The sequence below is a fragment of the Roseovarius gahaiensis genome, from assembly GCF_011601345.1.
GTDB lineage: Bacteria > Pseudomonadota > Alphaproteobacteria > Rhodobacterales > Rhodobacteraceae > Roseovarius > Roseovarius gahaiensis.
In genome coordinates this window covers 1-51,333 of record NZ_JAAORB010000019.1, presented here as the reverse complement: position 1 = coordinate 51,333, position 51,333 = coordinate 1, and the positions used below count along the sequence as shown (strand labels likewise).

The following is a 51,333-nucleotide window of genomic DNA, read 5'->3' as shown; positions in this document are numbered from 1 at the left end:
TTGATCGCCACCACCACCGGCACGCCAAAGCTTTTCAGGTTCTCGATATGGCGGCCAAGGTTCGGGCAGCCCGCCTTGACGGCCTCGACATTTTCCGCGCCCAGATCGGCCTTGGCCACGCCGCCGTTCATCTTCATCGCCCGCACCGTGGCCACGCAGACCACCACCGACGGGGCCAGACCCGCCTTGCGGCACTTGATGTTCATGAACTTCTCGGCCCCCAGATCGGCACCAAAGCCAGCCTCGGTCACCACGAAATCCGCCAGCTTCAGCGCCGTCGTCGTCGCCATCACCGAGTTGCAGCCATGCGCGATATTGGCAAACGGGCCACCATGCACAAAGGCCGGGTTGTTTTCCAGCGTCTGCACAAGGTTGGGCTGCATCGCGTCCTTCAACAGCACCGTCATCGCGCCTTCGGCCTTGATGTCGCGGCAATAAACCGGCGTGCGGTCGCGCCGATAGGCCACGATCATCGCGCCAAGACGCTCTTCGAGATCCTTCAGATTCTTGGCCAGACACAAGATCGCCATCACTTCGGAGGCCACCGTGATGTCAAACCCCGCCTCGCGCGGGAACCCGTTGGCCACACCGCCCAAGGACGCCGTGATCTGGCGCAGCGCCCGGTCGTTCATGTCCACCACACGCCGCCAGACCACCCGGCGCACGTCGATCTCTTGCTCGTTGCCCCAGTAAATGTGGTTGTCGATCATCGCGCTCAGCAGCGAATGCGCCGAGGTGATGGCGTGAAAATCGCCGGTGAAATGCAGGTTCATCTCTTCCATCGGAACAACCTGCGCATGGCCGCCCCCGGCCGCGCCGCCCTTCATCCCGAAGTTCGGCCCAAGCGAGGCCTCGCGGATGCAGATCATCGCCTTCTTGCCGATCGCGTTCAGACCATCACCCAAGCCAACCGTCGTCGTCGTCTTGCCCTCGCCCGCAGGCGTCGGGTTGATCGCCGTCACCAGCACCAGCTTGCCATTCGCGTTGCCCTGAACCGAGTTGATGAACTCTTGGCTGACCTTCGCCTTGTCATGCCCATAGGGCAGCAAATGCGCACTGGGTATCCCCAGACCCTCTCCGATCTCCATGATCGGCTTCTTCGACGCCTCACGCGCTATCTCAATGTCTGTCTTATGTGCCATGGGGTTCCCTCGTGTTGGCCGGATGGCCGTTTGTTGTCCTCTCTCGCCAATAACAACTCGGCGGCACGAAGCAGACTGCGATTCCGACATATCCGGTTCTTGATGCGTCGGCAGGTCGTCAGCCGGTTTCGGATCGGAAACAGAAACCCGCGTCATTCCCCATGCGGCAACTGAAACGTGACCGCATCAGCGGCGTTAAGTCTACCGCCCCAGTCGAAAGATGCCGTCACGTCGCGTCTTTCAGTGGTAGCCACCTTGAGGGACAGACACAGCTACCAGCGCACAATCACACCGTCAGCGTAAAGAACATGCGCCTGAACGGAAACAACACAGACCCGTCAGCGCGCACCGGATAAGCCGCATGCATGACGTCTTCGTAACGGCGGATCACTTCGGCCTTCTCGTCGGCGTTCAACGCTTCGAGGACCGGGCGGGCATAGGTGCTTTCGGTGAAACGCCGCACCGGGTGGCTGTCGGGTTCTGCAACCAACCGTTGGTAATACTCGGTCTCCCACAGGCGAAACTGGCCAAGCGGGGCAAGCAGTTCTTCGTATTTGACGGGGGCCATCACGCCGGGCGTGCCCATTTTTTCAACGCGACCGGGAAACAATTCTTCCACGAGGCTAAGCCAGACACGATGCGAGGGCGCCTTGTTTTGATGCGGCATTTGAACGGCCAAAGTGCCACCCTTGCCCAACATCCCAACCAGCCGCGGCATCAGGGTTTCGTGGTTTCCAACCCAATGCAGAGCGGCGTTTGAAAAAATCAGACCCGGCGATCGGCGCGGGTGCCAATCGCGGATATCGGCCTGTTGCAAATTGTCGTAACCGTGGGATTGGCGCGCTTTGTCCAACATGGCGGGTGAGGCATCGACGCCAACCAGCGTCCGCCCACCTGACCGCGCGCGCAACGCATCCGCCAAAGCACCGTGGCCGCAGCCCAAATCAACCACGTCGCCCGCGCCCATTTGACCAACAGCGTTCAACAGGTCCAGTCCGGGGCGCAAGCGCAAATCCCGGAACCTTGAATAGGCTCCGGGATTCCAGTCGGAAGTTACAGCCTGCCCGCTCACGCCGAAGGCTCGGGCTCCGGCCCACCATCGCCCAGACCGGGCGACGATTTGGGCTTGGTTTTCGGAATGGCCGTGACCGAGGGCTTGTCCTCTTGCTCGGGCGCGCTGCCGTCATCGTCGGATTCAGGCGGCTCGCCGCGAATGACCCGCTGGATTTCCGCCCCGGTCAGGGTTTCATATTCCAAAAGGCCCTGCGCCAGACGGTTCCATTCATCCTTTTTCTCGGTCAGGATGGAATGGGCTTTTTCGTAGGCTTCGTCGATCATACGCTTCACTTCGTCTTCGATCAGCTCTTTGGTATGTGCCGAAATCGAGAACCCGCCCGCAGCGTTGCCCATGTAACCTTCGTGGGCTTGTTCATAATCCACGTTGCCGACCTTATCGGACATGCCCCAACGCAGGACCATCGCACGGGCCAAGCCACTGGCCTGCTGGATATCACCCGCCGGGCCGTTCGAGACCTCATCGGGGCCGTATTTCATGATCTCGGCGGCCTTGCCGGCCATGGTCATGGCCAGTTTTTGTTCACACTCGGACTTGTGCCAATTCAGCCTGTCGATCTCGGGCAGGCTAACCACCATCCCAAGCGCACCACCGCGCGGAATGATCGTGGCCTTGTATACGGGATCGCATTTCGGCAGCGCCAAGCCAACGATGGCATGCCCCGCCTCATGATAGGCGGTTTTTTCCTTTTGGTCGTCGGTCAACACCATCGAGCGCCGTTCGGCCCCCATCATGACCTTGTCCTTGGCGTTCTCGAAGTCTTCCATGGTCACAAACCGCCGACCAATGCGCGCCGCCATCAGCGCGGCTTCGTTCACAAGGTTTGCCAGATCCGCGCCAGAAAATCCGGGCGTGCCACGGGCGATGATCCGCAAATCCACGTCCGGTCCAAGCGGCGTTTTACGGGCATGCACGGCCAAAATCTTTTCGCGCCCCTTGATATCAGGGTTGGGCACGGTGACCTGACGGTCAAAGCGGCCGGGACGCAGCAGCGCGGGGTCCAACACGTCTTTACGGTTGGTGGCCGCGACAATGATAACGCCCTCGTTGGCCTCAAAGCCATCCATCTCGACAAGCAACTGGTTCAGCGTCTGTTCGCGTTCATCATTGCCACCGCCATAGCCTGCGCCACGGCTGCGGCCCACGGCATCAATCTCGTCGATGAACACAATGCAGGGCGCGTTTTTCTTGGCTTGCTCAAACATGTCGCGCACACGGCTGGCGCCGACACCCACGAACATTTCAACAAAATCAGACCCCGAGATCGTGAAGAAGGGCACACCGGCCTCACCCGCGATGGCCCGGGCCAAAAGCGTTTTACCCGTGCCCGGCGGGCCCACCAAAAGCGCGCCTTTGGGGATCTTGCCACCCAAACGGCTGAACTTCTGCGGGTTGCGCAGAAATTCGACGATTTCTTCCAGTTCTTCTTTGGCTTCGTCGATGCCGGCAACATCGTCAAATGTCACACGGCCATGCTTTTCGGTCAGCATCTTGGCCTTTGACTTGCCAAAGCCCATTGCGCCGCCTTTGCCGCCGCCTTGCATCCGGTTCATGAAGTAGATCCAGACACCGATCAGCAGGACGAAGGGCAGAAGCGAGATCAAGAAAGTCTGGAATCCAGATTGTTCCTGCGGCTCGGCGTTGACTGGAACGTCAGCGTCAATCAACCGATTGGTCAGATCAGCATCTTGCGGCTTGATCGTCACATATTCTTGGCCGTCGGCACCGCGAAAGCGGACGTTTTCACCGTCAAGGGTGACTTGGCTGACACTGCCATCTTCAATCGCAGTGATAAATTCAGAATACTTGATCGACTTGCTCTGGAGCGTGTTGCCCGGGCCGCTGAACAAATTGAACAGTGCCAGTATCAACAGGAACAGCACCAGCCAGAAGGCGATATTTCTTGCGTTGCCCAAGGAAATTCTCCTCAAAGTTCGGGTAGCGTTGACCTATCACAAGGCCTACAGGTCTTAAATAGAGATCGCATCGTTATCTTCAATGCGAAACGAATGCGTCAAAGTAAGCCGTTTCGTCACGAAGCAAATGCGCCGACCAGCCATTTTCCAGCCCCGCAAGCGGCGCGGCGACCAATTTTTCGCCGTTCCACACTGCCGGGCTGGCCCATAGGGACGCCGCGGGCAAGCCTGTTTTCTGCCTGTCAGGGCATTGGCGCGCGCCTTTTTTTCCAAGGGCTGCAATGACAAGCCCGGAGTCTTGCGGCCCGGATAAACGCCAGCGCCCATCCCAAACAGACCCCGGCGCGGCGCGCTGATCTGCCACGGCCTGATACTCACGGGTGATGCGCAAATCTTGGCCCTTGTGCAGAATACGGCAGCCATGCAGCGTCTTGTCGTCCCCCTGCGCCACAGCCACAAGCAAACCCTCCATCGCACGCCCCCGCGGGCCATAGGCCGCGCCGCTGACCCATTTAAGTGATTCTTGCATCACGCGGCGTGCGATTTCAGCCGGCAAATTCAAAAAGCCCGCATGATCCAAAATCAGATCACCCGCTTCGATCCGGGCTATGTTGCGGGCGGCATCAAGGGCGTAATGATACAACGTGTCCCGAACATCGGCCAGATTTTGGGTGACTTGGCCAAACTGCGTGGCGTCAAGGCCCAACGACTCAAGCTGGGTCAGGGCTTGGCGGGCACGGACGCGTTCATATGTTTGATCTTCATTGGTGGGGTCATCCACCCATTCAACACCCCGCGCGCGCAGCATCGCACGCAGGCTTTCGCGGGTCGCGTCCAGCAATGGGCGCCAAAAGGTGACACCGTCAATGGCCCGTTTGGGGCGCATCGCGGACAAACCATCGACACCGGCCTCGCGCGCCAGACGCATCAGAAAGGTTTCGGCCTGATCCGTGGCCGTGTGCCCCAAAGCAACGTCCTGCAGATCATGCGAAACGGCCCACTGAGACAAAAGCGCATACCGCGCTTGCCGCGCCGCATCGGGCAGGTTTCCGCGCCCGGTCCAGCCTTGCCAGTGCAAAATCTCGTGAGGAACCCCCAACCCGTCGCAAAGCCGCGCCACATGGGCGGCTTCCTCCGCCGCTTCGGGGCGCAGACCATGATCGACCGTCACTGCGTGCAAGGCGGGGCCGCCGTCTTGTTGCCATTTATGCAGCAAGATCAGCAGCGCGGTTGAATCGCTGCCGCCCGACACGGCAACGCCAAGCCTTGCAGGCGGCGACGGGGAAAACCGCGCCGTGACCTGCTGGCATAACGCCAAAGCGGTTTGCGTCACAGACAGCCCAGATTTGTCATGGCAGCTTGCGCCTGCGTTGCTGCCTCATCGTCGGGAAAGCGATTACCAACCTCAGACAAGGTCACGCAGGCTTGCTCGGTTTGGCCAAGCTGGCCCAATGCAGCCCCCAGACGATACAGCGACTGCGCCGCTTCGGGACCGTTTTGATCGGTGCTGAACGTGTCCAGATAGGCGCGCGCCGCATCTTTGATCTGCCCGGCACCTTCCAATGCCTCGCCGCGCAAAAGGCCGGCACGCGCACTTAAAGGCCCACCCGGATACGACTGGCGGAATGTCGCGAACAGCGCGGCGGCCTCGGCATAGTCTTCGGCATCCAGCGCCGCTTTTGCACGTTCGAAATCTGCTTGCTCGCTGACCGCCAATTGCGGCGCGTCAGCCTCGCCCGAGCCGTCATCGGGATCAGAAAGTCCGGCGTTGCCCCCGCTGGCGGTTGTGTCGATACCGCCCAAGGTGCTGGTTTCGCCCAAGTCTGCGATATCACAGGCCTCTTCCAATTCGCATAGCCTGAACTCAAGGTCTCCGATGCGGTTTGCACCGTCTTCGGCCACGCGGTCGACCTTGTATTCAAGCTCTTCGGTTTTTGACGTCAGCCGTTGCAATTCGCTTTCGATTGCGTTCACGCGTTCGATCAGAGTGCCCCCACCCGTCAACTGGCCCGCCGCGCCTGTGGTGTTCAACTCACGCTTGAGTTTTTGCAGTTCAACAAAAAGTACCGATAATTCCTGACGGATATCAGCCAACGTTTCATCTTTCCCCTGCGCCGAAACGGCGGCGGGCAAAGCGAGGCAAACACAGATCGACGCGGCGAAAAACATACGCATTTGGGCTACTCCTGTAACACGATCAGCTACTGGGGATCGCAGCGATCACAGTGACTGCACGGCGGTTTTTGGCATAGCAAGCCTCATTGCTGCACAGCTCGATCGGGCGTTCCTTGCCGTAGGAAACCACCTTGAGCCGATTGCCAGCAACACCCTTGCTGACCAGATATTCCTGCACCGAGTTCGCACGCCGCGCGCCAAGCGCAAGGTTGTATTCGCGCGTGCCTTGTTCATCAGCATGGCCTTCGATCACGGCCTTGTAATCGGTATTGGTCAAAAGCCACTGCGCCTGACCGTCCAAGGTTTCTTGGGCCTCTGAGGTCAGATTGGACTGATCCACCTGAAACAGAACACGATCCCCGATGGTTTGCTGGAAATAGACAGGCGAGGCCGGGTCTTGGGCGGTTCCGGCCATCGCGCCGGCACCCCCGGATGAATTCAGATCAACCGTATTGGAATCGCCGAACCGGTCGGCGTTGGTGCAAGCCGCAAGCACAAGGCCCGCGCATAGAATGAAGGTTTTACTCAGATAGGTCATGTCGTGTCCCGCTCGTTTTAGGTGCCACTGTTGCACCGTTTCTACCACAGCACCGGCGCGTTTGAAATGCGCAGCGCTTATCACTCTTGCAAGGGCGACCATGACGGGTCGCTTGCGCCTGTTTTCGTTGGCACCTGCCGCAGATTGCGCCCGGTGATGTCCACCGAATACAAACTGGCGCTGCCTTGGGCCCCTTGGGTTTCACGCGTGAACATGATCACCCGGCCATTGGGCGACCATGTCGGCCCCTCATCCAGAAACGACGCTGTCAGCAAGCGTTCTTCGCTGCCGTCTGTGCGCATGACCCCGATATGGAACCGGCCCTTGGACTGCTTGGTAAACGCGATCAGATCGCCGCGCGGCGACCAGACCGGGGTGCCATAGCGACCTTGGCCGAAGCTGATACGCTGCGCCTCACCGCCCGATGCGGGCATGATATACAACTGCGGTGTGCCGGACCGGTCACTTTCAAAGACAATCTGGTCGCCATCCGGGCTAAAGCTGGGGGCTGTTTCAATCGACGGTGCGTTTGTCAGACGGGTACTGGCCCCGCTGTCGATGTCCATGCGGTACAAATCCGTATTGCCGCCGCGTGACACCGAATACACCACCGCTTGGCCATCCGGCCCGAACCGGGGCGCAAAGCTCATTTGCCCGTCCTGGCTTTCTAATACGCGCTGCTGAACCGACCCGACATTCATCACGTAGATCCGCGGAAAGCCGCTTTCGTAACTGGTGTATAAAACCCGCTTACCATCCGGCGAAAACCGCGGGGCCAGCACGATCGAGGCGCTATCGGTCAGGTAACTGACATTGGCACCATCGTAGTCCATGATCGCCAACCGTTTCGAGCGCTGATCCTTCGGGCCGCTTTCGGCCACAAAGACAACACGGCTGTCAAAATACGGCGCTTCGCCGGTGATCCGGCTATACACCTGATCCGCCACCTTATGCGCGATGCGCCGCCATCCGTCTTGCGTGCCGACCAGTTGCAGGCCGTCGCCCAATTCCTGTCCTGCGAACACATCGAACAAACGAAAGCGCACCACCAACTTGCCGCCGCTATCGACGGTGACCGCGCCCGTGATCAACGCTTGGGCATTGATCGCCTTCCAATCTGCGTATTGCACCGGGCTGGAAAAACTGGTCACCCGGCTGATGAAGGCGTCGGGCTGAATTTCACGAAACAGGCCTGTGCCGGCCAGATCGGCGGCCACGACTTCGGCGATTTTACGGCCCATTTCTGCACCTGCCGCGTTGTCCGATACAAAATCGGGCGCGGCAAACGGCAGGGGTTCGATCACGCCTTCGGTAATCTCGATCCGAAGCGGCCCGTTTTGGGCAAAAGCGGGCATAGCCCAAACAAGACAGGCCAACACGAGGCTCAGTAGTACACGCATCATTTGATCCTCATTCTCTCCGGATTGAACGTCATTTCAATATCTCGCCAGTGGTCATACTTTTCCACCGGCAGGTCGAAGCCACCGGCACCACAGCGGATAATCGCCCGTCGTGCGGCCTCGTAGGCTTGTTTGGCCGCCGCCTCGTTGCCACCGGATGCACTTAGCATACGGATAGAACTGGCGACGGGTTTGGCGTCTTCGCTCATGCTGACTGCAACAACAACGGTCGTGCGCAAGGCTTCGGAACTCAGGCTGCCTACGTTCCAGCAAGTCTGCACCCCGACGCGCAATGCATCTTTTTCTCCGGCTGTCAGCGGCGGACCCTGCGGCGCGCCCTGCCCCTCGTCACCCGATTGACCAAGGGCTTCGGCCAACGCATCGTTCACGGAGCTCTCATCGGTCTGGGGCCGCGCGGCGGGTTGGGTGTCTTCTTGCACCGCCGGGCGTTCCGGTCGGGTGCGCGGCCGGACCGAGCGGGGGGGCGCGGCATTGGCCACATCGTTTTCTTCGGCCTCGGTAACGATCTCGGTCGTGGCTTCCTCACGCGCTGTCGCCTCGGTGTCTTCCTGCACAGGCTCAGAGGTTTCGTCCGGCGCGGCCTCTTGTTGATCGACGTCGTCAATCTTCACGTCGGGGTCGGGCTGTGCCACAGGTTCGGGCGCAACACGCGGCGCGGGGCGCGGCTGTGGCCGGGGTGAGATTTCGGGCACAAGGGCCGCAGCATCCTCTTGCGGCGGGTCAAGAACTGGCGGCGCATCACTGACCTCGGTATCGGCGGGCGGCACCATATCAGGAGCTTCTGGCGCGGTGTCGGGTTCGGAACTGGCCGCGGCTTCGGGCTGTGCGCTATCAGGGGCCGCATCGGCGTTCGACGACAAATCTGGCGCGCCTTCGCCCTCGGCTGGTGGTTCGGGCGTTTCCACGTTGGCAACGGCATCCGGTGCGCGCGGCCCGTCCATCAGCGCCGCGAAGTCTTCGGATGAAATCGCGGTGACCTCGGTCACCTCGAACGGCATGGGATCAGAGTTGAACGCCCCGCCGAACACGGCCCAACCGATCAAGGCCAGATGCCCCGCCCCTGATATGATCTGTCCAAGGTTCACGTCACGCGCCTTTAGCCACCCTGATCATTCAGATCGGGGCCGCCGGTATCGGTGACCAGCCCGATATTGGCAAATCCGCCCCGGTTCAGCGCCCCCATGACCTGCATCACCTCGCTATAGGCAACCGCACCGTCAGCACGCAGATAAACGCGAGTGCTGTCCCGTTCGGACGCAATGCCACGCAAGCGGCTCACCAATTCGTCACTTGGAACCTCGGTGGTCTGGATCATGATGACACCTTCGGACGTTACGGTTACGGTCAGCGGCTCTTCCTCTTCGCCCGGCAGGGCGTTGGCGGCCGTCTTGGGCAGCTCGACAGGAACGCCCACCGTCATCAACGGCGCCGCAACCATGAAGATGATCAACAAAACCAGCATCACATCGACAAACGGCGTCACGTTGATTTCCGCCATGGGCCGCGACCGTCCCCGCCCGCGGCGGCGGCGACCGTTGTCGCCGGTTTTCTGAACGACACCCGCCCCCATGGATCAGGAATCCAACTGGCGGCTGAGGATCGTGGAAAATTCATCCGCGAACGCCTCGTAATTGGCGACGATCCGGTCTGCATCCGCGCTTAGCTTGTTGTAGAAAATCACCGCTGGAATGGCCGCCAAAAGGCCCAGACCCGTCGCCAGAAGCGCCTCGGCGATACCCGGCGCAACCACCGCAAGATTGGTGTTCTGCTGCTCGGCAATTTCGATAAAGGCGTTCATGATGCCCCACACCGTGCCAAACAGGCCGATGAACGGCGCGGTTGAGCCAACGGTGGCCAGCACCGACAACCCGCTCTGAAGGCGCTCGGATTCCTTGGCGATGGCCACATCCATTGATCGGTCGATGCGCGCGGTTGCACCGGCAATCAGCGCCCCGTCATTGCGGTGACTGCGCCGCCATTCCATCATGCCCGCGGCAAACACCCGCTCGGCTTGGCCAGACGGCTCGGGGCCGATTTCGTCGAACAGCTCATCCAGCGGATCCCCCGACCAAAACCGGCGATCGAAAATTTCGGCTTCGCGCCGGGCTTTGCGATAAGTAATCAGCTTTTGAATGATAATCGACCAAGACCAGAACGACGCCAAGACCAAAATCCACATAACCAGTTTCACGATCAGGGTGGCGCGCGCGTAAAGTCCCCACAGCGAGAAATCCATCTCCTGTGCCAATGCCAGGGTTTCTGCTTCCATAATGCCTGCTCTTTTGTTGTGTGGCCTTGTTTTTCGGCCTTATTGAGCAACAAAATACCCGATTTCAAAGGGGAAAGCCAACGGCTTGTGCATCACCGGCGGCAAAATTCCCGTGATCGGCTGCGTTTCCGGCAATTATTCGCCGCCGGTCACGCCGGACTGGTTCGATGGCGGGCTTTACGCCTAGTGAAGCATCAAGCGGATATTGGCGGGCAGGCGCGCGGGCTGCCCTGCCTCATTTATGCAAACAATGGTGACAACAGCCGAAAAAACGGTGTCTTTGCCGCGTGATACGATCTGCTCCATCACCAAGCGGGCACCGGTGACGGCCTGAACCTGTGTGTGCACCACAAGTTCGTCGTCAAATTTCGCCGATGTCAGATAATCGGCTTCGATCCGGCGCACCGCAAATGCAACCCCACCGTCTTCGCGCATGGCATTCTGGTCAATCCCCATCTGCCGCACCCAATCACTGCGTGCTCGCTCGATGAATTTCAAATAATTGGCATAATAGACGATACCAGCCATATCGGTATCTTCATAATAGACGCGAATATCAAAGCGGTGCGCGCCGTTCGAAGCCCTGTCTGCCACCGTGATCCTCCTGATTTACAGCGTGCCCCGCATGTCCCGGAAAAGCAGAGCGTCACGCGTCATTCAATCACGGCTCTGTCATGGTTTGAACCGGAAAACAGCAAGGCCGCCGCGTCTGGCGTTACATAGTGTCGGGGGGCAACAGCGGGTAATCTGCCAGCTTGTCATGAATGGCGCCATCTTCGCGCAAAATCGAGCGATACAAGGCGAAGCCCTCAACCGCAAAGGCCGGCATCGACAGATCACCATGCGTCTCAAGGAACAGGCCAAGCCGATCAAGGTCCTGCACCGGCATCTCCTTTCGGAAGCGCGCCAAAGTGACGTGCGGGCGAAACCGTTCCCGGCGCAGGTCAATATCCGCGGCAAGCGCGGCGCTGCGCACCTTGTCCCGCAACGCGACCAGTGGCGCGGATTTTTCAACACCCGCGAACACCAGTTTCGGCGCGCGCCGGTCAAACACATCCACACTTGCAATGCGCAGATCAAAGCCCGGCAACTGAATGTCTGCCAACGCCTGATGCAACGCCGTGGCCGTCGGTGCATCCTGCTCATCCAGAAACGCCAAGGTTACATGCAAGTTGTCCACGGGCACATTTCGTCCCACGCCCAAATCCCCCTGAAGCTGCGCCAACTGGTCCTGCACAGCTTCGGGCAAGTCTATGGCCACGAACAATCGCATCAGCGGATCAGTTCAATCTGTTCCACAGCAACGCCATGTGACGATCAACGATCTGATCGTAACGGCCACTTGCGCGCAGGGCTGCCAGCCCGGAATTCACACGATAAATCACGGTCGTGCCACGCCAGTGCACCTTGGGCACGGCGATCTGTAGCGTTTGCTGCGCCAGGGGTTTTCCGAACGCTTTGACCTGCTTGTTCAATCCCATCGCCGCGATCGTCGACGATCCTGTCAGCGCGTTTAAGGCCACGGCATCCACCTGCTCCTCCATCAACATCTCAAAACAGGCCTCGGGGCGTTCGGGGGTTTCAAGCTCGATCGTGTCATCGCTTGGCCACGGTTGGCCGTTTTGATCGGCATCCTGCGCGTCATGCCCGGCAGGCTGACACAGGCGCAGACCCGCCAGATCAGCCGTGGAGTCAAAGCTGAAATTGGCATCGGCACGAGCAAACAGCAAGAGCGGCACCATGACAACAGGGTCCGAGAAATGGAACCGAGCGCATATTGCAGGGGCTGGATCGCTTGAACATTCGGGCCGCGCCATGGCCACAGCCATATCCAATTCACGGCCCGCCAGCATCTGAGGATCAAGCCCATAAGCCTTGTCTTGCCATGCGATCGCATGCGTCAAAGGGGCCACGCTTTCGGACAGGGCGGCGGCCAACAGATCATTGAACATCCCCTGCGCGGGCCATGTGCGGCTGACAAGCGGCGCCACACCATCCGGGGCCAGCAGCATCAAACCGGTGTCTTGCAAAGGCTGTGCCGCCGGTCCGGCGGTATTTGGGGCCATACAGGGGATAAAAACCTGATCACCTTGTGCAAAAGGCTCGGCCTGACCCTGTGCCAAATCGGGGTTCGCAGCCGTGACCCATGTCCAACGTGCGGGATCGGCATAGTGACGTTGCGCGACATGGCTTGGTGTCTCGCCGTCCTGCGCGGTGTACGTCACGTCGCAGACAGATTGCGCCGCCGCCGGGCCGGCCATGCAAGACATCAGGAATGACACAACAAACCATCTGTGTCTCATGTCCTTAACTCCCTTCCCAGAACGGCGTCAGGTGGGTGGACAGAATATCATGAAATGTCCCGTTTTCGCGGATTTTTAGCAGCCCCTTGTTGAATGTGTCCAATATCTGCCCGGCCTGAGGGTGTGCTTTCGGCACAACCACATGCAGCGTTTCAACCGCGACCGGCATGTCAGACAGCGCGACGATCTTTCCCTCGGCCCCAGCTTGCCGCAGCGCGACGCGGCCTGAAAACTCATCCAGCGCCATCGCATCAGCCCTGCCATCCAGCACAAGTTGCACACAGTCGGCGGCTTGGTCGGGTTGCAGCAATGTCACCTGATCGTCGACAACCCACTGACGACCATTGCGATCCAGATCATGGGTCGGAAACCCGGCAGGGCGGCAAAGGCGTTTGCCCTGCATATCGTCAAGGCTGGTGATGGCTTTGCCCCGATCCGCCGCGACGAATAGAAGACTTAGCATTTCGAAAATCGGGTCGGAATACAAAAGCGATTGGCATTCGGGGCGTTGCAGACCCTGCTCACACGGGGGGTCTGGCCACGGAAACCCCATATCCATCAAGGCGTTCGACAAAAGCGGATCAAGATGCGCCTCGCGGTCCTCAATCCAGTGGATCGTGTGGCCCGTCTGCGGCGCGGCCTGTGTCAGCGCGGCGTCCACCACGGCGGCGATCAGCCCCCCATCGGGCAGATCACGGTCGGCAAACGGCGCAAAGCCGCTGGCCGTCAACACCTTCAAACCACCCTTGGCAGCCGCCTGCGCGTCTGAAACCTTGGGTTCCGTCAAAGCGTTGGGGCGGCCATCCATACAAGGCACGGTCAGCACCATCCCGGCGCGCATGGCATCCGGGCTGGCCCCGATGACATCCATATTTTCAGCGTGCAGACGCTCCCAAAGCGTGGGGTCGCCATACAGGCGGTCGGCGATCATCGACAGGCTTTCGCCGGGTTTTACACGATACGGCCCACCGCAGCTGTCCGCCTGCGCAACGACGCCAGCAAGCGCCACCAGACCCCATACAACCCCGAACACAACTTTACGCATCACTCACCCCCAAACCTTGGGATTAGGCGGATATTGTGGTTTTCGTCAAGGCAGAAGGCATATTTAGAGCCTCTTCCGCCCGACGCGCCACAGACCACAAAGCCTTAATTCGGACGTATCCGCGCCGCCAAACGCAGTGCATGACTGGGGTCCGAGGCCGCAGGCGGCATCACCGGATCATAGGCTGCGCGGATAAGGTCCGCGATGTCGGGGCGCAGAATCGTTGTTTGCTTTTCGGCTATATGCGCCAAGGGCGACGCAGTGCGGAACGCCGTGTCAGACCACAGCAAGATCGTTTGCACGATCTGCGACAGGGCCAGCGTTTCAGCAGGAACTGCGCTTAACTCTTTGTCCATCCGCAAGAAAACGAAACTGGCCTTGATCGCGCCGGCCTCATCAAAGCGAAAAATGCGGTATTGATTGGCGTCAGCGGCTTTCAGGCGGTCGACCAAGGGCACGAGATCCGGAACCAATCGGTCCATATCGGGCACTTGCGGTAACTCGTCCCAATCCTGAAAGAAAAAGAACATCAGGTTCACACCCAATTCGGGGTCGGTCTCGGCCATTTGATGCCCGGCCATCACCGCAACCGCCTCGACCGCGCCTTTGACGATACCCAGTGTTTGATCATCAACGCCAAAAACCACCGGGGCAATCGGGCGGCCCCAGCGGGCAAAGGCATACGATCCATCAGAACGCGTAAACAGCGCTTCGATCTGGCTGGCGGAAGGCGATGATGTCATTGCGGGCCTCTTTTGTTTCGCCGCCCATTTATCAAAACCGCTGACCACCGCAAACAGGCCGGGGATATTTTGTGCAGCGCAACAATGACCCTGCCGCCGTTTGCACAAATATCGAAAGGTCGTGCCGGGCTGTTACATCGCTGTGCATTCTGTCGTCTGAAGGTGTTACAAGGAATGTCAAAGACGGGCCAAGCGCCACGGCACAGAAAGGATCCACACGATGAAACTGATAAACCGGACCTTTGATGAACTTCAGCCCGGCGATACGGCGGAACTGGACCGGCTGATCACACTGGATGATCTGTATGCCTTTGCCGCTGCGTCGGGCAATTACAACCCGATGCACCTGCCCGCCGAGGATGGCGACGGCGACGGAACCGCCGAAAGCGTGGCGCCGGGCATGTTCGTGGGATCGCTGATTGCCACGGTGTTGGGCATGCGACTGCCGGGGCCGGGCACGCTGTATCGCCGGCAAACGCTGGATTTTCACGACCGCGCCCATGCGGGCGACGACCTGCGCTGCAAGGTCGAGGTGCTGGACAAGATGAGCGATCACGCAGTGCGCCTATCCACCGAGGTGCGGCGCGTCAGCGATGGCGCGTTGATCGTGTCGGGCTCGGCCGAGGTGCTGGCGCCCACCAAGCGGTTTGACCGCGACGATGTCGAAATGCCCGGGCTGGTGGTGCAGCGGCACCGCCATTTCGACGCCTTGCTGGACCGCGCCCATGCCCTGCCTGCCCTGCCCACGGCGGTGGTCGCGCCGGATGATCCAAATTCCTTGGCCGGGGCACTGCTGGCCGCGAAAGAGCATCTGATCACGCCGATCCTTGTGGGCCGCGCCCATGGTATTCGGGCCGCGGCCACCGAGGCCGGCGCGGATATTTCCGGGATCGAACTGGTCGACGTGCCCGGCGGTGACAAGCTGGCCGCCGCCATGGCGTGCCAGCTGGTGCATGAGGGGCGCGCGGCCGCGGTGATGAAAGGACATTTGCACACCGACGATCTGCTGGGGCCGATGCTGGACAAGATCAACGGCTTGCGGATCGGGCGACGGTTTACACATGTGTTTGTGATGGATGTGCCGGGCCAGCCCTATCCGATCATGGTGACCGATGCGGCCATCAACATCACACCCGATCTGCCAACCAAGGTGGATATCGTGCAAAACGCCATCGACCTTGCGCAATCCTTGGAGATCGAACCGCGCGTCGGCGTCCTGTCGGCGGTGGAAACGGTAAACCCCGCGATCCCGTCGTCACTGGATGCCGCCGCGCTGTCAAAGATGGCCGACCGGGGCCAGATCACCGGCGGTTTGGTGGACGGGCCGCTGGCGATGGACAACGCAGTTGATCTGGCAGCGGCCACCACCAAGGGGCTAACCGGCGGCGTGGCCGGGCGCGCCAATATCCTTGTGGTGCCGGGGCTGGACGCGGGCAATATGCTGGCCAAGCAACTGGCCTTCATGAGCCACGCCGAGGGCGCCGGTCTGGTGTTGGGCGCGCGGGTGCCGGTGATCTTGAATTCACGATCCGACAGCGCGGCGTCGCGGCTGGCCTCATGTGCGGTGGCGGCGCTGCATCACGCGGCGGGGGCGCATGGCGCGCCGTAACAAGAGGCAACGCGGGCCCTTGGACATATCGCGCAGAGTCAGACCGTTGCAGGCGCGTCCATATCAAGGATCAGGCGGTCACCGCGATATTGCCCGCGAATAAGCAAACCGGGCTGGCGCAGTTCGGGGTGATCATCGGCCCAATCGCGAAACCTGTCGTTTGAGACGATCCGCGCCTTTAAATCGCGCGCGGCGGTCAAAATGGTAGGATCGGCGGGATGGCCCTTGGACACAACCATGACCCTGTCACGCGGCAGATCGAGGATGTGGCCGAAGTCACGATCATTCAGAAACCGGCCCGCCAAAAGGTATCCGGCATTGGCGTCGAAAACCACGCCGGGGGTCAGGCCGCGGCGCTTCACCTCGGTCAGCACCTCGTGCAGGGTTTCAACGCGCGGGGTTTCATCCTTCCAATGCATGACGTTCGAACAGTCGAGGATCACCCAAGTCTCGGGCGCGTCTTGGCTTGGGCGGATGGCCTTGGAGCGCGGCGCAAACAGGGCCTTGAGCAGCAAGATCAAAGCGGCCAATGCGGACGGCCCAGCGATCAGCACGATATCCTGCGCATCCGGCAGGACAAGGCCCACCGCAATGGCCGCGCAAGACAGGACCAAAAGAAGCAAAGGAACAATCATGGGGTGCATTTATGTCTTTTTTTCTCGTTATGGAAGATCCACTCTAGCCCCTTTGAATGCTTTTGCGAGCGGCCCGCAAAGCAAGTAAAGGCCGAGCAATGACAGACTTGCCGCCGTCTGCACGGCAGGCCCAGAATGACAAAACGGTTTGGCCTGCAAAATCGGCACATGAGCAGGCACGGTTTCGATCACTTACCAAACAAGTCTGACTGACCTTTGGCTGGCGGCGGGGCAAGGCCCAGATGGTGCCAGCCACGTTGCGCCAGCATCCGGCCGCGCGGGGTGCGTTGGATCAGGCCTTGTTGCAGAAGGAAAGGTTCAATCACTTCTTCCAGCGCATCGCGGGATTCCGACAAAGCGGCACTGATGGTTTCAATGCCCACCGGACCGCCTTGATACGCTTCTGCGATCAGGCGCAGATAGCGCCGGTCGGCCCCGTCCAGCCCGATATTGTCCACGCCCAGACGGGTCAGCGCATTATCGGCCAGATCACGGGTGATCCGCCCGTCACCTTCGACGACGGCGAAATCAACCACACGGCGCAACAGACGACCGGCAATCCGCGGGGTGCCGCGCGACCGGCGGGCAATTTCGCGCGCGCCGTCGGCCTCGGCGGGCGCTTTCATCTTGATGGCATTGCGGGTGACGATCTGATGCAACTCATCCTCGGTGTAGAATTGCAGCCGGGTGGGAATACCGAACCGGTCACGCAGGGGCGTGGTCAACAGGCCCAGCCGGGTGGTCGCGCCGACAAGGGTGAAGGGCTGCAATTCGATCCGCACGGTGCGCGCGGCGGGGCCTTCGCCAATCACCAGATCCAGTTCGAAATCCTCAAGCGCGGGATACAGCACCTCTTCGACAACCGGGTTCAGGCGGTGAATTTCGTCGATGAACAACACATCATTGCGTTCAAGGTTGGTCAGGATCGCCGCCAGATCGCCTGCCTTGGCCAGAACCGGCCCTGAGGTCATGCGAAACCCAACCCCCAATTCGCGGGACATGATCTGCGCCAGCGTTGTCTTGCCCAAACCGGGCGGGCCGTGAAACAGGGTGTGGTCCATCGCCTCGCCGCGTTGACGGGCGGATTGGATAAACACCTTGAGGTTGGCGCGCGCCTCGGCCTGACCGATAAAATCGTCCAGCATCTGAGGGCGCAAGGCGCGGTCAGCATCTTCGGGCAGCGGATCGGGGCGCAATGTCGGGTCGGGCTGATCCATGGCTTATCCTTTGGGGGCCAAAAGCCGCAGCGCCGCGCGGATCAGGGCCGGAGTGTCGGCCTGTCCATCATCGCTGGCGGCCTGCGCCACGGCGCTTGCGGCGTCGCCCGGCGTATAGCCCAGATTGGTCAGCGCCGATAGCGCCTCGGCCTGTGCATCCGACCGGGGGGCCGGTGTGGCCGCCGGGGTTTGCGCAGGCGGCGTCGCCCGCTCGATCACATCGTCTTCGTCTTGCGCGGGCGCTGTGGCCGCTACGGCGGTGACACCCATGGCCATGACCTCGGGCACTTTGTCTTTCAATTCGTTGACCACGCGCTGCGCAGTTTTAGGGCCGATACCCTTGGCGGCCTTGACGGCGTTCCAATCGCCCAGCGCAATCGCGCGGCCCACACCCTCGGGGCCCAAAGCGCCAAGAATGGCCAGTGACGCCTTGGCCCCCACGCCCTGCACACTCAGCAACAGGCGGTGCCATTCCTTTTCCAGCAAGGTGGTAAACCCGAAAAGTTGCAGCAAATCCTCGCGCACCACCAGATCGGTATAAAGCGCCACATGTTCGCCCACCCCCGGCAGGGCCCTCAACGTTCTGTCCGAGCAATAGACCAGATAGCCCACACCGCGCACATCCAGCAAAACGTGATCGGCTGCGCGGTAATCAATGCGGCCTGCCAAACGCCCGATCATGCGCGCACCCTTTGGGCCAGCGTCGCGGGCATACGGGCATGATGGGCATGGCAGATCGCAATCGCCAGCGCATCAGCGGCATCGGGGCCTGCCAGGTCAACGCCCGGCAGTTGCACCCGCACCATGTGGGCGATCTGTTCTTTGGCGGCGTGACCGACGCCAACCACTGTTTTCTTGACCGAATTCGGCGCGTATTCGCCCACGGCCAAACCAAACTGAGCCGGCACCAACATAGCGATGCCCCGCGCCTGCCCCAGCTTCAGCGTTCCCGCCCCATCCTTGTTGACAAAGGTTTTTTCAACCGCAGCCGCTTGCGGTGCGAAGCGTTGGAAAATCGCTGTCAGCTGTTCGTGCAGCGACAACAGCCGCGCGCCCAATTCGCCGGTGTCGGAATGACAAATCCCGTTGGCCACGTGGCTCAGGCGGCTGCCCTCCACGTCGATCACGCCCCAGCCAAGGTTTCGCAACCCCGGATCAATCCCGATTACCCGCATCTGCCCCGCCTTACCGTTTGGTTTTGCTTTGGATCAGCATTAGCACGAAACGGGAACAAAGACCAAGCGCAATACGCAAAAGCAAGGGGTCTGCCCCGCCGCTTACGTCATGCGCGGTTTGCATAGGGACTATGCGGAAACGATAGCTTGTGGCAAACGCGCGCCCCGCCTACCTGAGCGTCAGACAACGTCTTCCCAAATTCCAAGCCGTAGAAGGAAAATTGTTATGGCTGCTATCGTCACATCCCGGCCGCATCTTGGCGGCCTTCGCAATGCTTTCGCGCAGATGATTGAAACTGTCCGCGCATGGAATGACATCCGCCGCACCCGTGCGGCCCTGTCGCAACTAACCGACCGCGAGTTGGAAGATATCGGCCTAAGCCGAGGTGACCTGCGTCACGTCTCGCGTATCATCTGACCGCACGGCACTCACCGCCGCTGCGACCTGTGAATGTAAAAGCCCTGCGCCGGGACCGTGGCGCAGGGCTTTTGAACCCGAGAGACATGGGTAAACGCGATATTATTTAAGATAGGGACGCAGGTATGATGCTGCTTTGACCGTCACCGGATCGGGCTGCATGACAAACGCTCCGGCTTGTTCAACCATGCTTCCCTGTTGCAGCGCGGTAATGCGATCCTGATAGGTATTCAGGCCCAGATGCGCCATGATCAGCGCCTTGAAGCCAACAAAGCCCAGCAGAACCAACGCAAATCCGCGCGGCGAAAAGGCCAAGCGGCGGCGTTTGGGCCGAAAGACAATCAACCCGTCCTTTGAGACCTGACCAACATACCCGTCACGCATGCGCGACCGCGATTTCGTGATACGCTTGAGGCGCTGATCGAATGTATCAAGTGTGTCAGTCATGATGATTTCCCAGTCTGTTCGCGTGGCGACCAAATTAAAGGAAGTTGTAAGCCGAAATTGTGGCAAAACTTAGGCAAGCGCCACAAATTTCCCTTAATTTTCGTTTTATTTCAGAGGTTTCGGCGCATCGTTGTCGTCGTCCAGTCACCAATCTCTTCGCGGTAAACGAGATTGTTTCCGGCTTGCGTATAAACCTCGATTACGTCGTCGGCTTGTTCGTTCAGCACACCAGAAAGAATCACCATGCCACCCGGCGCCAACCGGGCGGTCACCTCGGGACACAGGTCAATCAACGGCCCTTTGAGGATATTGGCAAAGATCAAATCGAACGGTGCCGCCGCCATGGTTGTGGGATGGTCAAGGCCCGTGGCCTCAAAGCAGGTCACGCGCCCCTCCAGCCCATTGGCGGCCACATTGGCGCGGGCCACATCCACCGCAACCTCGTCAATGTCGCTGGCCAGAATGGCGCTGCCCTGCCATGTGCGCGCCGCCGCCATCGCCAGAACGGCAGTGCCACAGCCCACGTCAATCACCGACCGCGCGACGAACCCGTCGGCAATCAAACGGTCCAACGCACGCAGGCAGCCTTGCGTGGTGCCGTGATGCCCGGTGCCAAAGGCCATCGCCGCCTCGATCAACAGCGGCTCGGCCCCGTCTGGCACCTTGTCGGCATCGTGGCTACCGTAAACGAAAAAGCGTCCCGCCGCGACCGGGACCAGTTCACGCCGCACCTTGGCGACCCAATCGGTTTCGGGCAGCTCGGAAACGGCAAAGGGTTTCGCCCCGTGCAATGTTGCCAAAAGGGCCAGCCCGGCCTGATCGGGGGCTTCGTCGAAATATCCACCTACCTCCCACAGGCCCGAGCCGTCCTCCATTTCGAAAATGCCAACCCCGGTTGGCTCGGGCTGAAGCGTTTCCAGATCGGCGGCAAGGGCTTCGGCGTTGTCTTTGACGGTCAGGGTGGTCAGGGCGGTAAAGGTCGGCATTGATGCGGTCCTTGTTGTTGGGATCACTCGGCCGGGGTGGGAATGGCCCGGCCCAATCGGGTTTCGTAGCCCGGTTCGGGGTGGCGCGGGATCAACAGCGCCAGAAGAAACGATATACACGCCATTGCAGCCGCCAACACAAACACCGCTGACGGCGAGACCAACCACAGGTAACCCAGAAGCGCCGGAAGGAACACCGCCGCGATATGATTGATTGTAAAGGCAACCGCAGCCGTCGGTGCAATATCGCCCGGATCGGCGATTTTCTGAAAATAGGTTTTCAGCGCCAGCGCAAGGGCAAAAAGCAGGTGATCGACCACATAAAGCACCGCCGCCAGCACCACGCCCCAACCGAACATATAAATCCCGCCATAGGCCAGAAACACCAGCGCCAGACCGGCATATTCAAACAGCAGCGTCGCGCGTTCACCATAGCGATGCACAGCGCGGCCCATCAACGGCGCACAAATCATGTTGGCCACAAGATTGATCAAGAACAGCGCCGTAACCTCGTGCACGGCAAAGCCGAATTTTTCGACCATCATGAAGCCTGCAAACACCACAAAGATCTGCCGCCGCGCGCCCGCCATGAATTGCAGCGCGTAATACAGCCAATAGCGGCGGCGCAGCACCATACGCTTGACCTGTGGGTTCGGGGCCTCGAACTGGGGATAGGCGAACATGCAAAACAGCGCGACCAGCGCCGTAAAACCGCCTGACAGCAGGTAGACGGTGTTGTAGCTCAGATCGTACGCCTCCCACGTCATGACGATCAGAACATAGGCCACCAGCGTCGCGCCTGATCCTGCGGCGATCAGCCAGCCCAGCACCTGTGGCGCGCGCAGCTTGTCGATCCATTGCAGTTGTAGCGATTGGTTGACCGTCTCGAAGTAGTGAAAGCCGATGGAACTGAGCATGGTAATCGTCAGGATGCCGCCCAGTGATGGAAACTGCGCCGTCAGCGCCGTGGCCACCCCCAACAGCACAAGCGAGACCAACCCCAACACCTGTTCGCGCATGAAAATGATAATCGCGATCACCCCAACCGCCAGAAAGCCCGGAACCTCGCGCACCGTATGCAACCAACCGATGTCAGAGCCGTCAAACGCTGCGGCCTCGATCACGAAATTATTCAGCAGCGCGGACCATGTGGCAAACGCCACCGGCATGGCCGCAGCCATCAGGAACAGCAGGGTGACAGGGCGTCGCCACAGCGGCAAATGCCGCGCCTCGGCCAAGGGGACAGGAGTGCTCATTGCGCTGGTTTACGCCGATCAAACAGGGTTGGTAAGAGGTATAGATCGTATTTGGTGGCAAAAATGGCGCGCACCCCGGATTGTGACAGCCATTTGCGCGGACACATGTTTGGCCTGATCTGGATCAAAGACATTCAAAACTCCGCATGCAATACTACGTGCCCAGATATCAAAGGACGCGCGACATGGATATTCTGACACTTGTGGAACGCATCGGCGAGGCCCCGGCCGCGGCGCTGTTAGGATTGCTGACCGGCGTGATTTTCGGAATCGCGGCGCAACGCTCGCGGTTTTGTCTGCGCGCGGCCACGGTGGAATTTGCCCGCGGCCAGATGGGCGACAAGGTCGCGGTTTGGCTGCTGACCTTTTCCACCGCCTTGGTCTGGGTGCAGGGCGCGCAATATCTGGGCCTGTTCCGGGCCGAGGATGCCCGCATCATGGCGGTGCCCGGCAGTTGGTCGGGGGCGGTCATCGGCGGGTTGCTGTTTGGCGTGGGCATGGTGCTGGCGCGGGGCTGTTCGGGCCGGTTGCTGGTGCTGGCGGCGACGGGCAACCTGCGTTCGGTCGTGTCCGGGCTTGTCTTTGCGGTTGTTGCGCAAATGAGCCTGTCAGGCTGGCTGGCACCGACGCGCGACACGCTCGCGGGCATGTGGATCACCTCGGGCGGGCAAAACATGGATTTGCTGGCTACGCTTGGCCTGCCGGACTTGTTCGGGCTGATGCTTGGCTTGGCCACAGCCGTTCTGGCGCTGGTCGTGGCGGCACGCAACAAGATCGGCGTCTGGCGCTTGATCTTTGCCTCGGGTGTGGGCTTTGCCGTTGCGGTTGGCTGGGTGTCGACCTACGCGCTGTCGCAGGTGGCGTTTGATCCGGTCCCGGTGGAAAGTGCCACCTTCACCGGCCCATCGGCCAGCACGCTGATGTTCTTCCTTGATAATACGGCCATTCTGGAATTCGACATCGGTCTGGTGCCGGGCGTGTTTTTAGGCTCGTTTCTGGCCTCGTGGCTGGCTGGTGAGTTCAAATTTCAGGGCTTTGAAGATGAGGCCAACATGCGCCGCGCCCTGACCGGGGCGGCCTTTATGGGGTTCGGCGGGATGTTGGCAGGCGGCTGCGCCATCGGCAACGGCGTGACCGGCGGGTCGGTGTTTGCAGGCACAGCTTGGCTGGCCCTCTTGTGCATGTGGATCGGGGCAATGGTCACCGATGTCCTTGTCGATCAGCGCGGCGTGCGCCAACCGGCCTGATCGGGCGTTCAATAAAAACTTTGCGGGTCGATATCCACGGCAAGGCGCAGGTTGGCGGGCGGTTTCAACTGGCCCACCCATTGCGCCACCGCCCCTTGCAGCGCCACGCCTTTGGGCGCCTTGACCAAAAGGCGCACGCGGTGCCGCCCGCGAACCCGCGCAATCGGCGCAGGCGCGGGGCCGAACACCTGCGCCCCGACCGCACGAACAGGCGCATCGCGGCGGGCCAGTTCGGTGGCGAAATCAAACACCTCCTGCGCGTCGGGCGACGACAGGATGATGCCTGCCATGCGCCCAAACGGCGGCACACCGGCCTGCCGCCGTTCATCCGCTTCGGCCCGCCAAAAGCCTTCTTCGTCGCCCGACAGGATCGCCCGGATCACCGGGTGTTCGGGCTGAAACGTCTGCAACAAAGCGGTGCCGGGTTTATCGCTGCGCCCGGCGCGGCCCGCCACCTGCCGCATCAATTGAAAAGTGCGTTCCGCCGCGCGTAGGTCCGAGCCCTGAAGCCCCAGATCGGCGTCGATCACGCCCACCAGCGTCAGGCGGTGAAAATTGTGCCCCTTGGCCACAAGCTGCGTGCCGATGACAAGATCGGTGTCGCCCTCGGCAATCTGGGCGATCTGCTCTTTCAAAGCACGGGCCGAGCCGAACAGATCGGAACTGAGCGTGGCGATTTTCGCCTGCGGAAAAAGCGCCTGCGCCTCTTCGGTCAGGCGTTCGACACCGGGGCCAACAGCAGCAAGGCGATCTTCGGCCTGACAAGAGGGGCAGACCGAGGGGATCGGTTTCGTCTCGCCGCATTGGTGACAGACAAGACGTTTCTGAAAGCGGTGTTCGACCATGCGCGCGTCGCAGTGATCACAGCCGATCTGATGCCCGCAGGCGCGACACAGCGTGACAGGGGCATAGCCGCGGCGATTGATGAACAACAGGGCCTGTTCGCCCTTGTCGATCCGGGCATTCACCGCTGATTGAAGGCTGGGCGATATCCAGCGGCTGGCGGGCAGGGTTTCGGCGCGCATGTCGATGGCGCGCATTTCGGGCATCACCGCCGCACCAAAGCGCGCGGTCAGGTCTAGCCGGGTGTATTTGCCCGCCTGCGCATTGGCCCAGCTTTCCAGCGATGGCGTGGCCGAGGCCAGCACCACCTGCGCGCCGCAGATGCTGGCGCGCAACACAGCCATATCGCGCGCGTTATAAAGCACCCCGTCCTCTTGCTTGTAAGACGTGTCGTGTTCTTCATCCACGACGATCAGGCCAAGGTTCTGAAACGGCAAGAACAGGGCCGAGCGTGCGCCGACGACCACTTGGCACCCGCCCTGCCCCACCATTTTCCACGCGCGGCGGCGTTCGGTCATCGTCACGCCCGAATGCCATTCGGCGGGGCGGGCACCAAACCGCGCCTCGATCCGTGTCAGAAATTCCGAAGTCAGCGCGATTTCGGGCAACAGGACCAGCGCCTGTCGCCGCTGGCGCAGGGTGTTGGCCACGGCCTCAAGATACACTTCGGTCTTGCCCGATCCGGTGACACCGCGCAGCAAAGTGGTGCCATAGCCACCACCGCAAATGCCAGACCTCAGGCTCTCGGCGGCGGTGGCCTGATCTTCGGTCAGCGCCTTTCCGGGGCGGTCGGGGGCAAGCGGCGAATAGGGCAGATCGCGCGGGCAGTCCTCTTCCACCACCGCGCCATGCTTGACCAGCCCCTTGATAACCGACGCGGTCACACCGGCCTGTTCGGCCAGTTCCTTTAGCGTGAAAGCCAGCCCACCGAACTCTTCCAAAACCTCCAGCACGCGGCGGCGCGCATCGGTCATCCGATCGGGCGCGCCCTGCCCCAGACGATAGATTTTCTGCATCGAGGGCGGATTTGTCAGCCCCGGCGCGCGGGTGGCCAGCCGCAGCATTGCCGGCATCGGCGTCAGCGTGTAATCGGCGGCGCGCTGCAAAAAATCTTGCATCTCGGCACGCATCGGCGCGACATCCAGCACCCGGATCACCTGCCGGATTTTCGAGCGGTCGAAATCGCCGCGCCCCGGCCCCCAGACCACGCCGATCACCTTTCGCGGGCCAAGCGGCACCTCGACAAACGCACCACTATGGCAGCCACCTTCGGGCGCGCGGTAATCCAGCAGCCGATCCAGCGGTTGCGTGGTCATCACGCCTACAAGCTCGTCTTCGACGAAAAAGTCCTTGGCGGGTGGCGGCACTTGGATTGCTCCATGTCAGGGGTTTCGGCAGCTCAGTCTATGAGGTAAAGCCGGGGATGAAAAACCCCAACCCGCATCAAGGGACCGCCATTATGAAATTCTTTGTTGATACCGCCGACGTCGAGGCCATTGCCGAGTTGAACGAACTGGGCATGGTGGATGGCGTTACCACCAACCCGTCGCTGATTTTGAAATCAGGCCGCGACATTCTGGAAGTGACCCGCGAAATCGCCGAGATGGTCGATGGCCCGGTCAGCGCCGAGGTTGTCGCGCTTGAGGCCGACGCGATGATCGAAGAGGGCCGCAAGCTGGCCAAGATCGCCGAAAACATCGCCGTCAAGGTGCCGCTGACATGGGATGGCCTGAAGGCCTGCAAGGTCTTGTCGGACGAAGGCAACATGGTGAACGTGACGTTGTGTTTCTCGGCCAATCAGGCGCTTTTGGCGGCCAAGGCCGGCGCCACGTTCGTCAGCCCCTTTGTCGGGCGTCTGGATGACATCAATCTGGACGGGATGGAACTGATCGCCGATATCCGCCAGATCTATGACAACTACGCGTTTGACACGGAAATCCTGACGGCGTCGGTTCGCACCGTGAACCACGCGTTTCAGGCGGCCCAGATCGGATCGGATGTGATGACGGCTCCGCCGGCCGTGATCAAGCAGATGGCCAACCACCCTTTGACCGACAAAGGGCTTGAGACGTTCATGAAGGATTGGGAAAAAACCGGGCAGAAAATTCTGTAACCCATGCTATAAAGTCTGAAAACAAGACCGAGGCCGGTGATGAGCAGCAAGCCCGACATGGACGAGTCCCTGCGCGAGAAGATCATCTCGCAACCTGATGTTATTTTGGAAGATCAGGATCTTATGCGCGCGCTGATCGCCGCGAACGAGCGCGCCATGGGCGGCAACATCGTGGATTTGCGCGGTGTTGCCATGGAGCGGCTTGAGGCGCGGCTGGACCGTCTGGAAGACACTCACCGCTCGGTGATCGCCGCCGCCTATGAAAATCTTGCAGGCACCAATCAGGTGCATCGCGCGATTTTGCGGATGCTGGACCCGGTCGAGTTTGAGCACTTCCTGCGCGACCTTGGAACAGACGTGGCACAAACCCTGCGCGTGGACAGCATGAAACTGGTGCTGGAATCCGTGCAGGACAAGGCCGATCCGACGATCAAAACGTTGGGGGACGTGTTGTCGGTGGCCGAACCGGGCTTTATCGCCGAGTATCTGGCAGACGGGCGCAACGCCGCGCCACGGCAGGTGACCTTGCGGCAAATCCACGAAGGTGACGCGCGGATTTACGGCCAACAGGCCGAGTTCATCCGCTCGGAGGCCTGCCTGCTTTTGGATTTCGGCGCCGGTCGCCTGCCCGGTATGCTGGCCATGGGCGCCGAAGACCCGCACCAGTTTTCGCCGCAGCAAGGCACCGATTTGCTTGCCTTCTTTGCGGGTGTCTTCGAACGGGCCATGCGCCGCTGGCTGTCATGATCAGCCCTGCCGCCCGCGATGCGTTGCAGGGGTGGCTGGACGCACAGAAAGCGCTGAAAGGCGCGTCTGACAACACGCTAGAGGCCTATGGCCGCGACGTGGCCGGATTTTTGGCGTTCATCACGCAGCACAACGCCGAGGCGCAAGGCATCGCCGCATTGGCACGCGTCGGTGTCAGCGACATGCGGGCGTGGATGGCCTTTACCCGCGGCGAGGATGTCGGCGCGCGGTCGCTGGCGCGGAAATTGTCAGCCGTGAAAAGTTTCTACCGCTGGCTGTCCGAGCGCGAAGGCTTTGACGCGACCGCCGTTTTATCGGCGCGTGCGCCGAAATTTCAGCGCAAACTGCCGCGCCCCTTGGCCCCGGATGCGGCGCAAAATTTGATTGATACCCTCGACATGCAAAGCGAAACCCCATGGGTCGCGGCACGCGATCAGGCGGTGGTGACGCTGCTGTATGGCTGCGGTCTGCGGATATCCGAGGCGCTTGGCCTGACGGCGGATGTGCTGCCGATGGGCGATGTCCTGCGCATCACCGGCAAGGGCGGCAAAGAACGTATTGTGCCGGTCATCGCACCGGCCCGGCAGGCGGTCGCGCGCTATGTGGATTTGTGCCCGCATGACCTATCGGGCAATAGCCCCTTGTTTCGCGGGGTGCGTGGCGGGGTTCTTAGCCCACGGGCGGTGCAAAAGGTCACACAGGCCGCGCGCGCGCAACTGGGCCTACCTGCCAGCGCCACACCACATGCGATGCGGCACAGCTTTGCCACACATCTATTGAACGCGGGTGGCGACTTGCGCGCCATTCAAGAACTGTTAGGCCATGCCTCGCTGTCGACGACGCAGGCTTATACCGCCGTTGACACCGCACGCCTGATGGAAATCTACCGCAACACCCACCCCAAAGGCCGATAAGCCTGTGCATTGCGTCGATAAGAGGTTGAAATGGAAACTAAATTCAAAGCCTTATTGGTTCACTGGCTGACAGCGACAGGCGCGGTGTTCGCCATGCTGGCGATGCTGGCCGCTGTCGACGAAAAATGGGACTTGATGTTCCTATGGCTGGTGGTGGCCTTTGCCGTCGATGGCATCGACGGGCCATTGGCGCGCCGGTATCTGGTGTGGAAGAACGCGCCACGCTTTGACGGGGTTCTGCTGGATCTGATCATCGACTACCTGACTTATGTGTTCATTCCCGCCTTTGCATTGTTTCGCTCCGATCTGCTGCCGGGATGGACAGGATGGGTGGCGATTATCGTAATCACCTATGCCAGCGCGTTGTATTTTGCCGATACAGGCATGAAAACCAAAGATAAATCATTCGCAGGCTTTCCCGGATGCTGGAACATGCTGGTGCTGGTTCTGTTCGCGGTCAAGCCATCGACATGGATCATACTGGTGCTGGTGGTGCTGGTGGCGGTGGCGATGTTCCTGCCGCTCAAGTTCATTCACCCGGTGCGCACCAAACGCTGGCGGGTGATTTCCTTGCCGATGGCGTTTGGCTGGACATTCTTTGCCGGATGGGCCGCGTGGGTGGATTTCCACCCCGAAAGCTGGGCGCATTGGGGGCTGGTGATCACCAGTGTCTACCTGTTGTTCGCGGGCATCGCCCAACAACTGATCCCGCAGCGCGCAGCGCGTTGAGGCTTGCGCGCCCAAGGGTATCGGGGCCGCCTGTGACGGCCCCCTGTGCGCTTAGCGCATCAACACCACGGGCACTTTGCACGAGCGGATCATCTCGGTCGTGGTCGAGCCGATCAGAAGCGACCGAACCCGGCTGTGCCCATAGGCCCCCATCACCAACAGATCATAGCCCTGATCTTGGGTCAGGGCCGACAACACCTTTTCCGGCTCGCCGCTGCGCATCAGGGTTTCAACCGTATAACCGCCCGCGTTCAGCGTGGAGGCAGCATCGTCCAGCGCCTTGCGCGTGGCGTCGGTTTCTGTGCCGGCAAACACCAACGTCACATGCAGGCCCGCAAACAGTGGGCTGCGGGCCATGTAATCCACCGCCTTCAGCGCCGAGGCCCCACCATCGAAAGCCACCAGAACCTTTTCGGGCGTCTTGAAGGCACGGTTGGCAACGAAAACCGGCTTGTGGCTGGCGCGCACGATCCGTTCAAGGTTCGAGCCCAGATGCTCGGATGCAAGGCCAGCCGCTTCGCCACGTTTGCCGATCACGATCATGTCGCCGTTGTCTTCCTTGGCGGTGACGGTTTCGACCAGATCGCCCTGACGCAAACGGGTTTCAACGACGATGTCGCCATCGGCCTGAATGATCGCCTGCGCATCTTCCAGAATGGCGCGGCCATGTTCATGGGCCAGCTTGGCGCGCTCGGCGTCCAGTTCGGACAGTTGTTCCAACAGACGGGTACGCGCACCAAGGCGGATCGCGCCTGACAGGTCTTGCTTGTCAGTGGCATCGCGACGGCCCATCACGTGATACAGTTTGACCTTCCAGCCCACTTTGCCCGCAATCCACGCTGCATGGTGGCAGACACTTTCCGAATAGGCGGACCCGTCAACAAGGGCGATCAGTGTATTGGTTGTCATTATCCGGCGCTCCTTTAGTGGCCCATCAATTTATCCATCGCGCCCGGCTTGTCATGAACGGCAAGCTGATCAACGATGGTTTCCGAGGCTTCGTTCATTCCGATCAACTCCACCTCGGCCCCTTCGCGGCGGAATTTGAGCACGGCCATGTCCACCGCCGCAACCGAGGAAATATCCCAGATATGCGCGCGGCTCAGATCAAGCGTCACCTTGTCCGGCGCTTCCTTGAAATCGAAGGCTTTCATGAAATCCTCGGACGAGGCAAAGAAAAGCTGCCCTTCGACGTGATAGGTGCGGTGCGTGCCGTCTGGCGTGATCTCGGACCGGACGCGGAACAGTTGGGCGATTTTCCATGCAAAGAAGATGCCCGACAGCAGCACGCCCACCAAAACACCAATGGCAAGGTTGTGGGTGTAAATCACGAAAAACACCGTTGCCAGCATCACGATCGAGGACGAGCGCGGATGATCGCGCAGGTTTTTAATCGACGACCAAGAAAACGTGCCGATCGAGACCATGATCATGATCGCCACCAGCGCGGCCATGGGGATGATGCCCACGATATCGCCAAGGCCAACCACCATGATCAGCAAAAAGACCCCGGCGGTAAAGCTGGACAGCCGCCCACGCCCGCCGGATTTCACGTTGATGATCGACTGGCCGATCATCGCGCAGCCCGCCATGCCGCCGATAAAGCCGGTCGCGGTGTTGGCAAGGCCCTGCCCAATGCATTCTTGGTTGCGGTCGCTGGTGGTGTCGGTCAGGTCATCAACGATTTGTTGGGTCATCAGGCTTTCCAACAGGCCCACCACGGCCACGGCAATGGAATAGGGCAAGATGATTTGCAGGGTTTCAAAGGTCAGCGGTATATCGGGGATCAGGAACACCGGCAGGGTGTCGGGCAGATCGCCCATGTCACCCACGGTGCGCACATCCCAGCCCATGACCACGACCAGCCCGGTCAGCACGATGATCGTCACCAAAGGCGACGGGATCGCGGTGGTGATCCGGGGAAACAGGTAGATGATCGCCAGCCCGCCCGCGACCAAAGCAAAGGTCAGCGGCGGCACCTTTGACGGGTCAAGCTCGGGCAGCTGCGCCATGAAAATCAGGATGGCCAGCGCGTTAACAAAGCCGGTCATCACCGATTTCGAGACAAACCGCATGACATATCCCAGCCGCAGGAAGCCCGCGCCGATTTGCAAAAGCCCCGCCAGAACCGTGGCGGCCAGCAGGTATTCCAGCCCGTGATCCTTGACCAACGTGATCATCAGAACGGCGGTGGCGGCCGTGGCCGCCGAGATCATACCGGGCCGCCCGCCAGTGATGGCTGTGATCACGGCAATCGAAAAGCTGGCATAAAGCCCAACCTTGGGATCAACGCCCGCGATGATGGAAAAGGCAATCGCTTCGGGGATCAGGGCAAGGGCAACAACAAGACCCGAAAGAAGGTCACCGCGAATGTTGGAGGTCCAATCGCGGCGGTAGGCATACAAAGACATCATGGTGAAAAGCGTTTCCTATGGCCGTCCCCGGTGGGGCGGTCTGTGGCATGGCGCGGTGGCGCGCTGTGTGTCAGGTTATCCGGCGGATCGGCGGCCGGAAGAGCCAGCCGGGGATCGCCCCCGGCTCCATGTTCGCTGCGGCGCAACATACAAGCGCGCGCGCAAAGCGCAACCGCTTGGTGTCACGGGGCATGAACCGACGTGTCACAAATGCCGCGCTGCAGCTTATTCGACGTTGAGAAGCACCGCCTCGACCCGGCGGTTGGCCTCGCGACCCGCAGCCGATAAGTTTGAGACGACAGGGGCCAGATAGCCGATGCCTTGGGCGTCCATCTGGGCGCGGGACACGTCGTAACGGGTGGCCAGCCGCTCCAGCACAGCCGCCGCGCGGCGCTTTGACAGGGCGATGTTGTTGTCCAGCCCACCGACCGAATCGGTGTGCCCGACCAAAGCGATACGACGCGACGAATCGGCCCGCAAAAAGCGGGCCAACGCGTCAAGCGAGGCGTAATCGGCCTGAGACAATTCAGACGCCCCGGTTTTGAAATCCAGATCAGAAAGAGCGATGTGGCCATCACGGGTCAGACGCGTTGCGAATGCATCCAATTCGGTCGGGGCGACTGGTAAGGAGGGGCGTGCAGCGGTGTTACCATTATCCGACGTCACGGACCCGTCGGCGGCGGTGCCCCCCACCTGCAGGATTTGCACATAGCCCGTGCTGCCCGCGCGCGACACCAAGACCGATACATAATCCGCCGTGCCGTTTTGCGTGGCCTTACGGGCCGACAAAAAGCGATAGTCGAACAAATCAACAAACATGTCGGGCGCGGCCATGACGCGGGTGTTGAAGCGAAAATCAAACCCGCCACAGGCGCGCGCGGCGCATTCGAACAAGAGGTGGAAGCCCTGCGCAACCAACTGATCGCGCAGCGGGTTGAACAGCTGCGCTGTGGTCAGTTCCTGCGCTTCTGTACGCCAAGCCTGTTGGATGATCCGCCCCTCGACGCGCAGGCTGCGCAAGGCCCCGTCGGCAAACGGGCCGACCGGCAGGCGGTAGGTTCCGATATCCTCGGTGATTTCGCGGGTCATCTCGGCGCTGCCCGGAATCGACAGATCAAGCGCGCGGGCCGCCACAGGGGCCAGCGTAGCAAGGCAAACGATCAGGACAAGCCGGGCCAACACCAAGGGTCACCGCGCCTGCGCGTGATAGGCGTCATTGGGGCGCATGCCCGTGGCGCTGGCCACCCGGTTGGTCATATTGAAGAAGCCGACGACATTCGCGATGTCCCAAATATCGCGGTCAGAAAACCCGGCATCGCGCATCGCCTGACGGTCGGCCTCGGTGGTTTCAGAGCTGGATTTGGTGATCTTTTCGGCAAAGGTCAGCATGGCGGTGTGCCGCGCGTCCAGATCGGCGGCGCGCCAGTTCATCACCATCGCCTCGCCCAGTTCGGGCTGGCCCGACAAATCGCGCACCGCAGCGCCATGGGCCACCTGACAATACCAGCAGCGGTTGATCGAACTGACCACCACCGCGATCATCTCGCGCTCAAGCTTGCTAAGGCCGCTGCCCGCCAGCATCAGCTCGTTATACATGGCCGTGAAGGCATTGAGCTTGTCGATATCAAAGGCATAGGCGCGCAGCACGTTGGGGATCATGCCCAGCTTGTCCTGACAGATATCGAAGTATTTCTGCGTATCCTCGGGCAGAGGGTCGACCATCGGCAGGTCAAGGGCGGTGGGGCTGTCGGGTGTCGTCATGTCGTCTGGGCCTTGTGCTGAATGCGGTAGTGATACTGTCCCACAAGCGCCATGCCGAGGGAAGCATAGAGCGCATTGGCCCCGGCATTGTCCTGCGTGCACAGTGCCGCAATATGGCTGGCACCGTGATCCTGCGCCCAGATCGCCGCCTTTTGCATGACGTGCCGCCCCATGCCCCGGCGGCGGCAGGACGGTGTAACTTCAAGCGCATGAACCATGGCGGTGCCGTCGTGGATGGCGGCAAAACCCGTGGCGGCTGGGCGTTGCCCGTCGCGGGCGAAGACACTGGTTTTCGGCATAGTGGCCCGCTGCATCACCTTGATCCGGCTCGGCCCGATCCCGCCTGCGACCCACATATCCAGCTGGATCGCCAAAGGCTCCCATATGGTGAACGTGGTGGCATGTGGCGGTGGCTTGGCCAGATTGGCCAGTGGCGCAGCATAGATATTCACCGGGTCGATCACTTGATAGCCAGCATCACCCAGCATGGTATCCAGCGCGTCATCGCCGTGACGGACCATGAACAGCGGGGTCTGTCCCAATGCCTGCATTGCATCCTCGGCCAAGGGCAGCTTGTCCGCCGTGACCGGCTGCCGCGCGGTGGCCGCCGACACGCGTTTGCCCCCATCCTGCCCGTCACGAATGGTCCACGGTCCAACGGTTTGCATGGCCGCGGGGGGCCATGTGGCTTGCGCCACGGCATCAAGATGTTCAGGCGTCATGCGGGAAATGTCCTGTTTAACTCGGCCATGGCGGCATCGACTTGGGCCCCGTCCTGCCCGCGCACCACGATCTGCGCACCGAACACGCCATCGCGCTGAAACGGATAGGAGCCGATGGAAAGATCGGGATAGCGCGCGGCCAAATCGCCCAAAGGCCCGGCGATATCCCCCTCGCCCCGGAACACCTGAAGCGATTGTGACAGCACCGGCGCGCCCCCCGTCAGCGTGGGTAGAACCCCCGCCAGCATCGCGTTGAAGATCGACGGAACCCCGGCCATCACATAGACATTTTCGATCAGAAAACCCGGCGCGGCGCTGATCGGGTTGTCGATCAGGGTGGCCCCGTCGGGAATGCGGGCCATGCGCAGGCGCGCCTCGTTCAACTCAAGCCCCTGCCGGTCGTAATGCGATTGCAACGCGGCGCGGGCATCGTCGCGCACCGATATGGGCCGATCAAAGGCGCGGGCCACGTTTTCGGCGGTGATGTCGTCATGCGTCGGGCCGATGCCGCCCGATGTGAACACATGGTCATAGGCCGCGCTCAGCGCCTGCACCGCCTTGGTAATGGCCTCGGCGTCGTCGCTTACGACGCGCACCTCGGTCAGGGCGATGCCATGGCTGGTCAGTTCCTTGGCCAAATGGTTCATATTGGCGTCACGGGTGCGCCCCGACAGGATTTCATCTCCGATGACAAGCATGGCGGCGGTGGGGTTTGGCATTTGGGCGGCTCCTTGTATCGGGTGTCAGGATCGGTATAGGCCTGTCGCCATGCGCTTTCAAACCCCCCTTATACCCGCCACGCTGATCCGCCGCTATAAACGCTTTTTAGCGGATATAAGACTGGACGATGGACAAGAGGTAACCGCCCATTGCGCCAACCCCGGTTCCATGATGGGGCTGGCCGAGCCGGGCATGCGCATTTGGGTCGAACCGAATGACGATCCGAAGAAGAAACTTAAATACGGCTGGCGGCTGGTTGACCATGCGAATGGGCATTTCACCGGCGTTGACACATCGGTGCCCAACCGCGCGCTGCGCGCGGCGCTTGAGGCGGGCGAGGTCGCCGGGCTGGATAGCTACGAGCATGTGCGCGCCGAAGTGAAATACGGCCAGAACAGCCGGATTGATTTCCTGTTGCAGGGCGCGGGGCGGCGCGATGCCTATATCGAGGTCAAATCAGTGACGCTGATGCGCCAGCCGGAGTTGGCCGAGTTTCCCGACAGCGTAACGGCGCGCGGCGCCAAGCATCTGGCGGAATTGGCGCAAATGGCGCGCGCAGGGCACCGGGCGGTGATGCTCTACCTGATCCAGCGCACCGATGCGCAGACCTTTGCATTGGCGGCAGATATCGACCCGGCCTATGCCACCGCATTCGCGTCGGCCCGCGACGCCGGGGTTGAGGCGTTGGCCTTTGACACGGTGATCAGCCCCGAGGGCGTGACACTGGGCCGGGCCGTGCCATTGGCGTAACGTTGGCGCTGGTCAAGCCATAACAGGGATTGGTAGAACACACCCATGACACCCGATCTGCGCCCCCGTTTCGCGGTTATCGCATTGTTCGTGCTGGCGGTTGCCCTGTGCGCCGCGGGCATCTGGCGCTATGGCTATGGTCAGGCGCTGACCCAATTGGACAAGCAGGGTGAATCCGATCTGGCGCTGGCTGCCGACCGCTTTACCGGGCAATTGCGCCGCTATCAGGAACTTGCCGTTTTGATGGCCGAACACCCAAAGCTGATCGCGCTGCGCGCCGACCAACCTGACGCGGGCGCCCGCAGGCTGCTGCTGGACGCCGCCGACAAGACCGGCGCGATGGGCCTTTTGTATGCTGCGCCCGACGGTCGGGTTCTGGCGCGCGCGGGCAATGCGCCCTTGCATTTGCGCGACAGCGATTATTTCAAGCGCGCCCTGCAAGGTGCGCTTGGCCAAGGCTATGGCCAGTATGGGCAGGATGGCCAACGGGCCTATGTCTACGCGGCCCCCGCATTTGGCGCGCAAGGCATGGTGCGCGGGGTGCTGGTGGTGCTAATCGACATCGCGGAACTGGAATGGGATTGGATCGGCGGGCAGCCGCCGGTGTTTTTCACCGATGTGACGGGACAGGTGTTCGTGTCAAACCGATCAGAGCTTCTGTTTTGGCAAAACGGGCCGGATGGCGCAGGCCTGCGCCCTGCCGGGGGTGGTGATATCCCGGCGTTCGAGGCCAGCCATCTTGGCGGACACGAGGTATGGCAGATGGAGTGGGGGGATTACCTGCCCAAACGCGCCCTGCATCTGACCCGCGAACTGCCCGTTATCGGGATGACCGGGCATGCCCTGCTGGACGTGGGGCAGGCGCGATGGGTGGCCGGGTTACAAGCCAGCGTGTTCGCGGTGATCTGCCTGGCCTTCGGCGGCCTGTTGTTTCAAGCAGCCGAACGCCGGCGCGTTCTGGCGCGGGCGAATGCGCGGCTGGAACATCGCGTGGAAGGGCGCACCGCCGAGTTGTCGGGGGCGATCACCGCACTGCGCCGCGAAGTCACCGAGCGGCAAGAGGCCGAAGCCGCGCTGAAAAAGGCCCAAGACGATCTTGTGCAAGCCGGTAAGCTCAGCGCACTTGGCCAAATCTCGGCCGGGATCAGCCACGAGTTGAACCAGCCTTTGATGGCGATCCGGCAATTTGCCGAGAACGGCAGCACCTTTCTGGCACGCGGCGACAGCGCCAAGGCAGGCGACAACCTGACCCGGATCGGTGATCTGGCCGCGCGGGCGGCGCGGATCATCCGCAATCTGCGCGCCTTTGCCAAACAAGAAAGCGAACCTGTAAGCTGCGTTGATATCGGGGCGGTGGTCGATCAGGCACTTGAGTTTACCGAAGCGCGCCTGACGCGCGACTCCATCACCGTAAGCTGGGCCCGCCCAGATGGGGCTGTGCATGTGCAAGGCGGCGAAGTGCGATTAGGGCAGGTGATGATCAACCTGATTTCGAACGCCGCCGATGCCATGGCCGAAAGCCCGCAAAAACGAATCGCGATTACTGTGCAGGCGGGCGACCCCGTTGTGGTGGAGGTGGCCGATACCGGCCCCGGCATCGACGAGCCGGAAAAGATTTTCGATCCGTTCTATTCCACCAAAGAGGTTGGTGCATCCGAGGGAATGGGACTGGGCTTGTCTATTTCCTACGGGCTGGTCCAAAGCTTTGGCGGGCAGATCAAGGGCCGTAACGCGCCGGGGGGCGGCGCGGTGTTCCGGGTGGAATTGGAGCGCTGGCCCACAACGGAACAGGGCCCCAACAATCAGGGGCCCAACACGGGGGCCGCCGCATGAGCGACACGCCTGATACCATTCTGGTCGTCGATGATGACGCCGCGGTGCGCGAGGCATTGGTCCAAACGCTGGATCTGGCCGATTTGCGCGCGGTTCCTGTCGGCTCGGTCATTGAGGCCAAGGACCATATCGTGCCGGGCTTTGCTGGCGTGGTCCTGTCGGATATCCGCATGCCGGGGCGCGACGGTTTCCACCTGCTGGGCCATGTCCAAGCGGTGGACCCCGAGTTACCAGTGATCTTGCTAACCGGCGAAGGCGACATTCCCATGGCCGTCGAGGCGATGGGGCAAGGCGCGTTTGATTTTCTGGAAAAGCCCTGCGCGGCGGATGATCTTTTGCCAGTGCTGCACCGGGCGTTGCAAACCCGCGCTCTGGTGCTGGAAAACCGACGCCTGAAGGCGCAGTTGGAAACCGGCGACCCGGCGGCACGGATGCTGCGCGGCACCTCGCGCATGGCCGAAGATTTGCGCGCACGGGTGCGCCTCGCGGCACGCACAGGGGCCGAAGTGCTGGTTACAGGGCCACCCGGCGCGGGCCTGTCGACTGTGGCCGAAGTTCTGCACCTGATGTCACCCTATGCCGGCGGCCCGTTTGTCAAACGCCCGGCTGTCGAACTGGACAGCAGCGCCTTGCAGGATGCGCTGACCGCTGCCGACGGGGGCAGCCTGTTTCTGGACGAAATCGCCGCCCTTCCCCGGCCTGCGCAATACGTCTTGCTGGAACGAATCGAGGCTGGCGCTCAGACGCGGCTGATTGCGGGGTCCACCGCCGATCTGCCCGCCGCGATGCAGGCAGGGCAATTGAACCCCGAGCTTTACTATCGGCTGGACGTGATGCCGGTGCGCATCCCGGCCCTGTCGGAACGGCCCGAAGATATCCCGGTGCTGTTTCGTCACTATGTGGCGCAGGCCGCCGAACAGGCGGGCCTGCCAGTGCCAGAACCCACGTCCGATCATATGGCAGCACTGATGGCGCAGGACTGGCCCGGCAACACAAGGTCGCTGATGAGCGCGGCGATGCGGTTTGTGCTGGGCATGCCCGAAGACACGCAGGACGCCGCCGAACTGGGACTGACCGAACAAATGGCGCGGGTGGAACGCTCGCTTTTGGTCGCCGCATTGGGACGCCAGAACGGACGCGCCTCAGAGGCCGCCAAGGCGCTGAAACTGCCGCGCAAGACCTTTTACGACAAGCTGGCGCGCTACGGCATCAAGCCCGAGGATTACCGGCGGGAGTGAGTCAACACCTGCAAGACCCGATGTTTCTGATGCCGGGCTTTCCGACTCGCGTGCGGTTTTTCGCACAACTTGACGAGCGCTTGTGCGAGTTCCCGCACAATGCTGCCGCGCAGCATTGCCGCCAAACCACAAAAACACACTCAAATAATTGTTTTTATTTATTTTTTCAAAAACTCCTAATTTTTAACCGCCATGACTTGAGCGAATAGCCGCCATGCGAAAATATGCGCGCATCGCGTCCTGACGGGCGCTGATTAAAATCGTCTTTTAAAATGGGAGGAGACACCATGAAATTTTTGACCGCAGCCGCCACGGCCGTGGCCCTAACCATCTCTGCCGGGGCAGCAAGCGCCGCCTGCGACGATGGTGAGATTGTCGTCAAGTTCAGCCACGTTACCAACACCGACAAGCACCCCAAGGGGATCGCCGCATCTTTGTTGCAAGAGCGTGTGAACGAAGAAATGAACGGCACCATGTGCATGGAGGTCTTCCCGAACTCCACGTTGTACAATGACAACAAGGTGCTGGAAGCAATGTTGCAAGGTGACGTGCAACTGGCCGCGCCGTCGCTTTCGAAGTTCGAAAAGTTCACCAAGCAATTCCGCCTGTTCGACCTGCCGTTCATGTTCAAGGACATTGCAGCCGTGGACGAATTTCAGGCCTCCGACTCCGGTCAGGCAATGCTGGATTCCATGCAGCGCCGCGGCCTGCAAGGGCTGGCCTATTGGCACAATGGGATGAAGCAAATGTCGGCCAACGTGCCACTGCTTGAGCCGTCGGACGCCAACGGCCTGAAATTCCGTGTGCAATCCTCGGACGTTCTGGTTGCCCAGATGGAAGCCATCGGCGGAAGCCCGCAGAAAATGGCCTTCTCCGAGGTGTATGGCGCCTTGCAACAGGGCGTTGTGGACGGTCAGGAAAACACCTGGTCGAACATCTACGGCAAGAAGTTCTTCGAGGTTCAGGACGGGGTCACCGAGACCAACCACGGTGTGATCGACTATCTGGTCGTGACCAACATCGACTGGCTGAACGGGCTGGACGCGGATGTGCGTGAGCAGTTCTTGACCATCCTTGGTGAAGTGACGCAAACGCGTAACAGCGAATCCACCCAGGTGAACCAAGAAGCCAAGCAGGCGATCATCGATGCCGGCGGGGAAGTACGCCAGCTGACCGACGAACAGCGCGGCAAATGGGTCGAAGCGATGAAACCCGTCTGGGAACAGTTCACTGACGATGTGGGCCAAGACAACATCGACGCAGCGCAGGCGATCAACGCCAGCATGTAAGCAATACCGCGCCTGACAGCGCAGTGTTTCCGGGCGGGCCATCACCGCATGGCCCGCCCGTTTTGCAACCACAGCCGGGAGGGGAAACAATGCACACCCGTCACAGCCTGACTGACAGGATCGAGGAAAACCTGATCGCCGCGCTTCTTGGTCTGATGACCGTGGTCACCTTTGCCAATGTCGTGGCGCGATACCTGTTCAATTCCAATATTCTATGGGCACTTGAGGTTACGGTTTACATGTTCGGCTGGCTTGTTCTGCTGGGGGCCTCCTACGCGGTGAAAAAGCGCGCCCATCTGGGTGTGGACGCCATTTTGAACATGGTGTCGGCCCCGGTGCGCCGGGTGATGGCGCTGTTTTCCGTCGCCTGCTGCCTGATCTTTTCGCTGCTGCTGTTGAAAGGCGCTTGGGATTACTGGTCGGTTTTTGCCGAATTGCCGCCCACAACCGGCCGTTGGTTTCCGACCGGCTTTGAATGGGATGCGCGCGGGCAAGGCTGGTACGAGGTGCAAGACATCCCGATGATCGCACCGCTCAAGTTTCTGGAAGAATTGCTCAATTACGGCGAAAGCTACGAAAAAATACCCAAGGCGATCCCTTATTTGGTGCTGCCGGTGTCGATGCTGCTGCTGGTGTTTCGGTTCTTGCAGGTGGCTGTCGGCATCTGGCAGGGACGCGTGGATCGTCTGGTGGCCAGTCACGAGGTCGAGGACGAACTGCATACAGTGCGGGCCCAACAAGGGGAGCATGACTGATGGAAGTGGTTCTACTATTTTGCATGGTGATCGGCCTACTGCTTGTGGGTGTCCCGATTGCCGTGTCGCTTGGGCTTAGCTCGACGCTTTTCTTGCTATGGTATTCGGACAGCTCTCTAGGCTCGATCGCGCAAACCCTGTTCGAGGCGTTTGAGGGGCATTACACCCTGCTGGCGATTCCGTTCTTCATCTTGGCTTCCAGTTTCATGACAACAGGCGGCGTGGCGCAGCGGATCATCCGGTTTTCCATCGCTTGCGTCGGCCATTTGCATGGCGGTCTGGCGATTGCGGGCGTGTTCGCCTGTATGTTGTTCGCCGCGCTGTCAGGCTCAAGCCCGGCGACGGTTGTGGCCATCGGCTCGATCGTGATCGCAGGCATGCGGCAGGTGGGCTATACCCGTGATTTTGCCGCAGGCGTCATCGCCAATGCCGGCACTCTGGGCATCCTGATCCCACCGTCGATTGTGATGGTGGTCTATGCCGCCGCGGTCGAAGTATCAGTGGGTCGGATGTTCCTGGCCGGTGTGATCCCCGGCCTGATGGCTGGCGGCATGCTGATGACGGCGATTTACGTGATCGCGCGCATTCGCAATATGCCCAAGGGCGATTGGCTGGGCTGGGGTGAAATCTTTGCCTCGGGGCGCGATGCAGCGTGGGGGTTGTTCCTGATCGTCATCATCCTTGGCGGCATTTATGGCGGGATCTTCACCCCGACCGAGGCCGCCGCCGTGGCCGCCGTCTATTCGTTCTTCATCGCCAGCTTCATCTACAAGGACATGGGGCCGCTGGCGACCGAAGGGGATGGGCGCAACACATCTTTGTTCCGCAAGCCCTACGCCATCGTGACCGCGTTTTTCCATCGCGACACACGCCATACGCTGTTTGAAGCCGGCAAGCTGACGGTGACCCTACTGTTCGTCATCGCCAACGCGCTGATCCTCAAGCACGTGCTGACCGATGAGCAGATTCCGCAGCAGATCGCGAATGCCATGCTGGGCGCAGGTTTCGGCCCGGTGATGTTCCTGATCATGGTCAACGTGATCTTGCTGATCGGCGGACAGTTCATGGAACCCAGCGGGCTGCTGGTGATCGTGGCGCCGCTGGTGTTCCCGATCGCCATGGAACTGGGCATTGATCCGATCCATCTGGGCATCATCATGGTGGTGAACATGGAAATCGGCATGATCACGCCGCCTGTGGGCCTGAACCTGTTCGTCACATCGGGTGTGGCGGGGATGCCAATGATGAGCGTCGTGCGCGCGGCGCTGCCGTTCTTGGCGGTGCTGTTCGTCTTCCTGATCATGGTGACCTACATCCCGGCCATATCGACGTTCCTGCCCAATACGTTCATGGGACCGGAAATCATCACGAACTAGCCCTCTCGGCCAAGTTCATATCAGACCCCGGCGATACTATTCGCCGGGGTTTTTTATATCCGCTCACCCGGCTCTTGCGTGCCGGTCTCGTCAGTGGCGCAGGGCGGGGAACCCCCGTTTTCGTATTGCTTCAAATATCTGCGCCGCAAGGGTGTTGTGTCATGCGTTCCGACTAGGCGGTCAGCGCAACCGGCTGTGCCCCCACACCGGGGGGGACACGGACATGCGGAGCACCGACAGTCGCGAGATAGCGTCCCTCAGAAGATCGCCACCAGCACCGACACCCCCAATAGCGCAAGCAGAACGATGAGGCCGATCAGCCCCCCAACGGGTCTGACCGGCTGCGCCACGCCACATTGCGGGCAAATCGATGTATTGCGTTTCAGTTTGCTGCCACAGTTCAGGCAGTGGGTCTTGTCTGACATTCTCACATGATATGCAGTCGGCCCAGACGGGTGAAGACCTCGACACATGGGTCCATCAGCGCGGTTTCAAAATATTCGTCCGTCTGATGCGCCATCGCCATTGCGCCCGGCCCAATGATCAACGTCGCAGGGTCACCCATGGCGGGTTTGAGAACCGAGGCATCGGTGAAATACGTGGCCGTCCCGACTTCGGGCCGCTGGCCTGTCACCTCTTCTACAACGGAAAACGCCTGCTGCATCCACGGGTGATCAGGGTCCGTATAGACATGATCCATATCGGTCATAGGCTCGATATCCACATCGTCACCCAAAAGCGCGCCAAGTTGCGCCTTGATCTGCGCATTGCTCTGCCCCACGGTCGAGCGGATATCGACGCCGACACGCGCCAGATCGGGGACCGAGTTGATATTCAGGCCCGCGCTCATGTTGCCGACATTCAACGACGGGCCGCCCATGACAGGATGCGCCTCGACGCCGAAATCGAACCCGCGCAGCACGTCGATCGAGGCACAGGCGGCGAAAATGGCATTTTTTCCCTTTTCCGGCATCGACCCATGCGCCGTGACCCCCTTGTGGACAAGAGACATCCACAAAGCGCCCTTGTGCCCGATGAACGGGCGGTTGTCGGTGGGTTCGGCAACGACCAGCGCATCGCAGGTGCCCAACAGATCCGGGTGTTCGGCCAGCGCCAGCACACCCTCGCAGCCGGTTTCCTCCCCGGCACTGAAGATCAGCTTAACCTCGGCGCGGCGTACCGGCTCTTGCGCCAGTGCAAGCCCGGCCATGATACAACCCGCCACACCGCTTTTCATATCCGATGTCCCACGGCCATACATGCGGCCATCCTTGATCTCGCCCGCAAAAGGATCTTCGCTCCAGTCCACCTGCCCCAGCGGCACGGTATCCAGATGCCCTGAATAGACAATCGCACCGCGTGCCATCTCTTCGGTCGCAGGCAGCGTCGCGATCAGGTTGGGCCGGTTCGGCTGCCAATCATGCCATGCGATCTGAAACCCCGCAGTTTCCAGCAGGTCCGCGATAAAACGCGCGCATTCGGCCTCGTCGCCCGGTGGGCTGATCGTGTTGAAGGCGATCAGTTTGCGGGTCAGGTCCAGTCCGGTCAGGTCAGTCATTTTGGTCTCCGGCAAGATGGGTCAGCGAAGATGGCACGCGGCCATGTGCCCCGGCGCGACCTCGCGCAGCTCGGGCTCTTCTTTGAAACAACGGTCCACGGCAAAGGGACAGCGGGTATTGAAATTGCAGCCCTTGGGCGGCTTCAGCGGGCTTGGCACATCCCCCTTGAGCACCTTGCGCGCCTTGCGCTTGCGTGGGTCGGGAATGGGCACAGATTCAAGCAGCGCCTCGGTATAAGGGTGCTGGGGCGAGCGGAACAGGCTTTGCTTGTCCGTGATCTCGACCAGCTTGCCCAGATACATCACGCCAATCCGGTGGCTGATATGCTGAACGATGGCCAGATCATGGGCAATGAACAAATAGGACAGGCCCAGCTCCTCTTGCAGGTCCATCATCAGGTTCACGACCTGCGCCTGCACCGATACGTCCAGCGCCGAAACCGGCTCGTCGGCGATGATAATCTCGGGGTTCAGGGCCAGCGCCCGCGCGATCCCCAGCCTCTGGCGCTGCCCGCCCGAGAATTCATAGGGGAACCGGTGCATCGCGTCCTGACGCAAGCCAACCCGCGCAAACAGGTCAGCCACCTTTTCACGGCGCTCTGTCGGGGTCAGGTTGCCATAATTGCCCAAGGGCTCCCCCACGATCTCGCCCGCCCGCAGCCTTTGATTAAGCGATGCGTAAGGGTCTTGAAAGATGACCTGCATCTGCTGGCGATACGGGTGCATTTCCCGGCGAGAGATATGGGTGATATCATTGCCTTTTAGCAAAATCTGTCCGCTGGTCGGATCCTCAAGACGCAGAATTGCCTTGCCCGTCGTGGATTTACCACAGCCCGATTCCCCCACGATCCCAAGGGTTTCGCCCGCGTGAACCGAGAACGAAACACCGTCCACGGCATAGACGCGCGCCTGCTCGCGGTTCCGCAGCCCCCCACGGATCGGGAAGTGCTTTGTCAGGTTCTTGACTTCAAGAAGCGGTGTCTCTGATGTCTCGGTCATAGGGTCCAGTCCGGCAGGTTTGCACTTTCCCAGCACGCAGCAACGTGGTCGGGCTTCTTGGGCTCAATGGCGGGATATTCTGCACGGCACCGGTCTGTTGCAAAGGCGCAACGCTCGGCGAAGGTGCAGCCCTTCGGCAGGTTGGTCAGGGCCGGAACGATGCCGGGGATTTCCGATAGCCTTTGCTCGCGCGCTTCGGAAAAATCGGTCGTCAGCCGCGGCACCGACCGCATCAGCCCGCGCGTATAGGGATGCTGGGGACGTTCGAAGATTTCGACAACATCCGCCTCTTCCACCTTGCGCCCGGCATACATAACCAAAACCCGGTCAGCCATTTCGGCCACCACGCCCAGATCGTGCGTGATCAGGATGATCGCGGTTTTCAGCTTGTCGCGGATTTCCTCCATCAGCGCGAGGATCTGCGCCTGAATGGTCACGTCCAGCGCGGTTGTCGGCTCGTCCGCGATCAGCACCGAAGGGTTACACGACAGCGCCATGGCGATCATCACCCGCTGCCGCATCCCGCCCGACAACTGGTGCGGATATTCCTTCAGGCGGCGGCGTGGCTCGGGGATGTGTACAAGGTCCAGCATCTCGATGGCATGGTCCATCGCCTGTTTCGAGGACAGCCCCTGATGCAGTATAATTGCCTCGGTCAGCTGGTCCCCAATGCTCAGCACAGGGTTCAGCGACGACATCGGGTCCTGAAAGATCATCGAGATCTCGTTGCCGCGCAAACGACGCATCTCGTCTTCGCTGGCCTGCAAAAGATCGCGGCCTTTGAACATGATCCGCCCCGAGGCAAATCGCGCAGGCGGGCGCGGCAATAGTTGCATGACCGACAGCGAGGTGATGGATTTCCCGCACCCGGATTCCCCAACCACACCGAGGATTTCACCCGGTCGAACCGAAAAATCCAGCCCGTCAACCGCCTTTACGACGCCATCGCGGGTATCGAAATAGGTGCGCAGGTCTTCCACCTGAAGCACGGGGTCAGTTCCGGCATCTGCGGACGGGCCGCGATCCAGAAGAACAGTGTCTTCGGTCATCTTGTCAGACCCTCCTTTGCATGCGGGGATCAAGAGAGTCGCGCAGACCGTCCCCGAACGTATTGATCGCGAAAACCGTCAGGGCAAGAAACGCGCCCGGATACAGGATGATCCCGACCGATTGGAAAAAGAACATGCGCCCCTCGGCCATGATGTTGCCCCAGCTTGGGATTTCTGGCGGCGTCCCTGCGCCGACAAAGCTCAGGTAAGCCTCGAAAATCACCGCCTGCGCGCAAATATATGTGGCCTGCACGATCAGCGGCGGAATGGTGTTCGGCAGGATATGCCGGATCAGGATACGTGGGGTCGAGGTGCCGCAGGCAATCGCCGCCTGCACATATAGCTGGTCGCGCAGCATCAGCACGACCGACCGAACCAAGCGCACAACACGCGGAATTTCCGGAATGGTCAGGGCCAGGATCACGTTGGGCACGCTGCTGCCCCACAGCGCCACCAAGGCGATGGCCAGCAGGATCGACGGAATGGACATCAGCGCATCCATAAGCCGCATGATCACCGCATCGACGCTCCGCACGAACCCCGACACCAACCCGATGGCAAGACCAAAGGACGTGGCCAAGGTCGCCACCGTCAACCCGACAACCAGCGAAACCTGCCCGCCATGCAAAACCCGGCTGAACAAATCCCGCCCATACATATCGGTGCCGAACAGCGCATCGGGAGATGGCGGTTGCAGACGATCACGCGGCGATTGTTGCATCGGCTCGGGCAGGCCCAGCCACGGCGCGAGAAACGCCAGCACCGCCATCAGCAACAGAACGACCACCCCGAACAGCATGGTCGGGTTGCGCTTGAAAGACTCGGCAACGACCCGTGCGCGATGCTTCAGGCGCGCACCAAAGGACAGTTCTTGCACATGCAAACTCATGGGATTTTTATCCTTGGATTTCTGGCTTGCCGGCTCAGTACCGGATACGCGGATCGAACAGCACATAGCTTAGGTCGATCAGCAGGTTCAGCAGGACATAGGTGAATGAAAACACGAGGATAACACCCTGGATCACCGGATAGTCGGTGCGCAGAACCGCATCGACCGTCAGCCGCCCAAGGCCCGGAATGGCAAACACGCTTTCGGTCACGACCACACCACCGATCAGCAGGGCAACCCCCAGACCGATCGTGGTGCTGATCGGCACCATCGCGTTCTTGAGCGCATGTTTGACCAGAACCTTGCGCGTCGCCAATCCCTTGGCGTAGGCGGTGCGCACGTAATCCTCGTTCAAGACTTCCAGCATCGTGGCGCGGGTCATGCGCGCGATCAGCGCCATGTAAACCGCGCCCAATGTCAGGGCCGGCAAAGTGATATGCGACAAGAACCCCGGAACGCTTTCAAAAATGCTGGTATAGCCCTGAACCGGGAACCACCCAAGCGTCCGAGACCCCCCGAGGATCAGCAGGTAACCAATCACGAAAACCGGAACAGAGAACCCAAAGACCGCCAGCGTCATAACCATGCGGTCGATCCATGTCCCGACTTTCCATGCAGCAATCACGCCAAGCGGTATAGCCATGGTGATAGCAATCACCATGGTGCACAGCGTCAGCATCAGTGTCGGCTCAATCCGCTGACCGATCAGCTTGGTCACAGGCAGGCCGGAATAAATGGATTGCCCCATATCCCCTTGCAGCAAATTGACCAACCAGCTGCCAAACTGAATATAAAGCGGATCGTTTAGGCCCAGTTGTTCGCGGATCTTGATGATCTGGTCTTCTGTGGCGAAGTCACCCGCGATGATCGCCGCCGGATCGCCCGGACTGAGGTGCAACAACATAAACACGAACACCGCCACGATCGCCATGATCGGGATGGTCGCGATTAGTCGACGAATGATATATGCATACATGCCCGGCTTACCTTATGGATGGGGCGGCAGCGCGCGGATGACGCGCGCTGCCTGATCAAAGGACGATTACTCGACCGAGATGTTCCAGAAGAACGGAACCGGAGCCTCTAGCACGCCCTCCACGTTGTCGCGGAATGCCGTCGGCTGATAGTATTGGCCGGTCGGAATGTAGGGCACGAAATCATAAAGTTCGGCCTGCAATTCCTCAACGATCTCCATCTGCTTGTCCGCATCGGTTTCCTTGGCGAAAGCGTTGCGCAAATCTTCGATTTTCTGGTTTTCAGGCCAGCCAAACCATGCGGTATCGCCGGACGCCGCAACCGAGATGTTGGTCACCGGGTTCAACTGGTCAGCGGCCAGCCACCAAGTTGGGAAGATGTTCCAGCCACCATCCTCCGGGGCCTCACGAACGGCCCGACGCGACGTCATTGTGGCCCAGTCCATCGCCACCAGCTTCACGTTCATGCCGATTTCGCGCAGCGCCTGCGCTGTCACCAAAGACTGCCCATGCGCGACCGGAATATCCGTCGGGTCAAGGATCAGCACCTCGCGCCCGTCATAGCCGGACTCTGCCAGCAGGGCCTTGGCTTTTTCGATGTCCTTTTCGCGCAGGGCTTCGCTGCCGACATCGGTTTCATACGGTCCGCCGCACATGAAATAAGCGCCGCAGAACTCTTCGAAATAGGCCGGGTCGCCCATGATCGAATACATGTAGTCAGCCTGTTCCACCGCCCACAGCGCGGCCTGACGGGCCTTTTTGTCGTCGAACGGCGGATATTTGAAGTTGAAGCGGATGACGCCTTGGGTGCCAAGCGGGTCAACGGTTTCGACGTTGATCGACGGGTCCGATTGAATCATTGGCAGCAGGTCGACGGCGGGTTGTTCGTAATAATCCACCTCACCGGCCAGCAAGGCTTGGCTTGCCGTTGCGGCATCGGGGATATAGCGCCACTCAACGCGGTCCACTTTTGCCACCTTGCCACCCGCAGCATAACTTGCTGGCTCTTCACGGGGCACGTACTCATCGAATTTTTCGTAAACCACTTGGTTGCCCGGCTGCCATTCGTCAGCAACGAACTTGAACGGCCCCGAGCCGATGATTTCCTCGACCTGCGCGTTCGGGTCGGTATCGGCCAGACGCTTGGGCATGATGAACGGCACGTTGGACGAAATCTTGCCCAGTGACTGCAGCACCAGACCATAGGATTCGCTCAGCGTCAGAACGACGGTCTTGTCGTCCGCGGCTTCAAGGCTGGCGGTGACACCCATCAGCTTCTGGCCCATCCCGTCACGCGCACCCCACCGCTTGAGCGACGCCACGACATCTTCGGCCGTCACGGAGGATCCATCATGGAAAGACAGCCCGTCGCGCAGCGTGATGGTATACGTCAGGCCGTCTTCACTGACCTCGTGACCGGCGGCCATCTGCGGCTGAACCTCTAGGTTTTCGTCCAGCGCGAAAAGCGTGTCGAACACCAGATACCCATGGTTTCGCGTGATATACGCGGTTGTCCAGATCGGGTCGACGTTGCGTAGGTCGGCATGCGGCACGATCTTCAGCACGGATTCCGCAGTGGCCGGCGCTGTGGCCGCCATCAGACCCGCAACCGCAATCGGCGCGGACAGCACGGCATGGCGGGCGGATTTCTTCAATACATTTGCAAATGCAGTCATAGGCATTTGTGGCTCCCTGTGTTTGCTTCCCGGCAGGACGACTCAAGCACTGTCGCGACCGCTGGCTATTATTCATTTTCATGGTCGCACTATGAAACAGCGGACACCGCCAAGCGTAAGCGCAGGTCGCCGCCCGATGCAAGTATCTTGCACGAACTTGTTCGCAATTGCCTGAAGGTGCCTAATTTTAAAGCACAGTTGACAATCGAATCGGACGGTAGAAAGAACAGAGCCGGTAAAACACGGGTCAATAAGGGTTGGGGACATGATCGGAGAACGAATTAAATCGCTGCGCAGAATCCGAAATATGACCCTGAAACAACTGGCAAAACAGGCCAATACGTCCGAAGGGCATATGTCGAAAATCGAAAACGACAAAACCCAGCCATCTGTCGCCCTACTGCACCGAATCACACAGGCGCTGGATATCACCATCGGGCTTCTGTTCGATGAAACAAAAGGCAAGGAACAGGTCGTCTCGCGCATGGGGGAACGCCCGGTCATTGATCTTGATCCGGTCCGCCGAGGCACCGGAATCCGTCTCGAACGTATCATCCCGCATTCCAAGGACCATATCCTGCAGTGCAACATCCACATCATCGAGCCGAACGGATCAAGCGAGGACCACATTCAGCATGTGGGCGAAGAAATGGGGTATATTCTGGAAGGCGAGCTTGAACTGACGCTGGACGATACCGTGTATCACCTGCGCGCAGACGACTCCTTTCATTTCAATTCCAGCCGCCAGCACGCCTACCGCAACCCCGGAAACACCCGCACACGCGTGCTCTGGGCCAACACGCCCCCGACGTTCTGAGGGTCGCTCAGACACCGGCCAATTTCGGTGGAGTCTTCTGCGGCCACAGGGTTGCCTCGTGATACAGGGCGGCAATGTTCAAAAGCCGCCGGTCGCTGCCTTTTCGACCGATCAACTGAATACCCATGGGCAAGCCATTGCTCCCGAATCCGGCGGGCATCGCCAATGCGGGCAACCCCGCCAGACTGGCCGGCACCATCGCCTCCATCCAGCGGTGATAGGTATCCATCTTGACCCCGGCCACCTCCGTCGGCCAACTCCAGTCCATGGGAAACGGCCACACCTGCGCGGTCGGCAAAACCAAGGCATCATAGCTGTCAAACAGCTTAGCCGCTGCCTGAAACCACCCCGAGCGGACAACGCTGGCCTTGTGAACATCCACCGCTTTCATCGCCAGGCCGCGCTCGATTTCCCAAACGGCGTCCGCCTTGATCTGGTCGCGCGTTTTGGGGTTCTCCAACAGCGCCGAAAGCTTTGACGCCATTGTCCAGCTTCGCAATGTCGTCCAACTGTCCCACAGGGCCTCGCGGCTGTAAGGCGCCGGAACAGGCTCCACCCGGCACCCCAAATCAGCAAGCGTCTGGCAGGCGGTCTGACACAGCTCCAAAATGCCCGCATCCATCGCATAGGCGCCGTCCCAATCCCCAAGCCAGCCAATCTTGACCTCTGCCGGATCTATCCCGGCCAGATCCAGATCGGGCACCGGCATACTATGCGGCTGTCGCGTATCAGGGCCCGCCATGACCTTCAAAAGCAACGCAAGATCCTGCGGGCTGCGCGCCATCGGGCCATCGGTCGAAATCTGATGCAGGAAGGTGTCCGCCGCCGGTTCTGCCGGAACAAGGCCCCAACTGGGCCGCATGCCGTACACATTGTTCCATCCGGCCGGATTGCGCAGGCTGCCCATCATGTCCGACCCGTCCGCGATCGAAACCATGCGCGCCGCCAACGCAACCGCCGCCCCCCCCGATGAGCCACCACAGGACACGCCGACATCATAAGGGTTGCATGTCGCGCCATGCACCGTGTTGAACGTATGGCTGCCAAGCGCAAACTCGGGCGTGTTCGATTTCCCGATCACGATCGCCCCGGCCTTGCGCATGCGCGACACGAACAAATCATCCTTGTCGGCGATCTTGTCTGCAAAAGCTGGTGATCCCATGCTGGTCGGGAACCCCTTGGCATTGGCCATATCCTTCACACAGATCGGCAGGCCCGCAAGCGCCCCGCCGCCGGGTGCGGCATCGGCGGCGCGCGCCTCGTCCATCAATGTATCGCTGTCTTTCATCGACACAACGGCGTTCAAAACACCATTCGCCTGTTCGACCCGCTCCAGTGTCGCATGCATAAGCGCTTCGGCGCTGAGCTGTCCGGCCGCAAGACGCGCCCGCAGCTCAACCGCTCCAAGCTCCAGAATATCACTCATATCATGTCTCCCTGCTATTCAGTTACGCCCCGGCTTTCATTGTTCCAAAAATACTCCGGGGGAGTCGCAGCTTGCTGCGACGGGGGCAGCGCCCCCTGTTACTCGACGATCTCGGCGGTCTCGA

The 51,333-nt window shown here is 60.6% G+C and carries 50 protein-coding genes, 1 pseudogene and 1 other annotated feature; of the genes and pseudogenes, 14 read left to right on the top strand and 37 right to left on the bottom strand.

Annotated elements, in window-relative coordinates; genetic code table 11:
* The 15 genes from HAT86_RS10450 to HAT86_RS10380 form a co-directional block, all read right to left on the bottom strand.
* On the bottom strand, nucleotides 1-1,142 hold a 1,142-nt coding region (locus tag HAT86_RS10450; protein WP_167196957.1), incomplete at its 3' end, for a formate--tetrahydrofolate ligase.
* Between the two features lie 286 nt (nucleotides 1,143-1,428).
* Nucleotides 1,429-2,148, bottom strand: a complete 720-nt coding sequence (locus HAT86_RS10445) for a methyltransferase domain-containing protein (protein WP_269204312.1) — start codon at nucleotides 2,146-2,148, stop codon at nucleotides 1,429-1,431.
* Nucleotides 2,149-2,210: 62 nt separating this feature from the next.
* On the bottom strand, nucleotides 2,211-4,133 hold the full coding sequence (gene ftsH / locus HAT86_RS10440) for an ATP-dependent zinc metalloprotease FtsH (protein ID WP_167196954.1): 1,923 nt from the start codon (nucleotides 4,131-4,133) through the stop codon (nucleotides 2,211-2,213).
* Nucleotides 4,134-4,212: 79 nt separating this feature from the next.
* Nucleotides 4,213-5,466 (bottom strand): tRNA lysidine(34) synthetase TilS, encoded by a 1,254-nt coding sequence (gene tilS, locus HAT86_RS10435; RefSeq protein ID WP_331272536.1) that lies wholly within the window; start codon nucleotides 5,464-5,466, stop codon nucleotides 4,213-4,215.
* Entirely contained in the window at nucleotides 5,463-6,308 is an 846-nt protein-coding gene (gene ybgF / locus HAT86_RS10430; protein WP_167196951.1) for a tol-pal system protein YbgF, read from the bottom strand. The genes tilS and ybgF overlap by 4 nt, the downstream gene beginning before the upstream one ends.
* 22 nt (nucleotides 6,309-6,330) lie before the next feature.
* On the bottom strand, nucleotides 6,331-6,846 hold the full coding sequence (gene pal, locus HAT86_RS10425; protein ID WP_167196948.1) for a peptidoglycan-associated lipoprotein Pal: 516 nt from the start codon (nucleotides 6,844-6,846) through the stop codon (nucleotides 6,331-6,333).
* Nucleotides 6,847-6,926: 80 nt separating this feature from the next.
* Nucleotides 6,927-8,249 (bottom strand): Tol-Pal system beta propeller repeat protein TolB, encoded by a 1,323-nt coding sequence (gene tolB, locus HAT86_RS10420; protein ID WP_167196945.1) that lies wholly within the window; start codon nucleotides 8,247-8,249, stop codon nucleotides 6,927-6,929.
* Nucleotides 8,246-9,352 carry a prolipoprotein diacylglyceryl transferase gene (locus HAT86_RS10415; RefSeq protein ID WP_167196942.1) on the bottom strand — a complete coding sequence of 369 codons (1,107 nt, stop codon included), beginning with the start codon at nucleotides 9,350-9,352 and terminating at the stop codon, nucleotides 8,246-8,248. Before HAT86_RS10415 ends, tolB begins: the two co-directional genes overlap by 4 nt.
* An 11-nt stretch (nucleotides 9,353-9,363) precedes the next feature.
* On the bottom strand, nucleotides 9,364-9,837 hold the full coding sequence (tolR, locus tag HAT86_RS10410) for a protein TolR (protein WP_167196939.1): 474 nt from the start codon (nucleotides 9,835-9,837) through the stop codon (nucleotides 9,364-9,366).
* Nucleotides 9,838-9,840: 3 nt separating this feature from the next.
* Entirely contained in the window at nucleotides 9,841-10,536 is a 696-nt protein-coding gene (tolQ, locus tag HAT86_RS10405; RefSeq protein WP_167196935.1) for a protein TolQ, read from the bottom strand.
* Between the two features lie 183 nt (nucleotides 10,537-10,719).
* A complete protein-coding gene (gene ybgC / locus HAT86_RS10400; protein WP_331272535.1) occupies nucleotides 10,720-11,130 on the bottom strand; it encodes a tol-pal system-associated acyl-CoA thioesterase in 411 nt (136 codons plus the stop codon).
* Between the two features lie 121 nt (nucleotides 11,131-11,251).
* Nucleotides 11,252-11,809 carry an RNA 2',3'-cyclic phosphodiesterase gene (thpR, locus tag HAT86_RS10395; protein WP_167196932.1) on the bottom strand — a complete coding sequence of 186 codons (558 nt, stop codon included), beginning with the start codon at nucleotides 11,807-11,809 and terminating at the stop codon, nucleotides 11,252-11,254.
* Between the two features lie 7 nt (nucleotides 11,810-11,816).
* Nucleotides 11,817-12,839 (bottom strand): type 2 periplasmic-binding domain-containing protein, encoded by a 1,023-nt coding sequence (locus tag HAT86_RS10390; RefSeq protein WP_167196927.1) that lies wholly within the window; start codon nucleotides 12,837-12,839, stop codon nucleotides 11,817-11,819.
* 4 nt (nucleotides 12,840-12,843) lie between these two features.
* On the bottom strand, nucleotides 12,844-13,884 hold the full coding sequence (locus HAT86_RS10385; RefSeq protein WP_167196924.1) for a transporter substrate-binding domain-containing protein: 1,041 nt from the start codon (nucleotides 13,882-13,884) through the stop codon (nucleotides 12,844-12,846).
* Between the two features lie 104 nt (nucleotides 13,885-13,988).
* On the bottom strand, nucleotides 13,989-14,627 hold the full coding sequence (locus tag HAT86_RS10380) for a hypothetical protein (protein WP_167196921.1): 639 nt from the start codon (nucleotides 14,625-14,627) through the stop codon (nucleotides 13,989-13,991).
* A gap of 220 nt (nucleotides 14,628-14,847) precedes the next feature.
* Here HAT86_RS10380 and HAT86_RS10375 point away from each other — a divergent pair, with 220 nt between their 5' ends.
* On the top strand, nucleotides 14,848-16,236 hold the full coding sequence (locus tag HAT86_RS10375) for a bifunctional enoyl-CoA hydratase/phosphate acetyltransferase (RefSeq protein ID WP_167196918.1): 1,389 nt from the start codon (nucleotides 14,848-14,850) through the stop codon (nucleotides 16,234-16,236).
* Between the two features lie 38 nt (nucleotides 16,237-16,274).
* Here the strand turns inward: HAT86_RS10375 and HAT86_RS10370 are convergent, their stop codons facing one another.
* From HAT86_RS10370 to ruvC, 4 genes are all read right to left on the bottom strand, one after another.
* Nucleotides 16,275-16,871, bottom strand: coding sequence for an NYN domain-containing protein (locus HAT86_RS10370; RefSeq protein WP_167196915.1), 597 nt, complete (start codon nucleotides 16,869-16,871; stop codon nucleotides 16,275-16,277).
* Nucleotides 16,872-17,059: 188 nt separating this feature from the next.
* Nucleotides 17,060-18,088, bottom strand: coding sequence for a Holliday junction branch migration DNA helicase RuvB (gene ruvB / locus HAT86_RS10365; protein WP_167196911.1), 1,029 nt, complete (start codon nucleotides 18,086-18,088; stop codon nucleotides 17,060-17,062).
* A 3-nt stretch (nucleotides 18,089-18,091) separates the two neighbouring features.
* A complete protein-coding gene (ruvA, locus tag HAT86_RS10360) occupies nucleotides 18,092-18,769 on the bottom strand; it encodes a Holliday junction branch migration protein RuvA (protein WP_167196908.1) in 678 nt (225 codons plus the stop codon).
* Nucleotides 18,766-19,263: a crossover junction endodeoxyribonuclease RuvC gene (ruvC, locus tag HAT86_RS10355; protein ID WP_167196904.1), complete on the bottom strand. Its 498-nt coding sequence runs from the start codon at nucleotides 19,261-19,263 to the stop codon at nucleotides 18,766-18,768. Before ruvC ends, ruvA begins: the two co-directional genes overlap by 4 nt.
* 226 nt (nucleotides 19,264-19,489) lie before the next feature.
* On the opposite strand from ruvC, the gene HAT86_RS10350 reads away from it, so the two are divergent.
* Nucleotides 19,490-19,681, top strand: coding sequence for a DUF1127 domain-containing protein (locus HAT86_RS10350; protein ID WP_167196901.1), 192 nt, complete (start codon nucleotides 19,490-19,492; stop codon nucleotides 19,679-19,681).
* A 102-nt stretch (nucleotides 19,682-19,783) separates the two neighbouring features.
* Here the strand turns inward: HAT86_RS10350 and HAT86_RS10345 are convergent, their stop codons facing one another.
* The 3 genes from HAT86_RS10345 to HAT86_RS10335 form a co-directional block, all read right to left on the bottom strand.
* The gene (locus HAT86_RS10345) at nucleotides 19,784-20,128 is read right to left on the bottom strand and encodes a hypothetical protein (protein WP_167196898.1); all 345 of its coding nucleotides are present in this window, start codon (nucleotides 20,126-20,128) and stop codon (nucleotides 19,784-19,786) included.
* Nucleotides 20,129-20,238: 110 nt separating this feature from the next.
* Nucleotides 20,239-21,114, bottom strand: a complete 876-nt coding sequence (locus HAT86_RS10340) for a 50S ribosomal protein L11 methyltransferase (protein ID WP_167196895.1) — start codon at nucleotides 21,112-21,114, stop codon at nucleotides 20,239-20,241.
* Between the two features lie 23 nt (nucleotides 21,115-21,137).
* Nucleotides 21,138-22,370 (bottom strand): MFS transporter, encoded by a 1,233-nt coding sequence (locus HAT86_RS10335; RefSeq protein ID WP_167196893.1) that lies wholly within the window; start codon nucleotides 22,368-22,370, stop codon nucleotides 21,138-21,140.
* A 185-nt stretch (nucleotides 22,371-22,555) separates the two neighbouring features.
* On the opposite strand from HAT86_RS10335, the gene HAT86_RS10330 reads away from it, so the two are divergent.
* Nucleotides 22,556-23,617, top strand: coding sequence for a YeeE/YedE family protein (locus HAT86_RS10330; protein ID WP_167196891.1), 1,062 nt, complete (start codon nucleotides 22,556-22,558; stop codon nucleotides 23,615-23,617).
* 8 nt (nucleotides 23,618-23,625) lie between these two features.
* On the opposite strand, the gene HAT86_RS10325 is transcribed toward HAT86_RS10330, so the two are convergent.
* Nucleotides 23,626-25,827 (bottom strand): primosomal protein N', encoded by a 2,202-nt coding sequence (locus HAT86_RS10325; RefSeq protein WP_331272533.1) that lies wholly within the window; start codon nucleotides 25,825-25,827, stop codon nucleotides 23,626-23,628.
* A gap of 92 nt (nucleotides 25,828-25,919) precedes the next feature.
* Between HAT86_RS10325 and fsa the strand changes: the two genes are divergently transcribed.
* Genes fsa through HAT86_RS10305 form a run of 4 tightly spaced genes read left to right on the top strand, consistent with a single transcriptional unit; the run spans nucleotide 25,920 to nucleotide 28,963 of the window.
* Nucleotides 25,920-26,573: a fructose-6-phosphate aldolase gene (fsa, locus tag HAT86_RS10320; protein ID WP_167196889.1), complete on the top strand. Its 654-nt coding sequence runs from the start codon at nucleotides 25,920-25,922 to the stop codon at nucleotides 26,571-26,573.
* 39 nt (nucleotides 26,574-26,612) lie between these two features.
* Entirely contained in the window at nucleotides 26,613-27,320 is a 708-nt protein-coding gene (locus HAT86_RS10315; protein ID WP_167196887.1) for a DUF484 family protein, read from the top strand.
* A complete protein-coding gene (locus HAT86_RS10310) occupies nucleotides 27,317-28,234 on the top strand; it encodes a tyrosine recombinase XerC (protein WP_167196885.1) in 918 nt (305 codons plus the stop codon). Before HAT86_RS10315 ends, HAT86_RS10310 begins: the two co-directional genes overlap by 4 nt.
* Before the next feature lie 30 nt (nucleotides 28,235-28,264).
* On the top strand, nucleotides 28,265-28,963 hold the full coding sequence (locus HAT86_RS10305) for a CDP-alcohol phosphatidyltransferase family protein (protein ID WP_167196882.1): 699 nt from the start codon (nucleotides 28,265-28,267) through the stop codon (nucleotides 28,961-28,963).
* Between the two features lie 51 nt (nucleotides 28,964-29,014).
* Here the strand turns inward: HAT86_RS10305 and HAT86_RS10300 are convergent, their stop codons facing one another.
* From HAT86_RS10300 to HAT86_RS10275, 6 genes are all read right to left on the bottom strand, one after another.
* Nucleotides 29,015-29,872 carry a universal stress protein gene (locus HAT86_RS10300; protein WP_167196879.1) on the bottom strand — a complete coding sequence of 286 codons (858 nt, stop codon included), beginning with the start codon at nucleotides 29,870-29,872 and terminating at the stop codon, nucleotides 29,015-29,017.
* 14 nt (nucleotides 29,873-29,886) lie between these two features.
* On the bottom strand, nucleotides 29,887-31,377 hold the full coding sequence (locus HAT86_RS10295) for a SulP family inorganic anion transporter (RefSeq protein ID WP_167196877.1): 1,491 nt from the start codon (nucleotides 31,375-31,377) through the stop codon (nucleotides 29,887-29,889).
* Nucleotides 31,378-31,450: 73 nt separating this feature from the next.
* Nucleotides 31,451-31,508 (bottom strand) — a sequence feature (sul1 is cis-regulatory element that is thought to sense ions involved in sulfur or methionine metabolism; They are found in Alphaproteobacteria).
* Between the two features lie 94 nt (nucleotides 31,509-31,602).
* Nucleotides 31,603-32,559: an OmpA family protein gene (locus HAT86_RS10290; protein ID WP_408015018.1), complete on the bottom strand. Its 957-nt coding sequence runs from the start codon at nucleotides 32,557-32,559 to the stop codon at nucleotides 31,603-31,605.
* 6 nt (nucleotides 32,560-32,565) lie between these two features.
* Nucleotides 32,566-33,138, bottom strand: a complete 573-nt coding sequence (locus HAT86_RS10285; RefSeq protein ID WP_167196874.1) for a peroxidase-related enzyme — start codon at nucleotides 33,136-33,138, stop codon at nucleotides 32,566-32,568.
* Complete coding sequence (locus HAT86_RS10280; protein ID WP_167196870.1) at nucleotides 33,135-33,860, bottom strand: GNAT family N-acetyltransferase; 726 nt, start codon at nucleotides 33,858-33,860, stop codon at nucleotides 33,135-33,137. The genes HAT86_RS10285 and HAT86_RS10280 overlap by 4 nt, the downstream gene beginning before the upstream one ends.
* Nucleotides 33,857-34,579: a competence/damage-inducible protein A gene (locus tag HAT86_RS10275; protein WP_167196867.1), complete on the bottom strand. Its 723-nt coding sequence runs from the start codon at nucleotides 34,577-34,579 to the stop codon at nucleotides 33,857-33,859. The genes HAT86_RS10280 and HAT86_RS10275 overlap by 4 nt, the downstream gene beginning before the upstream one ends.
* Nucleotides 34,580-34,628: 49 nt before the next feature.
* Between HAT86_RS10275 and sfsA the strand changes: the two genes are divergently transcribed.
* From sfsA to HAT86_RS10245, 6 genes and pseudogenes are all read left to right on the top strand, one after another.
* Nucleotides 34,629-35,330 (top strand): DNA/RNA nuclease SfsA, encoded by a 702-nt coding sequence (gene sfsA, locus HAT86_RS10270; RefSeq protein WP_167196864.1) that lies wholly within the window; start codon nucleotides 34,629-34,631, stop codon nucleotides 35,328-35,330.
* A 45-nt stretch (nucleotides 35,331-35,375) separates the two neighbouring features.
* Nucleotides 35,376-37,163, top strand: coding sequence for a sensor histidine kinase (locus tag HAT86_RS10265; protein WP_167196861.1), 1,788 nt, complete (start codon nucleotides 35,376-35,378; stop codon nucleotides 37,161-37,163).
* Complete coding sequence (locus HAT86_RS10260; protein WP_167196858.1) at nucleotides 37,160-38,401, top strand: sigma-54-dependent transcriptional regulator; 1,242 nt, start codon at nucleotides 37,160-37,162, stop codon at nucleotides 38,399-38,401. The genes HAT86_RS10265 and HAT86_RS10260 overlap by 4 nt, the downstream gene beginning before the upstream one ends.
* Nucleotides 38,402-38,688: 287 nt before the next feature.
* The gene (locus HAT86_RS10255) at nucleotides 38,689-39,690 is read left to right on the top strand and encodes a DctP family TRAP transporter solute-binding subunit (protein ID WP_167196855.1); all 1,002 of its coding nucleotides are present in this window, start codon (nucleotides 38,689-38,691) and stop codon (nucleotides 39,688-39,690) included.
* A gap of 89 nt (nucleotides 39,691-39,779) precedes the next feature.
* The gene (locus HAT86_RS10250; RefSeq protein ID WP_167196852.1) at nucleotides 39,780-40,445 is read left to right on the top strand and encodes a TRAP transporter small permease; all 666 of its coding nucleotides are present in this window, start codon (nucleotides 39,780-39,782) and stop codon (nucleotides 40,443-40,445) included.
* A pseudogene (locus tag HAT86_RS10245) lies at nucleotides 40,445-41,710 on the top strand (TRAP transporter large permease); the annotation flags it as partial. The gene HAT86_RS10250 and the pseudogene HAT86_RS10245, both read left to right, overlap by 1 nt.
* Before the next feature lie 368 nt (nucleotides 41,711-42,078).
* On the opposite strand, the gene HAT86_RS10240 reads toward HAT86_RS10245, so the two are convergent.
* The 7 genes from HAT86_RS10240 to HAT86_RS10210 all read right to left on the bottom strand — a co-directional run bounded on the left by HAT86_RS10240 (nucleotide 42,079) and on the right by HAT86_RS10210 (nucleotide 48,972).
* Nucleotides 42,079-42,246, bottom strand: a complete 168-nt coding sequence (locus HAT86_RS10240; protein ID WP_167196846.1) for a hypothetical protein — start codon at nucleotides 42,244-42,246, stop codon at nucleotides 42,079-42,081.
* Nucleotides 42,247-42,248: 2 nt separating this feature from the next.
* The gene (locus HAT86_RS10235) at nucleotides 42,249-43,379 is read right to left on the bottom strand and encodes a M20 family metallopeptidase (RefSeq protein WP_167196843.1); all 1,131 of its coding nucleotides are present in this window, start codon (nucleotides 43,377-43,379) and stop codon (nucleotides 42,249-42,251) included.
* A 21-nt stretch (nucleotides 43,380-43,400) separates the two neighbouring features.
* Nucleotides 43,401-44,378: an ABC transporter ATP-binding protein gene (locus tag HAT86_RS10230; RefSeq protein ID WP_167196840.1), complete on the bottom strand. Its 978-nt coding sequence runs from the start codon at nucleotides 44,376-44,378 to the stop codon at nucleotides 43,401-43,403.
* Nucleotides 44,375-45,427 (bottom strand): ABC transporter ATP-binding protein, encoded by a 1,053-nt coding sequence (locus HAT86_RS10225; RefSeq protein WP_167196837.1) that lies wholly within the window; start codon nucleotides 45,425-45,427, stop codon nucleotides 44,375-44,377. Before HAT86_RS10225 ends, HAT86_RS10230 begins: the two co-directional genes overlap by 4 nt.
* Nucleotides 45,428-45,431: 4 nt before the next feature.
* Complete coding sequence (locus HAT86_RS10220; protein WP_167196834.1) at nucleotides 45,432-46,316, bottom strand: ABC transporter permease; 885 nt, start codon at nucleotides 46,314-46,316, stop codon at nucleotides 45,432-45,434.
* A 34-nt stretch (nucleotides 46,317-46,350) separates the two neighbouring features.
* Entirely contained in the window at nucleotides 46,351-47,292 is a 942-nt protein-coding gene (locus tag HAT86_RS10215; RefSeq protein WP_167196831.1) for an ABC transporter permease, read from the bottom strand.
* A gap of 66 nt (nucleotides 47,293-47,358) precedes the next feature.
* Entirely contained in the window at nucleotides 47,359-48,972 is a 1,614-nt protein-coding gene (locus HAT86_RS10210) for an ABC transporter substrate-binding protein (RefSeq protein ID WP_196780584.1), read from the bottom strand.
* Nucleotides 48,973-49,231: 259 nt separating this feature from the next.
* Between HAT86_RS10210 and HAT86_RS10205 the strand changes: the two genes are divergently transcribed.
* Nucleotides 49,232-49,783, top strand: coding sequence for a cupin domain-containing protein (locus tag HAT86_RS10205; RefSeq protein ID WP_167196828.1), 552 nt, complete (start codon nucleotides 49,232-49,234; stop codon nucleotides 49,781-49,783).
* 7 nt (nucleotides 49,784-49,790) lie between these two features.
* Here HAT86_RS10205 and HAT86_RS10200 read toward each other — a convergent pair whose 3' ends face one another.
* Nucleotides 49,791-51,209, bottom strand: a complete 1,419-nt coding sequence (locus HAT86_RS10200; RefSeq protein ID WP_167196825.1) for an amidase — start codon at nucleotides 51,207-51,209, stop codon at nucleotides 49,791-49,793.
* Between the last annotated feature and the right edge of the window lie 124 nt (nucleotides 51,210-51,333).

Bases quoted from the DNA above. Each gene is read 5' to 3' on its own strand.
- tolR (WP_167196939.1), bottom strand. From the start codon at position 9,837: ATGGGGGCGGGTGTCGTTCAGAAAACCGGCGACAACGGTCGCCGCCGC.
- HAT86_RS10315 (WP_167196887.1), top strand. From the start codon at position 26,613: ATGAGCAGCAAGCCCGACATGGACGAGTCCCTGCGCGAGAAGATCATC.
- HAT86_RS10265 (WP_167196861.1), top strand. From the start codon at position 35,376: ATGACACCCGATCTGCGCCCCCGTTTCGCGGTTATCGCATTGTTCGTG.
- HAT86_RS10250 (WP_167196852.1), top strand. From the start codon at position 39,780: ATGCACACCCGTCACAGCCTGACTGACAGGATCGAGGAAAACCTGATC.
- HAT86_RS10220 (WP_167196834.1), bottom strand. From the start codon at position 46,316: ATGAGTTTGCATGTGCAAGAACTGTCCTTTGGTGCGCGCCTGAAGCAT.
- HAT86_RS10390 (WP_167196927.1), bottom strand. From the start codon at position 12,839: ATGAGACACAGATGGTTTGTTGTGTCATTCCTGATGTCTTGCATGGCC.
- ruvA (WP_167196908.1), bottom strand. From the start codon at position 18,769: ATGATCGGGCGTTTGGCAGGCCGCATTGATTACCGCGCAGCCGATCAC.
- HAT86_RS10305 (WP_167196882.1), top strand. From the start codon at position 28,265: ATGGAAACTAAATTCAAAGCCTTATTGGTTCACTGGCTGACAGCGACA.
- HAT86_RS10310 (WP_167196885.1), top strand. From the start codon at position 27,317: ATGATCAGCCCTGCCGCCCGCGATGCGTTGCAGGGGTGGCTGGACGCA.
- HAT86_RS10280 (WP_167196870.1), bottom strand. From the start codon at position 33,860: ATGACGCCTGAACATCTTGATGCCGTGGCGCAAGCCACATGGCCCCCC.
- HAT86_RS10240 (WP_167196846.1), bottom strand. From the start codon at position 42,246: ATGTCAGACAAGACCCACTGCCTGAACTGTGGCAGCAAACTGAAACGC.
- HAT86_RS10205 (WP_167196828.1), top strand. From the start codon at position 49,232: ATGATCGGAGAACGAATTAAATCGCTGCGCAGAATCCGAAATATGACC.
- HAT86_RS10385 (WP_167196924.1), bottom strand. From the start codon at position 13,884: ATGCGTAAAGTTGTGTTCGGGGTTGTATGGGGTCTGGTGGCGCTTGCT.
- tolQ (WP_167196935.1), bottom strand. From the start codon at position 10,536: ATGGAAGCAGAAACCCTGGCATTGGCACAGGAGATGGATTTCTCGCTG.
- HAT86_RS10300 (WP_167196879.1), bottom strand. From the start codon at position 29,872: ATGACAACCAATACACTGATCGCCCTTGTTGACGGGTCCGCCTATTCG.
- HAT86_RS10340 (WP_167196895.1), bottom strand. From the start codon at position 21,114: ATGCCGACCTTTACCGCCCTGACCACCCTGACCGTCAAAGACAACGCC.
- sfsA (WP_167196864.1), top strand. From the start codon at position 34,629: ATGCGCTTTCAAACCCCCCTTATACCCGCCACGCTGATCCGCCGCTAT.
- HAT86_RS10275 (WP_167196867.1), bottom strand. From the start codon at position 34,579: ATGCCAAACCCCACCGCCGCCATGCTTGTCATCGGAGATGAAATCCTG.
- ruvC (WP_167196904.1), bottom strand. From the start codon at position 19,263: ATGCGGGTAATCGGGATTGATCCGGGGTTGCGAAACCTTGGCTGGGGC.
- HAT86_RS10345 (WP_167196898.1), bottom strand. From the start codon at position 20,128: ATGACTGACACACTTGATACATTCGATCAGCGCCTCAAGCGTATCACG.
- HAT86_RS10210 (WP_196780584.1), bottom strand. From the start codon at position 48,972: ATGCCTATGACTGCATTTGCAAATGTATTGAAGAAATCCGCCCGCCAT.
- HAT86_RS10335 (WP_167196893.1), bottom strand. From the start codon at position 22,370: ATGAGCACTCCTGTCCCCTTGGCCGAGGCGCGGCATTTGCCGCTGTGG.
- HAT86_RS10380 (WP_167196921.1), bottom strand. From the start codon at position 14,627: ATGACATCATCGCCTTCCGCCAGCCAGATCGAAGCGCTGTTTACGCGT.
- tolB (WP_167196945.1), bottom strand. From the start codon at position 8,249: ATGATGCGTGTACTACTGAGCCTCGTGTTGGCCTGTCTTGTTTGGGCT.
- fsa (WP_167196889.1), top strand. From the start codon at position 25,920: ATGAAATTCTTTGTTGATACCGCCGACGTCGAGGCCATTGCCGAGTTG.
- HAT86_RS10235 (WP_167196843.1), bottom strand. From the start codon at position 43,379: ATGACTGACCTGACCGGACTGGACCTGACCCGCAAACTGATCGCCTTC.
- HAT86_RS10215 (WP_167196831.1), bottom strand. From the start codon at position 47,292: ATGTATGCATATATCATTCGTCGACTAATCGCGACCATCCCGATCATG.
- HAT86_RS10285 (WP_167196874.1), bottom strand. From the start codon at position 33,138: ATGACGACACCCGACAGCCCCACCGCCCTTGACCTGCCGATGGTCGAC.
- HAT86_RS10330 (WP_167196891.1), top strand. From the start codon at position 22,556: ATGGATATTCTGACACTTGTGGAACGCATCGGCGAGGCCCCGGCCGCG.
- HAT86_RS10375 (WP_167196918.1), top strand. From the start codon at position 14,848: ATGAAACTGATAAACCGGACCTTTGATGAACTTCAGCCCGGCGATACG.
- HAT86_RS10200 (WP_167196825.1), bottom strand. From the start codon at position 51,209: ATGAGTGATATTCTGGAGCTTGGAGCGGTTGAGCTGCGGGCGCGTCTT.
- HAT86_RS10255 (WP_167196855.1), top strand. From the start codon at position 38,689: ATGAAATTTTTGACCGCAGCCGCCACGGCCGTGGCCCTAACCATCTCT.
- ybgF (WP_167196951.1), bottom strand. From the start codon at position 6,308: ATGCGTATGTTTTTCGCCGCGTCGATCTGTGTTTGCCTCGCTTTGCCC.
- pal (WP_167196948.1), bottom strand. From the start codon at position 6,846: ATGACCTATCTGAGTAAAACCTTCATTCTATGCGCGGGCCTTGTGCTT.
- HAT86_RS10225 (WP_167196837.1), bottom strand. From the start codon at position 45,427: ATGACCGAAGACACTGTTCTTCTGGATCGCGGCCCGTCCGCAGATGCC.
- HAT86_RS10350 (WP_167196901.1), top strand. From the start codon at position 19,490: ATGGCTGCTATCGTCACATCCCGGCCGCATCTTGGCGGCCTTCGCAAT.
- thpR (WP_167196932.1), bottom strand. From the start codon at position 11,809: ATGCGATTGTTCGTGGCCATAGACTTGCCCGAAGCTGTGCAGGACCAG.
- ruvB (WP_167196911.1), bottom strand. From the start codon at position 18,088: ATGGATCAGCCCGACCCGACATTGCGCCCCGATCCGCTGCCCGAAGAT.
- HAT86_RS10230 (WP_167196840.1), bottom strand. From the start codon at position 44,378: ATGACCGAGACATCAGAGACACCGCTTCTTGAAGTCAAGAACCTGACA.
- HAT86_RS10260 (WP_167196858.1), top strand. From the start codon at position 37,160: ATGAGCGACACGCCTGATACCATTCTGGTCGTCGATGATGACGCCGCG.
- HAT86_RS10370 (WP_167196915.1), bottom strand. From the start codon at position 16,871: ATGATTGTTCCTTTGCTTCTTTTGGTCCTGTCTTGCGCGGCCATTGCG.
- HAT86_RS10295 (WP_167196877.1), bottom strand. From the start codon at position 31,377: ATGATGTCTTTGTATGCCTACCGCCGCGATTGGACCTCCAACATTCGC.